Genomic DNA, 57,671 nt, shown 5'->3' on the forward strand with positions numbered 1-57,671 from the left:
ATCTGTCACTGCTGGTTTTGGTGTTTATGGCACTATCCTTGATCAAGCATCAAAATCATCAGATAAAGCAACGCAACTTTTTGAATCTCTTGTTGAGCGCGGTACGCAAGTTGAGCCGAAGCTAAAAGAGCAAACGTCTGCCATTTTTTCTAAAAAAATCACGTTAGGATCAGTTGAATCTAAAGTGCAAAGTATCACTAGCCGTTTTACGGGTGGTCAAGATTCAGCACTAAGTGAATTAGAAAGCAAAATTGACCTACTTACAGTGATGATTAGCGAACTAAAAACTACACCTAAAAAAGTGATTAAAACTAAAGTAACTGCTGAAGCATAATAATACTTTAACTCTTGCGGTTAATTGAAATGAGCCTCCTAATTGGAGGCTTTTTTGATCTTGGGAATTAAATTACTGAGACCGGTGAAAACTTTTTTAATAAAGCTTTAATTAGAGAACTGAAGGACCTCCAAGAGTTTCCTGCACCAAAGTTGACAGTTGCAGCGAGGCAAACAATAAGTGATGATTTTAACAAAATTGATATGGTTGTAATCAATGTAGATGAGTCTGGGAAATTCAGCTTTGGCGGGGTTAGTAAGGTATTTGATCTAGATATAGAGTTGCAGATCCTACCCACGTTTTCAATCGCTTTATCTAACTCATGAGCATCACTTACGGCACTTAGAATAATTAACGTTACTCAATCGGCAGTTTACTTTTAAGCTTTCTAACTTCCGATTTAAGTCTTCTCATTTCGAGTCCGTTAGCAAAAAGCAAAGAAAATACAAGTAGTTAAACCGTTCACTTCACTGCCTTATAGGGCCCAAGTCCGACCCTACTATTAAGATCCACTAACGCGAGGGGTATGTAGTCATCAATTAGCTTTAATTTTTGGAGTACAGATACATGGACACTTGGGGTATTTATATCGGTTACCGAGGCGATCCTAGGCTCCTTTCCTCCGTAGTAAAATTTGTATGAATCATGTATTTTTTTCGATACATCTTCAGGGTAAGGGTAATAACGAGTATCTAACTCCACTTTGTGTTTTATTTTGGCTATCATCCAATTAAATGCAACATTAGAATGATGCCTTTCTTTGTATCCCCCTCCGACATCCGCATGAACGCCCGAAAACCAAACCTGCTCTATGACTTGATTATCAGTACCAGCACGCATTGCCCATAAGGTAGGCTTAAACGTTTCTCTCTGCTCATCGATTGAAACGGCATGATATGCATGCAAAGCATCTTTGTTAAGTTTTGTATCATGAAATTGAAGGTATTTATTGGTGATTTCTTTTAAGAATCCGATAGGGATACCAAGCGAACCAACAGTGTCCCATACGCCAATCACTTCGATCAGACACCTGGTATTATTTTGTTTAAAACTATTTTTTTCGTGCTTATCTGCATGCTTATAAACATCGAAAGCATGTTCAATAGACGTCTCAGTAAGCTGGTCTTTATTTAACAGTCCGCAACTGTAGATCATACCAGCGAGTGAACGGGCGGTATATGCGCCTCGGCTAAAACCAAAAATAAATATTTTATCGCCACGCTCATAATGTTTACATAATTCGGAATAGGCTTCCCTTATGTTTGTAGCCAGCCCCCACCCTGATATCCCACCAATAAGACTATTGTACCAGTGCGAACCGACGCCTTCGTCGTAATACACCACTTGCCGCTTGGGTTGGGTTTTATCTAAGATCTCCCACAAATTCCGAACATTAGTTTCTTCGTTTTCTGTATGTCCACCTTCATCTGGTTTGTTCCATGTACCATCTAAACAAAGAATAATATTTTTACTCATGTTTCCTCCTATGTGATGAACGGCTATTTACCATTAGGAGTTTATTTGTTTGCGATGGAATTATATTTCTAAATAAAAACAATATGATTCACTCTGTTGGAACAAACCTTAATCTATATTATTTAACCAGGAGTGATTATCATGAGTAACTTACTTGACCAAGCAAAAACTATCTTAACTATCGCAAAAGACACAGCAAAAAAATCTGTCACTGCTGGTTTTGGTGTTTATGGCACTATCTTTGATCAAGCATCAAAATCATCAGATAAAGCAACGCAAATTTTTGAATCTCTTGTTGAGCGCGGTGCGCAAGTTGAGTCAAACCTGAAAGAGCAAACGTCTGCAATCTTTGCTAAAAAAATCACGTTGGAGTCAGTTGAAACTAAAGTGCAAAGTATCACTAGCCGTTTTACGGGTGATCAAGATTCAAAACTAAGTGAATTAGAAAGCAAAATTGATCAACTGACTGTGCTTATTAGCGGACTAAATACGGCACCCAAAAAAGTAACTAACGCTAAAGTAACCGCTGAAGCTGAAGCATAATAATACGTTAACTGTCGTGGTTAATTGAAATGAGCCTCCTTATTTGGAGGTTTTTTTATCTTGGGAATCGCGACACAGGTTAATACCCCAAGAGAGTGCAAAATAATTTTATGTTCAATCGCCACCATATCGTTGATATTAAAGTACAATAACGCGTACTGATAAGTTATTTTTTCGCCTTTTCACTTTCAAATTTGTTCGTATACTCACCAGGTTTTGTTTTTGAACGCCAAACTTTGCGTCCTTTTGAACGGAGTCGTTTTAGAACTTGTAACTTTTCACGTATGTTTGAAAAATATGCCAACTTATTTTTCTCTTTTTCAGATAATAGCGCTGAGTTATGTCGCGAAATTAAACGAAGTAGATGGAAGCGTGTTACTTTTTTAGAAATCAACCACATTGGTGACCAAGGCGAACCACGAAGTGTCACGCGTTCAAAATCAACGATAGAAACCTTGCCACCTTTAATAAGTAAATCGCGCTCTGGTAAAGAGTGACGAGCTACACCTGCACTTAACATTTTCTCAACCAGTAAGCGCAAATGTTGCAGTGCTTCATCAGAAAGTTGTTCCTTATTTTCACCAAATAAACGTGTCATAGTTAGAGTAGTATCATCATCTTTATATTTAATTATTTCAGGAAATCCAGATAGACCTTTTAATCTGAGCAGCGCGAGTTTTTCGCAATTATAGCGTTTTTTGTAACGTGGTCTAACTTTAAAAATTTTTACTACTTCATCATTGCCAATTTCGACCCGCATTTTACCCGTTTCATATATTGATATCATACCCATCAACGCACCTTTCTCCTTTACAAAGAGTACCAGCCGAATACCACTACTATACTAGTTGAAGACAGTATTTGTGACAATCTGAACACTGAAAAGTACCTATAGCTATTGTAAGCGGATGATTTTTTAGAGTAAACCACTGGCTATCCACAACGCGTCCAGATGAATATTTCAGTCGATGGAATACGGTTTATCTTCGTTTTATTTGGTCAAAAAAAGGCATCTGGTTAAGCCGTGGCGGTAATACAAACAAGGTTCATTTAGCTGTTGATAGTTATTGTTTACCCTTTGAATTTATTATCACAAATGGTGATATTCGCTCCCATAAAGCGAATTTCCATTGCAGATAAGGCTGTGATAAGTGCCAATCATTCCACCTAAATATAAGTCAAAAGTGGATTTGCCAGTGAACGTTTCTTCGCTTTCTGTATGCCCACCTTCACCTGGTTTGTTCCATGTACCATCTAAACAAAGAATAATGTTTTTACTCATGTTTCCTCCTATGTGATGAACGGATATTTATCATTAGGCGTTTATTTGTTTGCGATGGAATTATATTTCTAAATAAAAACAATATGATTCACTCTGTTGGAACAAACCTTAATCTACATTATTTAACCAGGAGTGATTATCATGAGTAACTTACTTGACCAAGCAAAAACCATCTTAACTATCGCAAAAGACACTGTAAAAACGTCGATCACTGCTGGTTTTGGTGTTTATGGCACTATCTTTGATCAAGCATCAAAATCATCAGATAAAGCAACGAAATTTTTTGAATCTCTTGTTGATCGCGGTGCGCAAGTTGAGTCAAACCTGAAAGAGCAAACGTCTGCAATCTTTGCTAAAAGAATCACGTTAGAGTCAGTTGAAACTAAAGTGCAAAGCATCACTAGCCGTTTTACGGGTGATCAAGGTTCAAAACTAAGTGAATTAGAAAGCAAAATTGATCAACTGACAGTGCTTATTAGCGAACTAAATACGGCACCAAAAAAAATAACGAAAGCTAAAGTAACTGCTGAAGCATAATAATACGTTAACTGTCGTGGTTAATTGAAATGAGCCTCCTTAATTTGGAATTTTATAATGAAAAAAAATAACAACATATTGAATTCAACTATTTTGGGTAATATTAAACTTAATAAATTAGCAATGCTTACGCTGCCTTTATTGGTATCAACATCGTGTCTAGCAGAAACCAATTTGTATCAAGTTCAAGATAATTCAGAAGATGATGGTCAGATTATTTTCTCCCCATATTCTGGTGCCGGTACACTTGAATTTCATAAATTAGAGAGTCGCTCTGTAGATGCAGTTGAAGTCGCAGCTTTGTGCCAAACTAGAGGGATGAATATTGTTAATGAAAATCTACTTAGCAGCTCGGTTGCATACTTAGGTGAATTAACACAGTTCCTCGCTAGTGACATATGGGAAGCACGAGCAATTACTGACAATCTAGCTATAAGTGGTGCGGTTCTAATGCGGGGAGGGGGTCAAGGCTATTTTATAAAAGCTAAATCCCATATAAATAATGAACTAACGATAGGTGGTTTTTTTTCTAAAGGGCCATATAAGCCTGAAGACGCTGTTATCAATGTTTGTTATTCCTTCAATCAGGACGATATGAATTTATATAATATGATTCATGATGATAACAATAATTATAAGTTCGAACTAGTACATAATACCGCTATAAATAGTACAACTATAAATGAAGAAATCAGAAGAAATTCTAACTCATACCCTAGTGAAAATACATATAGTTGGCTGGTTGAGAATTTAAAGAAACAGGAAGAACATATTATATCGACAGAACAACTAAAAGAAATGCTTGATAACCCCGATGTTGAAAATGACAATTATAAAAACTTAATTCGATTACTAGCCGACCTCCGAGACGGAGAAACAGAGCTGATGATTGTTGGGAGTAGACAAGAATTAAGTGATGATTTTAACAAAATTGATATGTCTGTAATCAGCATAGATAGCTCAGGGGTATACAACTTTACCTCGGCTGAGAAGCAATTTGATCTAGATATAGAACTTCAGATCATACCTACGATTATTACGAGAGATTACTAATTCACCAAAGCTACGTGGTAGATATGAACCAGTTTTATAGCAAATACTAGACTAGGTCGTGCCAAAATCTGGTTCAGGATAGAGCAAGCGCCCCTAAGCGCAAGGTTGGAAGTTCGAATTTTCTCTACCGCTATATTTAATTCATTAAAAAGAGCTCCGGGCGATTGCTATTTGGAATATGTGGGAGCCTGCACGCTAGGCACTGTGCCACAGATAATTACTGCAGATGAAGGGTGTTGAACTTGGGTTTTGTCACAACGCTTGCCGGGTAGCAACCCAATTACATACAGCGCATGTTATATATAATTTATTTTTTGTTAAACGCACATACTAAAACCGCCGAGTGCAAGGCATCACCTTAATTGCTTTGTAATCAAATACTGATGATGCGGCAATACCTATTTATCTCTTCAGATCTAATTATAATGGGTTGAATTTTATCCTTAGTAGGTGTCCAAATACTTCTCACCTCTTTTTGATAAGAATATTCATTTTTTTAAATCAATGCTGGGTGTACGTCTGAGTCAAAGTCATGTGGCATTCGGCGAGGTTGATACTTGCACTTATGACTACCTTCATACGAGCCCTTATGCTTTAGTGATTTACTGATACATTCAAAAAGTTTTTCAGGCTGTTCAATGACCACACATGAATCATAGCCAAAGTCTCTCATCGCGGATTCATCAAACTCTTCAGTTGTACAGTAAATATAGATATCTGGGCTGCTTTGAGGTTTTTCTAACGTAACCCCTGAAATAGTAGCCGTTGCGCCTTCCGCTAACGTTAAAAAAGACTGAGTAAACTCAGGTTGATTAGCATTAGTCCAACAAGCTTGATCCACTCCCATGTATGAGGCGATTTTTTATTGTCACTTTTTCACCAAGTTCAATTAACAATGCGACTAATTCCACATCGTTATTCATAATTGCAATATTAAGTGGCGTGTGACCATCGTTATCAAGATGACTTTCCTCATTAAGCTCTAAACCTGCATTTGAAAACGCAATACTTCGTCGTAATACACCACTTGCCGCTTTGGTTGGGTTTTATCTAATATTTCCTCCTATGTGATGAACGGCTATTTATCATTAGGCGTTTATTTGTTTGCGATGGAATTATATTTCTAAATAAAAACAATATGATTCACTCTGTTGGAACAAACTTTAATCTACATTATTTAACCAGGAGTGATTATCATGAGTAACTTACTTGACCAAGCAAAAACTATCTTAACTATCGCAAAAGACACAGCAAAAAAATCTGTCACAGCTGGTTTTGGTGTTTATGGCACTATCTTTGATCAAGCATCAAAATCATCAGATAAAGCAACGCAATTTTTTGAATCTCTTGTTGAGCGCGGTGCGCAAGTTGAGTCGAATCTAAAAGAACAAACGTCTGCAATCTTTGCTAAAAAAATCACGTTAGAGTCAGTTGAAACTAAATTTCAAAGCATCACTAGCCGTTTTACGGGTGATCAAGATTCAGCACTCAGTGAATTAGAAAGCAAAATTGATCAACTGACTGTGCTTATTAGCGAACTAAATACGGCACCAAAAAAAGTAACTAAAGCTAAAGTAACAGCTGAAGCATAATAATACGTTAACTGTCGTGGTTAATTGAAATGAGCCTCCTAATTGGAGGCTTTTTTGATTTTGGGAATCGCGACACAGGCTAACGACTTGCTCAGTGCTAATAACCTTATTTTTTTCAGTTGAAAGATAAAGTACACATAACCACTACGGTTTATTAGTCCTGTCGAGTGTGAGTTAAAAACATCACATAGATGATTAAGTCGTGGGTAACTCCGCGACTTACTCTATTTAAATAACTCTAGCCCAAGCAAGCTATCCTCAACAACACAACAATTTTGAGGTTCCAGACCCATAGCATCAGATTTGATGCCTAATTCAGCAAGTTGATATTCGAGAGCTAAATTACATAAGAGCTCACTATCAACTAATGTCCCGTCACAATCGAAAATTACTAGCTTCATAATATCCTTATCACGTCGCATTAAGCGAACTAAAACTGTGGGTTGTAACGTGTAGAAAATCGAACCATAACACAAATGAAAACGATGAAACGATCCGTTGAAGAAATCACAAATCACATCATTGAATATTATTTGAGCGTTGCAACAAAGCCGCTAAGACCAGAAAGTCACCGCTTAACATGACCAATTTTAAAAATAATGGGTTAATGACTTAAACCAAACTGAAACTAATCACCCTAAATTACACCCAAAACTCAATTCAGTGCAATACACTGCTAACCGTTTAATATCAACACATTAAACCAACACAGACCGAACCAACCCCCGTCCCCCGTCCAACCTAACAGGTGATAAAACAACAAAAAACAAACAGAAATGTAACGAGATGGTTTTTATGTTGCACTATTTTGTGATCAAGATCTAAAAAAATATTCAATAAGTGCGATAGCATTCAAATTAAATAACATTTAATTAATATTTAATTAATATTTGCAACCATCGAGATCAGTTACTTACAACAGCATATAATGCTTGGAGAATCAGGTGCGCACTATATTTACGCTACTAATATCTGCACTTAGTTTTAACAGTTTTGCCCTTAATAGCACTTATTTACAATTTTATGGTGTGAAAGACAGTTTCGCATCACGCTCAGATTTAATAAATGAACACGAAGGATTACTATATGTTTAATAAAGGCTTTACAGTTTTAGCTTTAACTATTTTATTTTCAACTGTCGCTGTTGCAGCTAGTTATATACCGACTATTGCAACTAGTCATATACCGCCTGCTGTCGATATAGTCACAAGCACAACTCATCACTTTAATTTCAGCGATAAAAAAGAAGTATCTGAGGTTTTTTCGGTGAAACCTAAGGGATTAACATTATTATCAGCTGTTGTTCAGAGCGGATCAGTGGACGACCCAGGTCAAGTTAAAGAGTACAGACTTGATAATATGACATTTTTTATCGCTGACGATGAATATGTCTTTAAGAATACAACACCACAGAAAGTGAGTCAGATCACGGTAAATTATAATGATGGTATAACGAATGATAACGTGGCGTTATTAAGATTTGATACCGTTGTTGAACCCTTTAGCTCGGTTGTATTTGAACTACCAGGGTTAGCACTCAGCAATATTCGTCATAATAACCAGATGAAGCTATTTTTACCTCAAGTCATCTTTCCACCCAAGGATAAGTCTTGTGAGAGGGTACCAAGATATTGTTACCTACCGCCTAATCCAAAACAAAAAACAATATATAACACACACATAGTGATGTTGCACAATGCATTGAATACCGTTGCATTTCCCCCATTTATAACAAAAACAATGAATACTTATTGCCCGTTTTTTAAAGAGTGTACAAAGTATGGTACTCAACCTTTGTCATATGCATCACGTAATATGCTTGCATTAGGCGCTGAGGGTCATACGTTTAACATACGGGTATTGGCGGGCGATTATTTTTCAGCTGGCAGAGGTGGTGGTGATAGACCTTGGATTAATAATAAAAAAGCAGCGAACACCTCAGGTAAAGCGGCGGTTTATAAAGGTTATATTACAGAAGGTTCATGGAATTATAGACCCTATCATCAAAGAACCTATAATACGTTCTTTCATGAAACAAATCATGCATTTGGTTTTTCCCATGATTCAGCAATGACTTATGGATTCGGAGTTCCGTATAGCCAAGCCTTTATTACTGAAAATTTTTCAGAAATAGACAGAACAACGATCGGTGAAGTAAACGTACCGTCTGTATTTGTGACAACGGAGCTTAACGCAAAAAATGAAATGACATTGGCATTTTATTATTTACCTGATGAAAAGGAATATGAACAGGTTTCACTTACGATGCTTGGACAATCACTTAATAGCGGTAGTGTTGCTTATAAACTCGATCGTAATAACAAGCCTGTTGATAATACCTTAGTGTTGCATTTTGATACATTACCCACTGCAACGACATATATTCGTACCCATAATACCGATACAAAATATTTATCGACAATTAAACTCTCTCCGAGTGAGTTAGTGCCTGCTGTTACCTATAATATAGAAGGCAATGACTATGGTATTCTCGACGATAAAGAGTTACTTAATAAAGATTATAATGGTAGACAGATCCGAAATCTTTGTACAAATATGGATGGGTTACTTGCAACTAAAGATGAATATCAACGTCTTTGGAACGATTTAAAAAAGAATGATAAATTGAATCTATTACAAGAACGCGTATTTTTATCGAGAGATGAACCATCGAATAATACAATATGGAAATTAGAGTTTAATGACGATGCAATGTTAGCGAGTCAGCATTCTATCAATGATAAACTTGGCACTGATAAGTCGCTGGTTTGTGTTAAGTAATAATTAACCTATTGCGTATTTTAATAACGATATTACGTGAAATCTAAATAAGACTGTAGTTCGCTACGTAAACCTAGCGAACTAATTAATTCAATATCCATTCAACTATTCTACGCTAGCCCATCAAGTTAATGTCCAACTTATGGGGTTACTTCACTTCATTAGGCAGCTTTAATAACGACGAAAATTGTATCGGTATTAGCCGTTTTTATTTTCACCTAACTGTAAAGGTAGCGAAGGACAACTGTAATAAATCCCCGTATCATCATCAGATGTCATATAAAAACTCATTCCAGATTTCGTGTAAAATGACCGATTTACATAGTTCGACTTATGATCTGGAGCCTTGCTGGCAAAAAACTCAGAACCTAAATCAGTCGCTTTTCGCGTATTTGGCCCTAAACGAATAACACCCATAATATCTTTAGCTTGAGCATTAAACTTCTCCTTACCTACTTCACTGCATTCCCAGCTAGCTTCAGGCGAAGAGTAACCAATGACAACCTTAGAGCCATTGTTATAAAACTCTTTAGGCCCTAGTTCAAAAAGTGATGAACAGCCCGTCACAAACAACCCCATAACCATCACCGGTATTATCTTTCTCATACTAATTCCCTATATCTTAATTAATCACAAAGGGGTAATGTAGCACCAAGGTCGATAAATACAGTCATAAATATATTATTAGGTCATCAAACATACTAATAGACTGATAATTAATACAAATATCAAAATTAAGAGTGAACTTTCATTTCAAGGAATATTATATGAATATTAAATCTGTATCTGTACTTGCATTGATTCTTACTACAACGGGTTGTGGTAGTGGTGGCAGTGACAGTGACAGTGGCAGTGACAGTGGCAGTGGCAGTGGCAGTGACACTGTGAATGCTTCAGTATGTTTTAATGAAACTTTAGTTACTGTAGGTACTGAATATACTTTAAAGACTAAAAAAGATAATGACGAAGTTATAACACATAATTATAAAGTACTAGATGAAAAGCCCTTTAAAGGACAACCTGCAATTCGAATCCAGGATACTCTTACTGAAGAATCAATGACTGAGACAAGTTACAATTACGTCTTTGTTGACAGTAATGAAAAATCAATCTCTTTTTTAGGAAATACAACAGATACTATTTTGGGGAGTATAGAAACTTCTTTAACGCCGGGACACTTAACGAAATTTAATCTTAATAGTGGTAGTGCCTATGAACAAACAACAACTATGAGAGTTGAATCACCATCTCTAGACGTGGATTATATAAATGATAGTAAAATTACCTTTAAAGGGTTCGAAACAATTACTGTTCCTGCAGGTACTTATAAAACATGTAAATTTGAATTCAATAGTTCAATAACAATGCCAGACGGCTCGACCGATAAAATCAATACTATATCTTGGATTGCTGTGGAGCATGGCTTCGGCGTTCAATCAGTAGAGGGTAAATCAACAACGAGGCTTGTTGAAGTGACGATTAATGGGACTAAGGTGTAAATTGGGAAGTTAATGAGAACAACGAACTTAGTTTTTGCACCGATTACAATTAAGGCCTGAGCCGAAAACGCTGTTTATGGAAATATCAGGTAACTGATATTTTACCAAATGCAAAACCTATTTAATAGGCAGGTAAATATCTGTTACCAATTCACACTCATCCACTTCATGCACAAAATTCAAGTAGTGGAAGAAACAAGGGTAATCACGCAGCGCTTCACCACTATCTGGTAACCATGTTTGATACAAGTGATAGACAGTATCACTGATTTTATCATGACTACCTTTATGTTGAGCAACAGCACAGCGGCCACTCGGGATCACACCTGATTTTACACCATATTTATTATCTGGAACTTCACCGTAATGCGTACCGCAAATATCAAACCGAAATTCGGTACTTGGTGTGTCATTCGGATCGCTGTATGGAATACCAAAAGTGTCACTCTTTTTAATCGGAGATAAACCCGTTTCTTTTCTCCAAGCGATAAATTTTGCTACTGTATCAAAAACTAATTTAGGGTCGCCTTTATGCTCTATCAGCGCAACTTTCTTTTCTTCAACATTAATAACCTTTATGTCCATAACGATCTCTCCAACTATTGGTGGTTCAAATTCATATTTAGAGTGCCACGACTGCCACTCTGGATTGTTCCTAAATTGGGAAGGTGATTGCTTGAATATTCTTTTAAACGCCCGCGAGAATGCTTCTGGGCTTTCGAAACTGGCTTCGTAAGCAATATCAATAATGCTTTTCTCTGATTCAAATGCCAATCTAAAAGAGGCTCGCTTCATTCTGGCAAGCAGCAAAAACTGAATAGTGCTAAGCCCCATGAAGGACTTAAAGATACGATGAAAATGATATTTAGAACATATTGCAACGTTGCTCAATGTTTCCAGCGACATATCTTCATCTAAGTGATTATTAATGTAATCACAAACTCTTTTAATCCGCTCTTCATGGTATTTATCTACACGCATTATCTACCTTCTGTTTCCCAATTAAGAAATCGAGATCATGATATCTGTGAACATAAACCAATGCCTGATTGAAATTGCTATACAGAATATTGAAAGGATTAAACTGTAAGACATGAGGCTCTAATAAGACATTTTAAATGGGATTTAATATTGGTTCTGCGCATTACGCAGTTATATAAGATCTAAATAAGAAGTTGGATATTTGGAGTGACCAGCGCTTTAGATTAGAACTGGAGCGTGCAGCGGGAATCGAACCCGCATCATCAGCTTGGAAGGCTGAGGTAATAGCCATTATACGATGCACGCTAATTTCAATAATATTCTCATAAATATCATTGCGTAGTCTAGTCTGTCTCCGTTTTTTAGTAACTGGATCACAAAAAATACGCATAACCCAAAGCATGCTCACTTGAAGCACACCTACACTAAGGCTTATTTATAGATCCTAACTTAGCTATGACGAACTAAAAATGATGGGATAATGTTTCACTAAACTAGGGCATCGGTGTTTACCCTGCCCCTATTACGAACTATCGTTATGATGAAACTTACTCCGCCGAAGACTTACTTTTAAGTTGTTTTATTTCAGCTTTTAATTTTCTGATTTCTAACCTGTCAACACAGAACATAACAACAATGATAACGATAAAATAAACATCGATATATTCTGTTATCAAAGGAGATCCAATAAATGCAAATGCTGCAAATCCAAGCCCTGCGATGATCAATAAAAACTTATCTTTTATGAATTCAAAAGTCATTATGCTATCGCCCTCGCTCGTATACCGTATGCTTTTCGATTTGAATAGCATTTTATCGACGCGACAAGGCCCATTTCTTCCATGTTTTTATTAAAAAGTTGGCCCCAGCTTTTTCCAGCCCTACTCTCGTTACAACTATATGCATTACTCATTATCAAATCCTATTGATAGTATTAGTTAATATCGAGAATAGCATTTTAGATATTTCAGAAAGTATGAAATTCACTACACCCCAAAGTCCTTTGCTGTGGATATATACAAATTCATCGCGTCAATAAATCTTTCAGCTTTCTTCCTACTTAAGGTATAAAAACGTTTTGCTATATGATTTTCATCATTACGTAACTGAATTATATACCAGTCTCTTTTATGAAAGAGTTCCATGCTATCTAACGAGTTAAAATAGAGTGTTGATGTAACATGCTTACTCTTTGTTTTTGTAACACCAATTGAGATTGCAGAAGTATTCGAGATAAGCGTAGCGCTAGCAACTCCCCTACTCTTAGATATAGTGCCGTCTCCAAAAGCCAAATACTCATCTGTAATAAGCATGCCTTCAGGTCTATATTTTAAAGGCTGTTCCGCAACGACTAGATGGTTATTACCTCGTTGAAATGTATCCGTTTGGTCGTGGTGGCCGTAGGATAAGAAAACGCTTTAGCACTAAAGCGGAGGCTTTACGCTTTGAGGAATATATTGGCGTGAAAGCAAAGGATAAACGTATCGGAATGCCCTATTCAATGAATTAAGCCGTTTGGGTGAATGGAAAGCAGGAAACCCGATTGCCGGTATGCGGGCATTAAAATATAAAACGCCTGAAATGGGATTCTTACAAGCATCGCAAATACCCATCTTACTTAACGAGCTGGATAACGGCCGTAATATACACGTTAGATTAATTGCAGAAATTTGTTTAACGACTGGTTGCCGTTGGGGTGAAGCTGAAAACTTAAAAGGTGAGCATGTTCATAATAACAAAGTGACGTTTATGAATACCAAAGGTAATAAACCTCGCACGATCCCAATATCCGCAGAACTTGCCAAGCGACTACCTAAAAAACAGGGGCATTTGTTTAGCAGCAGCCTTAAAGCATTTCGTAAAGCGGTAGAACGCGCAGGATTTGAATTACCTAAAGGGCAAATGAGCCATGTGTTACGACACACGTTTGCGAGTTATTTTATGATGAATGGTGGTAATATTCTGGTGCTGCAGCGAATACTGGGTCATGCATCAATTGTCGATACGATGAAATATTCACATTTTGCACCAGAGCATTTAGAGGATGCGGTTAGATTGAATCCTTTGGCTGATTAACTCTATTAATAATGGTTTGGTAACAAGTTATTTTATTTTTTAGCCATACTAGATATTGTATCAAGTAGCTTATCTATTGATTTTTGCATATCAGGAACAGTAGATATATCAGACTTCACGTCTCCGTCACCAAAAAAATTAGACGTTAAATCTTGTTTTATCTTGCCTTTTTCTTCCGCAGAAAAACTATCTAAATATGCATTAATAGTTGCTAATTGGATTCCTACTTTTCTATATTTTCTTTCATCAGCTCTGTGTCTAGATGATTCTTTCAATAAATAGATACCGGGCATAGTTACAAGGAAAATTAATAAAAATCTAACTAAAAGGAACATCGTGTTAATTTTATCAACTTTTGTTATTAACTCATTGACTTCAAACCCTGTATACAAAATCAGACAAGTTAAGATCAGTGTTCCGCCAAACCTTAATCTGTCTGCAGATTTTTTTTCTTTTTCTGCTTGGCAGAGATTGTTATTTGCAAGTAGACCACTACCAGTGGCTTCTAACATCTTTTTTATCTCATTATTAGATTCTTCAAATCCAGATACATGTTGTTCGATTTTGATCTTAGAACTGTCTAAATTACTACTGAAAGCATCATTAAACTCTCCAGTAACCTTATCCGACTCTGTTTTCATTTGCTCTAATATTTCAGACTTATTATTCAATATTAATTCAAATATCTCTTTCTCTTGAATTGAAATTTTTTCCGCATGCTTTTTTTCAGTGCTGGAAATAAACTTTCTAAAGTTTTCCTCTCTCTCAGATATTTCAATAAAAGATTGTTTTCTTGCTTCATTTACATTGTCTAACATTTCCATTTCTGATTTGTTAAAACTATCTCGCATTGAATTTGATAATTCGTCTTCTTTCTCTTTAAGTAAAAGCATAACTGAACGCTGTTTATCACTTAAAAGCCTCAACTGATATTCAACTCGACGTGTAGATTCAGTTAACAAATAATCTCTTAGAGCAAAAATATGCTCTCCATATAAGTTATACAAGTCATTAAAGAGTGAAGAAACATTAAGCTTACCTTTAGGGTCAATCTCCCTTATTATCTCTGTAACACGTATAACAATATTCTGATCACTCATTAATCTATCTTTTAGAGCATGAGCTGAACTTTCATTTTCATCTGCATTAAATTTAATAAAATAGTCTTCGCAATCTTTTAGTATCTTAAAGTACTTAAATATCCGATTTACTTTTACTTTTTCCTCTTGTCTAAAACTCTTACTAGCTTCACTTAAATCATCAAGTTCGATTGTCGCTAAGCTTTTCGACAACGCCTCTGTTGAAAAAGGAAACTCAGCAAGCATCATATTGTAAGCTTGCTCTATTTTGTTTACCAAATTGGATTGCTTTCTGTTTAAGCCTGAAGCTGAGTTTCCCATCATAAGTAGCTCTAATTTAAAATAAGTAGTTAAGGTCGTGAATCACATATTGTGTACACCGTTTGAGAATACTAACACATTCTTTATACCATTGATTAATTTGGTTATTTAATTTTATACAAGATCTTTTACACTACATGCTAACAGTTCAGCGCTACGACATATCACTTTATCACTCACGGTATATATCAAAATGAAAGCTTGAGTTATATTTACGCTGAAATGGATATTCACCAAGATAGTGCAAAATCATCTTAGTGATATATTGGTAATTTGAAGGATTTAACTGTAGAAAATACGGTTCTAACATGACATTTTAATCTAGTGTAGTTTTGGCACTGCGCATTATAGTATTTATGTTGAAAGGCCGTGTATTAACGATTTAATCCCTAGCTCGAAAAAGCCTCCAATTAGGAGGCTTTATAAAAATTTATCTGCTTGGGTTCTCAAGCATCACGTATTTTAGCTTTTCACTTAAATCGACTGATTTATTTTTCTTCTTAAACATTTTCAATAGTATCAAAATAGCTTGTGCGGATGTTGCATTTGTTTGCTTAAAATGAATTAAACAAACGTAATGCATGCTTAAACCGTTGATTTGACAGCGTTTAATTCAGGTGGTATCTTTATTGTAATCGCCAAGACATTACAATAAGGATTAAAGGAAAATATGGAAGCGCATAAACTAATACTTGAGTATTTAATTGAAAATCCGAATGTGGAATCAATTAATGAATCATCGGAAATTGATATTGTTACTTTTAAAGAGATGATTAACCATAAATTAGTAAGTGGTATGAATGCATGTTCAGACATTGGTGATTGTTTCTTAGAGCCTAGAATAACTTTTCGTGGGCGAGAATGGCTTGAGTCAAAAAAGGTCGAGTTAGTTTCCAAAGAGCCTCAAGAAGACGTTGTTGAATTAAAGCCAAACTTCATGGGCATAGGTTTAAATTTAAATGCTCTATATCGTTTATTTAAACGCAGATAAAACATAACAAGGCAAATCAATCAGCGTATAAACGATTATTTGCGGCGTTATGAGCCTTAGGATATTTATGGAAAATCAATTAAAAGAAAGTTGGATTTTAGCGCCTCACATGCTTGAGACATCATATTTATACAATAAAGCATCCCAACTAATGTGGCCTCACAGCGTTAGTATCTCTATAGTTAATGCTGCTTTGTCCTTAGAAATACTGTTTAAAAGTTTTCATGCTCAGATTACAGGTAATGAAAATGAGTTGAATGAGAAGTACCGATTTAACTCTAAAGTAGTAAAGAGGGGGAGCGCACATGATTTGTTAGATTTATTTAATGCTTTACCAGAAGACATAAAATCACAATTTGATAGTAGCTTTACTGTGGATATATTAACTAAATATCGTTCTACATTTGTCGGCGAACGCTACATTTATGAGTTATCAGCTATTGGTGGTGGTACAGGGGCGTTAATGGATATTGCCAGTAGATTAATTGACAAGACAGTTCAAATATATAGAAAACGAGGTTGCACTGATCCATGGGTAGTGAATTACCCTAAGGTATAATAAGGCTTCAATTTCAGTATATTTTTTTATGTAGTTTAGATTATTGACTACCTACACTACCATCACAACTGCGTATAACGCATGTTACGTGAAATCCAAATAAGACTGTAGTTCGCTACGTAAACCTAGCGAACTAATTAATTCAATATCTATTCTACGCTAGCCCATCAAGTAAATTTCATCAATTCAGGTTCTATTTAACATATTGTATGTAACACGCATAACCCAAAGCATGCTCATTGAAGAACACCACTAAAGGGCTTATTTATACACATTAAGTAAGCTATAACTGACTAAAATTGATGAGATAATTTTGCACTAAATTGGGGAATCAATGTTTCAGCTAAAATAAGCCTGAAACATCTGTTTATCAAGTAATGTCTGGCTTAACAGGCCACTATGAGTAGTTAAAATAACAACGTTGTTATGCCTTTTCTACTACGGCAGATCCATGAGAATTTAACGCCTCATGAAATAGTAGCCAACACTTAAACATCGAAAACCAAAGTAATGCACAACTAACGCCAAACATTGTATATATGTCATAGCTTTTAAATTCCAGAAAATACTGAATATCACCATAAAATTGTTGAATATATAAAGCTTTTAGGAGTGTGATAGCAGTAGATGTGATAGCAACATATGTTGCTATATTGACTAATATTTCTAAGATCCATAATTGATTACTTTTAAACATTGGTACATCTTCTAATACAGATTCATTTACATAAACTCCATGGCATATAATTGATACGAATACAAATATTGTACAAGCACCCATTAAATAACCAGACTCTAATAAGTAACGAATACCAAGCATTATTAGAACTTGATTTAATGAAAAAATAATACACATAGCAACTAAACCCAAAGCTGAAAATAAGACCGTCTTATTCACAATTTACTCCTGTTGAACTGCTCTACTTGGCGTTGTTCTTTTTTATCTTTTTCGCTACCTAGTAACCCGCCTAAAGTTCCCCCAGCAATAACACCTGGTACGCCTCCTAATAAGCCTATCGCACCGCCAATTACCATTGCTGCAGCAGCATTTTCATTAGAGTTAGCGGCCTTTACGTCTTTGATAACATATTGCTGATCATTGATCATGAGTTTATGACCACCAACCTTATTGACCAGCTCTCTCCTTGATGGAGCCACTATTTGAAGGAAAACTTTTTTCCCCTTACTATCGACAACGTACAACCTCATAATTACCACCTCAGCTTTCGTATCACATTGATATAATTTTGCTACTCGACACTGCAAATCTACCAGCGTAGTAAATTGCGATTAATAAAGTATCACTGTGATATTTCGTTTTATTTTATAGATAGTGCATTTCTATCCATTTATTTCATAAATCTAATTAATAACTAAAAAAACTTATCATTAGCTTGATTCTATTACTATTTTCATCCTCAGCAAGAAAAAAATCATTTAAATATGAAAAACTTGAGCTTTATTTTTTAATAAATAATAATTTATATATGATTAACAACGGCGGCACTTTGGCGGCATAGGATGGGTCGTATTGGATACATATGGATAGGGCTACCGATTACAAAAAATTAACACTGTAATTTCATCCAGTAGTGTTTTGGGCTTCAACTCCCCCCGCCTCTAATACCATTTCCAACCCATAAAAAAAGCGAGCCCTACTTTCGCAGGACTCGCTCTTATCACTTCATGTTTTTAACGCTGTGACACGTTACACACCAAAATTAATCGTTATACGATTCAACGGGTGGGCATGAGCAGAATAAGTTACGGTCGCCATACACATCATCGATGCGATTTACTGTAGGCCAGAACTTGTCTTTCTTCACGTAAGGTGCAGGGTAAACTGCAGTTTCACGGTCATAAGCACGATCCCAGTTAGCGTCAACAATATCAGCCAGTGTGTGTGGTGCGTTATGGAGTGGGCTTTGTTCTGCAGTCCACTCACCCGATTCAACTTTAGCAATTTCGGCACGGATGCCTGTCATTGCTTCGATGAAGCGATCTAATTCAGCTTTAGATTCTGATTCAGTTGGCTCAATCATTAGCGTACCCGCAACTGGGAAGCTCATTGTTGGCGAGTGGAAACCATAATCCATTAAACGTTTAGCAACATCAGACTCGGTAATACCCGTTGTTTCTTTAAGTGGGCGTAAATCAATGATGCACTCGTGCGCGACACGATCATTACGGCCTTTATAAAGGACTGGGAACAGTGGATCTAAGTTTTTAGCTAGGTAGTTAGCATTTAAGATAGCTGTCTGTGTAGAACGTTTCAGACCTGCTGTACCTAACATGTTGATGTACATCCACGTAATCGGCAAGATGCTTGCACTACCAAACTGGGCAGCAGCAACCGCACCGTTGTGACGGCTTTCTTTACCCGTGTCAGCAACAGCGTGACCAGCAACAAAGGGTGCCAAGTGCGCTTTAACGCCGATAGGACCCATACCTGGACCACCGCCACCGTGTGGAATAGCGAATGTTTTGTGTAGGTTAAGGTGAGAAACATCAGAACCCATAGAGCCCGGCGATGTTAATGCTACCTGTGCGTTCATGTTTGCGCCGTCCATGTAAACTTGGCCGCCGTTGTCATGAATGATTTGACAGATTTCTTTAATCGTTTCTTCGTATACACCGTGTGTCGATGGGTACGTGATCATGATGCAAGAAAGATTGTCTTTTAGCTCTTCCGCTTTTTCACGTAAATCTGCAACGTCAACGTTACCGTTTGCATCACACTTAGTAACGACAACTTTCAGACCCGCCATTTGCGCTGATGCAGGGTTAGTACCGTGCGCAGAGCTAGGGATCAGACAGATGTTACGATGTGATTCGCCACGTGACTCATGGTATTTATGAATTGCTAATAGACCCGCGTATTCACCTTGTGCACCCGAGTTAGGCTGCATACAAATTGAATCGTAACCTGTGATGCTAACTAACCAGTCTTCTAACAGGTCAATCATCACTTTATAACCAACCGCTTGATCTGCTGGGCAGAACGGGTGCATGTTGCTAAATTCAGGCCATGTTACTGGGATCATCTCGGCAACCGCATTCAGTTTCATGGTACAAGAACCTAATGAAATCATTGAATGGTTAAGGGCTAAATCTTTATTTTCCAGCGATTTAATATAACGCAGCATTTCTGTTTCAGAATGGTGCGTATTAAATACTGGGTGTGTTAGGAATGCAGATTCACGCTCAAGTTCAGCAGGGATAGACGTGCTACCAGTTGCTGCTAGTTCAGCTTCTAGTGCATCAACCGAGATACCGTGGTCATCGCCCAATAGTACGTCGAATAATGTCGCTAGGTCTGCTTGCGTGATCGTTTCATCTAAGCTGATACCCACTTGATGTTCAGCGTCAAGACGGAAGTTAATGCCCGCTGCTAATGCGCGAGTAACCACTTTTTCTTTGTTATCTAACTGGTCGTTGTCTAACTGTACAGTGATTGTATCGAACCACGTATTGTTAGTCAGGCTTAAACCACCTTTAACAAGACCTGCTGCTAATAAATCAGTGAAACGGTGTACACGCTTAGCAATATCTTTTAGGCCTTCTGGACCGTGATACGTTGCGTAGAAACCAGCCATGTTCGCTAGCAATACCTGTGCAGTACAAATATTTGAGTTGGCTTTTTCGCGGCGGATGTGTTGCTCGCGCGTTTGCATTGCCATACGCAGTGCTGGTTTACCATGGGTGTCTTTAGAAACACCAATGATACGACCCGGCATAGAACGCTTATGTTTGTCACATGTTGCGAAGAATGCAGCGTGTGGACCGCCATAACCCATTGGAACACCAAAGCGTTGTGAACTACCAAATGCGATGTCAGCACCGAGTTCAGCCGGTGACTTAACGCGTGTCAGTGCCAGTAGATCAGAACCAACAGCAACAACACCTTTCTTAGCTTGGATAGCCGCAATAATACCGCTGATGTCTGTTACATCGCCGCTTGTACCTGGATACTGCAGTACCGCACCAAACAAGTCATGCTCAGGCGCTGTTTCTGCAGGGCCTTGAATAACAGTGAAACCGAAGTGCTCTGCACGTTCGATCATCACGTCAGCGACTTGTGGATGTACGCTGTCGGCGATAAAGAAGTTATCACATTTTTTGTTTTTAGAAACACGCTTACACATTGCCATTGCTTCAGCTGCGGCTGTTGCTTCGTCAAGTAAAGATGCGCTTGCTAAATCCATGCCTGTTAGATCACAAGTCATGGTTTGGAAGTTTAGTAGTGCTTCTAAACGACCTTGTGCAATCTCTGGTTGGTAAGGCGTGTATGCCGTGTACCAGCCTGGATTTTCGAATACGTTACGTAGGATAACATTCGGCACGTTAGTACCGTAATAGCCCATACCAATGTAGCTTTTATTTATTGTGTTTTTGGCTGCGATGGCTTTTAATTCTTGCAGTGCGGCAACTTCAGATAACTGATGGCCAGCAACAATATCTTCTGCCAATAAGATCGAGCTTGGTACTGTTTGTTGAATAAGGTCTTCTAAAGAGTCTGCGCCAACTTTCGTTAACATCGCTTTAGTTTCTGTTTCGCAAGGGCCGATGTGGCGACGGGCGAAATTATCAATCTGCTCTAACTGGGCAAGTGGGGTATGGGTTTTCATGCAATTCCCTGTATTTTTACTATTACAAATTAAAATAGCGCTTAACGATATCTATTCATGTTTAAAAATAACAAATAGCGTTTAAACACTAAAAAAAAACCCCGAGGCTAGCTCAGGGTTTCAACAACAAATTAGTCTTCGATTGACTCAGCATAACCGGCAGCATCTAACAGCGCGGCGAGTTGACTTTCGTCAGAAGCTTTAACTCGGAACAACCAGCCTTCGCCGAATGCATCTGAGTTTACTAACTCTGGAGAATCGTCTAATTCTTCATTGATTGCTACAATTTCACCACTGATTGGTGCGTAGATATCTGATGCGGCTTTAACAGACTCGCCTACTGCGCAATCTTCGCCAGCAGTAACTTCATCACCTACGTCTGGTAAGTCAATGAATACCATATCACCCAAAAGGCCTTGAGCATGGTCAGAAATACCGACAGTGTAAGTACCGTCACCTTCGTTACGAACCCATTCGTGTGAAGATGCATATTTTAATTCAGCTGGGATATTACTCATTGTTGAAACTTCCTTTTGTCTTTTACTTAAATGATTATGTTTTTATTTGGTAACGCTGTAGACACTGAATTGCGCTTCTTTATAAGCAGAATTATTACTATTCTTTCGAAATAAAGATCGGCAACTCAGCTGACGTCATACAATTTTCAGTTAAATCAAACGTAGCACTAAACTAGTTTTTTACCATTACGAACGAACGCTGGTTTAGTTACTGCAACAGTAACAAGCTTTTTGCGCATTTCAACGTCAGCCGTTTCACCGATTGATGCTGGAACACGTGCAAATGCAATACTAAAACCAAGTGTTGGTGAGAAGCTACCACTAGTGATAACGCCTTCACATGCTTCGCCTGCTGCGTTAGTGAATACGACTTTTTGACCAGTACGTAATACACCTTTCGCTTCAAGTACTAAACCAACAAGTTTGTCAGTGCCTTCTGCTTTTTGAGCCGTTAGCGCTGCGCGACCGATAAAGTCACGTTCTTGTGGTTCCCAAGCAATCGTCCAGCCCATGTTAGCGGCTAGCGGTGATACAGTTTCATCCATATCTAAACCATAAAGGTTCATGCCAGCTTCTAGACGTAGTGTGTCACGTGCGCCTAGACCTGCTGGTTGAACCCCTGCGTCCACAAGTTTCTGCCATAAATCGCAAGCTTGGTCTTGTGGTACGACAATTTCATAACCTGCTTCACCGGTATAACCCGTTGTAGCAATAAACAAACTACCCGCTTGTACACCAAAGAATGGCTTCATGCCTTCAACTGCGGCGTTTTGCTCTGCAGTAAATACAGTAGCGGCTTTTTCTTTGGCTTTCGGGCCCTGTACTGCAATCATAGACAGTTCAGGTAATTCAGTAACGTCTACAGAAAATTCTGCAGCTTGTTTGTTGATCCATGCTAAATCTTTAACACGCGTCGCTGAATTCACCACTAAACGGTAGTATTCATCATTGAAGAAGTAAACGATAAGGTCATCAATAACCCCACCATCTTGTTGTAACATTCCGGTATATAGTGCTTTACCAGAAACAGTTAATTTTGCCACGTCATTGGCAAGTAAATAACGTAAGAACGGCTTAGCGTCAGCGCCTTTGATATCAACGATGGTCATGTGTGACACATCGAACATACCCGCATCTTCGCGTACAGCATTATGTTCAGCAATCTGGGAACCGTAATTGATTGGCATATCCCAACCATGAAAGTCCACCATTTTTGCCCCTGCTTCTACGTGCTTCGGGAACAGTACTGTTTGTTGAGCCATTCTATAATTCCTTTAATTGACAGTTATTAATCAAGACTTTGGGATCAAGTAAAATTGCTTTCTTGTTTTCATATTAAGCTTTCATGTAAAGCCTATTACATGATAATAATTCGATTATACCCTTAGAAAGCATTCGTTAAAATTATTTAAGGAATAGAAAATCTAATGGTTAATCAAATGATAATGCGCGCAAGGCTAACACTTTAATAGAGAAAAAAGTTATTCATGGGGAATAATGACGTCGTAGATCACAAAAAAACCAAGCGGAGCAGCTTGTTTTGCTAACTTCAAGCTATATTGACAATGATTAAGCTGTGAAGATCTTGGATAGGAACGGCCTCAGCATTAATATAACTAATGCAAACCGGGGTGTTTGCATTAGTTATGCTCATCGTTAACATAAGGTGCAAGGTTGATTAATTACACTATTTAACGATTATGCCAGATCAGCTTAGCGAGTGCGGTCTACTTTAGCCAGATCAGGTAGCTCACCATCCAACCCCATGGCACGTTTAATGAAGCTTTGCTTTAGCCCAGGTAATGTATTAGATAAGGTTAGACCAATATCACGGAAAATACGTTTCGCCGGATGACCACCACTAAACAAACGCTTTAACCCTTCCATGCTTGAGATCATCACCGCCGCTTCGGCTTTACGCCAGCGTTCAAATTTACGCAGATGGGCATGGGTGCCGATATCTTTGTTCGCGCGATGATTTTCTAATACACATTGCGCCAAACTTGCCGCGTCTAACAGACCAAGGTTAACACCCTGCCCTGCTAATGGATGAATGGTATGCGCAGCGTCACCAATTAATGCGACTCGCTCGGCGGCAAAACTACGGGCATAACGCATTTTAAGTGGGAATGCCTGACGTTGACCTTCAACTTTGCACAGCCCTAAACGGCTATCAAAAGCCACGGTCAGTTGTTTGTTGAATTCGGTGTCGTCCATTGCCAACAATTCAGTGGCACGCTCTGGCGGTAGTGACCAGACGATCGAACACAGATCCGGTTGCCATAACGGTAAAAACGCCAACGGCCCTTCTGGATTGAAGATCTGACGGGCGCAGGCTTGATGCGGTTCAACCGTGCGAATATTAGCGACGATGGCATGGTGATTATAATCCCATGTCGTCAGCGGAATATTCACTTGTGCACGCGTCCATGAGTTGGCGCCATCGGCACCCACAATCAGCTTCGCATACACAGGTTCTTGATCTTCTAAGGTTAACCAAGCCGCATCATTAGCACGACTTAATTTACGAATACGGGTACCCGTTAATAAGGTAATGTTGCTGGCTTTTTCAATTTGCTCTAGCAGTGCTAATTGGATCACTTTGTTTTCAACTAAATGACCCAAGGTGTCTGTCATTAGCGCATCGCCGTCAAAGTTGATCTGGCCAAAGCCGTTACGATCCCAAACTTGCATGGCGTTGTACGCTTGATGGCGGCGACTTTCGATACCCGCCCATACATCTAAATTTTGTAATATGTTTTGGCTTGCGCGGCTTAGCGCACTGACACGTAATTCAGGTGATTCACCTAATTCACGGTCGATTTCATTACCTTCGATAACCACGATCTTAAGGGTGGTTTCCTTCAATGCTGCAGCAAAAGCAAGACCAACCATGCCACCGCCAACAACCGCAATATCATAAGATTGCATATAACATCCTAATCCGAATCTTTTAAAATAACTTGAACGCGCCAAGTGCTTGACGTGCTAATGCGCGTTTATATTCTGGTTTATAGCCCATGGTATGCAGGGCTAAATTACGACCAGCCACCAGCGGCGCATAATTATTAGCAAACAAGGTCGCTAATGAGGTCGTCATCCAGATCGTCTTTTGATGATCGCCTTGACGCTTGTGCCAGTAACCTTTAGTTACGGCTTGATCACCCACGTCTTGCTCGGCTAAAAATGCCTGTTCAATTTGATGATGCAAAACAGCCACGTCGCGTAAGCCTAAGTTATAACCTTGACCTGCAATCGGGTGTAATGCATGCGCTGCGTTACCAACCACAATACTACGATGTTGAGTTGGCTCTAACGCTTCTGTTAATAGCAATGGGTATGAAAAACGTTGACCGGTTTTAGTAAACTTACCTAAGCGATAGCCAAAACGCTGCTGTAAACGCAATAAGAATGCATCATCACTCAAGGCCATGATCGCATCCACTTCGTCACTGCGCACTGACCATACTAATGAACTGCGTTGATCTTTCATCGGTAACAGTGCCAACGGTCCCGTGTCAGTAAAACGCTCGAAAGCTTTACCTTCATGGGGTTTACTCAAACTCACATTGGCAATGATCGCGGTTTGCTCAAAATCGGTCACTTCAATTGGCACATTGGTTAACTGGCGTACCATTGAATTGTTACCATCGGCACCGACCAATAACTTACAGCGTATTTGCTGGCCGTCGTCGAGGGTAAGATCAGTATGACTCACTTGACGATCGAGGCTAACTAACTGATTGGGGCAGTACCAATTGATGTTTTTAATCTCGGCAAGATCTTGTTGGAATATATGCCCTGCGGTTTGCAGTTCGATCACTTGCCCTAATGCAGGCAAATTGTATTCACTGTGATCGAGACGGGTGATCCCCCAGTGGCCACGATCAGACACATGAATATGCTTAATGGCCGTTGCGGTCGGTGCGATCTTATTCCACAAGTTGAATTGGGTTAAGATCTTTTGTGAACCGTAAGATAATGCAATCACACGCGCATCAAAACCAGGATGATTACTGGTGGTTGGTGGATTAGCATCAATTAAGGCTATCGATAATTGACGGCCATCTTCGCGTTGTATTTGGCTTACGGCGTGCGCAAGCGTTGCGCCGACCATACCGGCACCTACAATTGCAATATCATATTCAACCACTGACATTTCGATCCTAACAAGTTATTGAAATTAAAAAACGATGACACTATAACAAAAGCTAACAACGACAAACAATACGAATTATAAGATCACAATACTTAAGATAGTGATGATCTAATGCGTATTTTACCCTTCAAAACGAGTGTCGATTGGTAAATAAGCTAAAAAGCCTTGTTGTAAGTGATCAAATTGGGCTTTACCCACCAGTATTTCGGTCGAGTTTAACCCCTGTGTCATCTCTGGTTCTGCAGCGATCGCTTCTTCAACACCGGCTTTAGCCGCTAATAATGTCCACGCATACGCCTTTAATTTATCGGGTTCAACACCTTCACCGCGATAATACATGACCGCAATGTTCTGCCATGCTTGGGTATAACCTTGTTCAGCGGCTTTGTTGTACCAATCAAATGCAGCGGTATGATCTTTAAAACAACCCGAGCCCTGATCCAACATGCTAGCCAAATTATACTGCGCCTGTACCAAGCCTAGTTTTGCTGCTTGCTCAAAATAGCTGAACGCCAGCACCGCATTCGGCTTACCCAGCTGTCCTTGTAATTGTAGCAATGCTAAATTAAACAGCGACTCTGGATGCTGACAATCGGCAGCACGTTGATAACAGCTTACCGCTTGGCGAAAATAAGCTTGCTGACCATCACCTTGTTCATATTGCAGCGCTAATAAATACAAGGCTGTCACCACACCTTCATCGGCTTGTGCACGACAAAATTCAAACGCTTGTTGTGGGTCCGTATAGGCATGATAAGTTTGGCTGAACTGGGTATTACGTTGCACATGCTGTTCGCGGGTAAACGCCGCTTCAGGCCAAACAATAGGGGCTGCAGAGGAGCTCGACTTACTGCCTAACTTGGCTGTTAATTTATTTATTAAAGACATAAAACATTCCTTGTCCTATCTACTTACAACGACAAACAGTACCTCGCCATAACCCGTGTTATAACAAGTATCCTTTTAGGGTCGCTTGCGATAAATCATCTTTTGAACAGATAACGGTATAAAGCATACCGTTATCTAATCACATATATCGATATTAATGTAGTACTGGTGCCACGTTAGTATCACGGTCACTTAATTCGTTAAAGCAATAAGTTGCGCCCATACGTACGTATTCTATGATCTCGTAAAATGCTTCTTCTGCTTCGTTGCTATCATCTTCGGCATCTACGTCCAGTTGCGCAATACTCGCAAAGTCAGCAATCAATTCTTTCACTTCATCGCTGGCTTTCGTTGATGTCGAATGCACCATGCCAAAACCACCAAGGAAACCTTGCAGCCATTCAGCTAATGCTTCCATACGTGTTTCTAACGGTTGGTCCATATCTGGGATCAACAATTCAAAACCTAACGTCATGTCTTCCAATGCAGCTTCGCTAACATTATATATGTCAGCTAATACTGATTCCAATGTTTCTGGAATACCGAGGCCTTCGTTAATCAACTGATCAAACGGTTCTAACCAGGCTTTACTGTCTAGCTTGATGCCACCACATAACAAACCACAGATCACACCGTGCACATCGGCAGGGTTCACTAATAAATCACTGCGTTGTAGCTGCGCGTTTACGTCAGCAAAAAGAGGAAGTTTAACTTTATCCATGCGGGACCTTACCAATAGATTAATGTATTTAGAATAATGTGGGCTATATTAACCCAGATCAAGACCATAGCCAAACGAATGCCGCCCCCGCATTGGCCAGTCCTTAATCACTTTTAACCGACTGCCACTGCGTTAGCTTGGTTCTACTGTTCTTGATCATAACATTGCAGTTCAAGCCAGCGGCCTAGTTTCAAAATATCTGTTTGCTTGGCGCGCGATTTTTTATACACAAAATAGAAGTTATCTCCGGTTAATATCTCGTGCATGGGGAGCCGCACAAGATATTGCTGCCGGTCTTGATCATTCATTAAGTAGTGATTAAGCAAGGTAATCCCTTGATCATAACGTGCCGCTTCCGCCGCCATTAACATATGACTAAAATAGTTCATTTTCGCCTCTGCGGGCAGCGTAAAACCACCTAACTCACACCAACGTTTCCAGTCTTCACCCAGTTCATCATCGGGATATACCGATTGCACCGACAACAAGGGATGTTGCCACAAGGCATCAGGTAAAGGTTGATCTTGGATCTGTTGCCAAAGTTTTTTTCCGCACACCGGATATAAACGCTCTGCATATAAAAACTGACTGACAAAATTACGCTTCGGTGGGTTCACGGTAATAAAACAATCCGCCACTTGATCGCTACAATCAGGTTCATCTGCCACCATGTTTAATGACAGTTCAATCTCGGGATATTGCTGGCGTAAGTTATCTAACCGTGGGATCAACCACTTTACCGCCAACGAGCTGTATAAGGCTAACCGGATCTTGCCCGACTTACCTTCTCGGAGCTGTTGACTGGCAGTAGAGATATTCGCCAATGATTGACTGACTTCTTCGTAATAACGCTCGCCCATATCAGTCAATGACAAGGTTCGTCCTTTACGGTTAAACATCGATTCCCCCAGATACTCTTCTAACTGACGTACCTGATGACTGACCGCACTTTGAGTAATATTAAGTTGGTCGGCCGCTTTGGAAAAACTGTTAAAACGGGCAACCGCTTCAAAACACTGCAACGCACGTAACGGGGGAAGTTTCACTATTAGCTCAGCTCATACTAAAAATATATTTATCATTATACTTCATCACAGCTTTTGGAATATGCTAGCCACATCACACTTTTATCTTTCAACTAACCAGCCTTGTTTGCTGTTTATGTTGCTACTTATGCTTTTTATTACTTTATATTTTTATAGTTGGAATTCACCATGCCTAAAATGTCTGTCGGTTTAGCAATGATCTTGCTCATTATTGGTAATATTGTTGCCGTTTTTTCTGATGCCTTAATTAAGACGTTATCGGACGATACGGCCGTGTATCAATTTGTGTTTTTCCGACAACTGACAGCCGTACTGCTGCTTATCCCATTTTGTTTAAAAAGCAGCAGAAAGAGTTTTATTGATGGACTAAAATGGCATGCGATACGGGGTCATATTTGGTTGCTTGGCGCAATATTCATGGTTTATGCCATCAGTGCCATGCCATTAGCCACCGCAAATGCGATCTTTTATGCCGCCCCATTAATCATGTTGCCAATGGCAATGTTATGGTTTCAAGAAAAACTCACCTCGCATTCTATTGCGGCGGCAGTATTAGGCTTTATTGGGGTATTAATTGTGATCCGCCCAACCGAAATTGATTGGGCTGCAACAGCGGCAATCGTGGTGGCATTTACCCTCGCTGCGAATAATTTATTGATCCGAAAACTGCCAAAACACCAAACTGTGTTCCAAACGCTGCTATTAACCAATTTAGTCGGTATGCCAGCATCATTAGGCTTAGCAGTATGGGAAGGCCAACCGTGGGATTTCGCCCCATTATTAACAGCGGCCGGCTCTACCTTGTTTATCCTTATCTATGCGGGATTTTGTGTGATGGCCTATCGCTCTGGTGACGCCAGTAAAATTGCCAGTGCCGAATACAGTGGTTTAATCGGTGCCGTGGTAGTGGGTCTGATCTGGTTCGATGAAATTCCAGATATCGGTATGGCGATTGGTACCGTCTTTATTATTCTGCCTTTATTGTGGCTAGCAAAAATCGAAGCGAAAAATAAACGTTTAGCTGCGCAAGGAAAAGCGGAACAAGAATTAAACACCGCATTGCCTAAACCGACTTTAGCGACAAATACAACTGGCGCGTAACAGATAGACCACTATACTTAGATGTTATTTACGACCGTTACACAATGCTGTGATAGCGGTCAAATTACCGCGTAAATTAGAGTAAAATAGTTAACTGACTGGTCTACTTTTGACCTGTAAATCCCCGTATTTTATACCGATTAATCCAAACCAATGCATAAAACCGAGACTAAGCTGTTGGATTTGTGGGCAACTTGATTAATCTCGATCCGGAACTTAAAATTTCAATCCCATAACCCCTTGCAATGCTTACTATTGCGATATATAGTCAACTCAGACGTATCAGCCAAGGCGCTTGATATAGCCCTTGTAGCCAGATAACTTAGAGTATAGCCATGAGTACAACTGCGGTTGACATTACAATATTGGGTCGCCACTTTAAAGTCGGTAGTCCAAGTGAAGAAGTAAGTGAACTTCATAAAACAGCGGCAATACTGAATACTAAGTTAGAAGAAATACAATCGAAGACACACATCAAAAATTTAGAGCATTTAGCTGTAATGGCGGCATTAAATTTTTGTCATGAACTTCGCCAAGAACGTCAAAAAACAAAAGAATATACAAATACCGTAGATGATCGTATTCAGTTATTACAAGACACTATTGAACGTGCCTTGGTTGATAATAAAATTGATACAACACCGTCTGCAGTATAACCAAATAACCCTGGGGTGATTGGTATGCGGGTTATGTCCCTGAGCCGATAATCACACTTTATAGGCTTTCATTCCTGTTGCCATTGTGCAAGCTCAGCTCGTACTGAGAAGCCTGACGCAGCAGCTTGAATAGCCGACCTGAACCTTCTGGTTCAGGACTAAACCTTGTAGCCGCACCCTGGGGCCCCTTTCTTGTGTTAACAGCAATCTATTACCGAAAGTCTCCATTACCGATTTTAACCAGTATGGAATCTTGTTTATGTCTGATTTAACACCATCGATTGTCACCACCCGAACCGAAATAAGACAACAAATACGCCAGCGCCGTCAGCAGCTTTCAACACAGCAGCAACAGCAAGCTGGGATAGATCTACTCACTCAGTTTCGTCAGCATCCGCATATTCAACACGCCCAGCATATTGCGATCTATTTACACAATGATGGTGAACTCAATACCCAGGCCGTGATTAACTGGTGTTGGCAACAAGGCAAACAAGTATACATCCCGATTTTACATCCGTTTAGCCACAAACAATTACTGTTTACCCGGCTAACGGCTAATACCCGATTAATCCAAAATAAATACGGCATTCACGAACCCCAGCTGGATGTCAGCCAAGTGATCCCTTATCTCGATTTAGATCTAGTGTGCAGTCCGTTAGTGGCTTTTGATCTAGCTGGTAACCGTTTGGGTATGGGCGGGGGTTATTACGATCGCACTTTTTCCCAACATCAGTTTGTACGTCAAGGCCAGCAACCTCCCTACGTATTGGGCTTAGCACACGATTGCCAACAACACGACGACTTACCTATCGCCCCTTGGGATATACCAATTAAAGAAATCATTACGCCATCAAGAACACTGGCATTTTCTTAACCATACGTCATTGGCATATTAGGGGAATTTAAGTATATAATCAGATCCGCAATACACCACAGTATCAAGCCAATCAATAATAATGGATATAACATGACTCAAGATGAATTAAAGAAAGCAGCAGGCTGGGCAGCATTAGAATATGTTGAAAAGGATAGCATCATTGGTGTAGGTACCGGTTCAACCGTTAATCATTTTATTGATGCACTAGGTACGATTCGCGAAGACATTAAAGGCGCAGTTTCAAGCTCTATTGCATCAACTAAGCGCTTAGAAGCACTGGGTATTGAAGTATTAGATTTAAACTGTGTCGCGCAACTTGATATCTATGTTGATGGGGCGGACGAAATTGACGGCAACAACAACATGATCAAAGGCGGTGGCGCAGCGCTAACACGTGAAAAGGTCGTTGCTGCAGTAGCAAAAAAATTCGTGTGTATTATTGATGATACCAAAAATGTCGATGTTCTCGGCGATTTCCCACTCCCTGTTGAAGTGATCCCAATGGCACGCTCTTACGTGGGACGTGAATTAGTGAAACTCGGCGGTGATCCCGTTTACCGTGAAGGTGTTGTGACTGATAACGGCAATATTATTCTGGATGTCTATAACATGCAGATCACAGATCCAAAAGCACTCGAACTGGCGATCAATGGTTTAGTGGGCGTAGTAACAAATGGTCTATTCGCGGCTCGCGGCGCAGATGTTGTGCTAATCGGCACGCAAAATGGCGTTAAAATAACTAAATAATAATATGAAACTGGTGTTATCGAACAACACCAGTTTATCCCACCCCTTGCACACAACCACTCACATTATATAAGTATAACAATTGGTTATATTAAACTTTATTTTAAAAATAAACATTTTTATAGTCCCAAAAATAATTTTCTAAGCAAATCAAACAGCCATAGATCATAAACTAACTATTTTCTTTGATTTTCGTCACAAACATTCACTAATGAAATAAAACCTGCTACTTTAGCAATTAGTTCTATTTACAAAACAAAATTAGTGCGATTTGCGAAATATGTGATAAAGGAATTTACATGACCAACCTCTCTCTTCAGAAAGATAAGATCAAGATATTGCTTCTTGAAGGACTACATCAAAGTGCAGTCGATACGTTCACCAATGCTGGTTACACGAATATCGAATCGATTAAAACAGCATTAAGTGAAGAAGAACTGTGTGAAAAAATTAAAGATGTCCATTTTGTTGGTATTCGCTCCCGTACACATTTAAATGCAAACGTCATTGCTGCTGCAGAAAAGCTAGTTGGTATTGGTTGTTTTTGTATTGGCACAAATCAGGTTGATCTTGCTGCGGCTCAAAAAGCGGCGATCCCTGTTTTTAACGCCCCATTCTCGAACACCCGTAGTGTGGCAGAATTAGTACTTGGCGAGATCCTATTATTATTACGCGGTATCCCTGAGAAGAATGCGAAGGCACACCGTGGCGAATGGCAAAAATCAGCAACGGGCTCTTACGAAGCACGTGGTAAGCAATTGGGTATTATTGGTTATGGTCATATCGGTATTCAATTAAGTATTTTGGCCGAAAACTTAGGTCTACGTGTGAAGTATTATGACGTAGAAACCAAGCTTTCACTGGGTAATGCCGAGCAGATCATGAGCATGCAAGACTTATTAGCAACGTCTGATATTATCTCGCTACACGTACCAGAAACCCCACAAACGAAATTGATGATGGGCGAAGCTGAATTTGCACAAATGAAAGATGGTGCAATCTTCATTAATGCTTCACGCGGTACTGTGGTTGATATTGATGCGCTTGTCTCAGCACTGGAAAGTAAGAAAATATCGGGTGCTGCGATTGATGTATTCCCTACCGAACCAGCATCAAATAATGATGAGTTCATCTCACCGTTACGTCAGTTTGATAATGTGATCCTAACACCACACGTGGGTGGTAGTACCCAGGAAGCACAAGAAAATATCGGCTATGAAGTGGCTGGTAAACTGACTAAATATTCTGATAATGGTTCAACCCTGTCTGCTGTTAACTTCCCTGAAGTATCACTACCAGGCCATGAAGGTTCAAGCCGACTGATGCATATTCACGAGAACCAACCGGGTATCTTAAATCAGATCACCCAAGCGTTTGCTGAAGAAGGTGTGAATATTTCTGGTCAATACCTACAAACTGCAGGCGATATTGGTTATGTGGTTATTGATGTTGAAAGTGAACATGCTGAACGTGGTTTAGCAAAACTTAAATCAATTAGCGGTACTATCCGTTCGCGTTTATTACGCTAGATAGACCCCGCTTAACCTTCCCCTTGCAAAAGGGGTGGGATTAAAAAAGCCTGTCAGTTTGCGCTGACAGGCTTTTTTTTGGGTTATTTTTGTGGATATAGCTCACCCAGTAAACCCGTGACCCATTGATGAGTCTGAGTTTGGCTTGAACGTTGATGCCATGCAGCCACAACCTCGAAACTTGGTAATGGCTCGGGCAATGCAATCTCAACTAATTTGTCATTGGGTAACATACGTGAGGGTAAAAATGCCAACACCCCCATCGCCTCAATACAATCTGGGGCTGCCGAAAAACTGGGTAGTGACATAATAATATTACGCTGAAAACCCTTTGCCGCGAACCATTCGTCAGCAGATCCCTTTAGACTCGCGCGTGAAGGTGAAATAACCAATTGTGGCGCGGCAGCAATCTCTTTTAAACTCAGTCCCTGATATTCACTCGCCACAGCCTTAGCCGCAACACAAACATGATGCTCTTCATACAGCAGCATCGAAGGACAAGTGATCGGAATAAACGCGGGAAAGGTTAACGCTAAATCAATCTCGCCAGTGGCCATTAACTGCGTTAAATTATCCGATTCAAAGCGACGAATGATGATTTTTAAATGCGGGGCATGCTGTCTAATTTGCACTAATAAAGAAGGTAAAATAACGCGCATTGCATAATCTGAGGCACTGATTTTATATACCCCATTTAATCGTTGTGGGTCGAACTCTGCTAATTCAGTTAACTCCCCTATGGCCATTAATATTTGTTGGATTTTTGGGGCTAATTCTTGCGCTTTTGGGGTTGGTACTACGCCATGACTGCCACGAATAAAGAGCCGATCTTGGAATATATCCCGCAGTTTTTTCAATTGCTCACTAACCGCTTGCTGAGTGATACCTAGCTTAGCGGCAGCTTTCGTTAAGCTATGTAATTGTAATAATGCAGCAAGCACCCGTAATTGTTTTATTTCTAGCTTACTGATATCAGCCATATTTGTTTCTCATACACACTTCACTTGATTTTCATTGTACCTAAGCGGCGATATAGTTCAACTCATAAGCCACTCACGAGATAAAGACCATGATGAAAAATGACGTATTATTCACGCCGACTAAATTAGGCACACACGTTTTAAAAAACCGTATTGTAATGCCTCCATTAACACGTTCGCGCAGTACACAGCCGGACAATATCCCAAATGAATTAATGGCTAAGTACTACACTCAGCGCGCTTCCGCTGGGTTTATGGTAACCGAAGGCACTCAGATTGAACCTCGTGGTCAAGGTTACGCATGGACACCGGGTATCTACTCTGATGCACAAGTTGAAGGTTGGAAAAAAGTAACTAAATCAGTGCATGATGCAGGCGGTATTATCTTTGCTCAACTGTGGCATGTCGGCCGTGTTTCACATACGAGTTTACAACCTGGTGGCGCAGCGCCCGTCGCACCATCTGCAATTATCGCGGATACCGTGAAAGTGTTTATTGAGACGGCGCCTGGTGAAGGTGCATTGGCAGATCCAAGTATGCCACGTGAGCTATCAACCGCAGAAGTAAAAGAACTTGTCACCCTGTATGCGCAAGCTGCGAATAATGCCATGAAAGCGGGTTTTGATGGGGTTGAATTACATTGTGCTAACGGTTATTTAGTGAATCAATTTATCTCAGAACACAGTAATAAACGGTCCGACGAGTACGGTGGTAGTTTAGAAAACCGTTTACGCTTCTTAAAAGAAATCACTCAGGCAGTAGCCGATGAAGTTGGGAAAGAAAATGTCGGTGTTCGATTTGCACCACTGTTTGCAACCACTGACGATGTACGCGTTTATCTGGGTTTAGTGGAAGATAATCCACATGAGACGTATATCGAAGCCGTTAAAACAATCGAGAATATCGGTATTGGTTACCTGTCATTAGCAGAAGCCGATTGGGATAATGCACCTGATTTACCTGACGCTTTCTATAAAGACGTACGTGATACCTTCTCAGGCACTATCATGTATGCAGGTAAATACTCGGTAGAAAAAGCCAAACATATCCTTAACCTCGGTTACGGTGATATCTTTGGTTTTGGCCGTCCATTTATTGCTAACCCCGATTTACCAGCTCGCATTAAACATGATTGGACATTCAATGACGTTGATCCAACAACAATGTACGGTGGTACAGAAGTAGGCTACGCGGATTACAGTGAATATTCAGCTTAATTACACCTAAAAAAAACCTGCTAAATCAGCAGGTTTTTTATTCATTAATCTTTAGTCGTTTCTTTCACTATCGTTAGCTCGACCCAGCTATTTGGTTCAGCATTCAATTCCATCACATAGCTTCCCCATTCGTGTGTATTAACATGACTAATTTGCTTTTTTTGTTCCGAACAAGATAGGTTTGATAAGTACAAGTCCGTCATATCGGCACCTTTTATTTCAACCGTCATATTTTCACTATAAAATAAAACCAGTTTTTCATTCCATTCAGTAATTGCTAACTGTAAATATCCAACCCCATTCTCATTCATTTTGAATCTATAACCGCTATCAATATTAACATTGATTTCATGCTGCGCTGCTAGCTCTTTGGTTGCAGGTAACAACAACGCTTGCTGTAATTCTTGCCCACACGCCTTTGTATAATCCAACTTAAAGTTAGCATTTCTGCGTTTATTCACAGACTCTTGACTATTACTATCTGTGGCGGCAAAAACAGACGCATTCAATAATAATAAAATGGAAGCCAATACAACGTGATTTGATTTCATAATCTAATAACCCTTAATGATTTTTACATTGTTTAATTATTTTTACATTGCTCAATAATATGTTTGAGTGTGTACTTTTTAATACCTTAATCGCGATAGACAAAGGGCGGTATGCAATTAGCGATATCTTCCCTACCCTTTAACTTCACTAATGCGCAAAACGGTGATGCATGTTCACTTAACCCATTTTGGGCGGGTACTGTTAAAGCATCTAAAAAGCTCAATAGCTGTAATTTTTCAGCGTTGGTTAAACTAAACCCTTTAATCAAAGGGTCTTTTTGTGCATGGTTGCGCCCGTCACCTTTATTCAGCCCCGATACAGTCAATCGCCCAGCGCGCGCATAACTCTCAATGACTGCAGTTAATGTGGCAAAGCTGCCATCGTGACCCCACGGGCCTGTCTTTGTTACATTAACCAGTGATGGTATTCTAAATTTACCATTATCATGATGACTGCCAGTCTCATTTTCTAATCCTTGCGCTTCAGCAGGATAATAATATTTATCGCCAGACTGAATACCATAAAGCCCTGTATTGGCAAAATTACTCTGATTAACCGCAGTCCTATTATTCAATAGCGGACCACCATGGCAAGCACGACAATTTAACCTTTCGCTATTAAAAAGCGTTAACCCTTTCTGCTGCGCAACCGTTAATAACTTGGTGTTACCAGTCTGAAGATATTGGTGATATGGAGTGTCCGTAGAGCGGATCGTTTTTACATATTCAGCCAAAGCAAATAACACTTTATCAAGGGTTACTTCAGTACTGCCAAAAGCATCCGCAAATAATACCGAATATGTGTCAGAGGCTGACTTTAATCGTGCGATTAATAGCTGTGGTTCCATGCCCATTTCTTCTGGATGCTTAGAAAGCAACGGACGCTTAATCGTTTCAACTAAACTGGTTAACTTAGTAGTGCCTTGCATATAAGTAGAATAATCAGCAACATTAAGTAAAGAAGGCGTGTTTAGTGTCGCTAACTGTCCATAAATATCAGGCGTTTTACTAAAAGTATTGCTCCAACCATGGTAAGGAGAATGACAGAGTGCACAACTTCGATTGCCCAATTTAGATAATCGGACATCATTAAATAAGTAACGTCCTAACGCTACTTTAGAGCGAGGTTCTGCGACTGCACTACCTAGGCTAAAAGCGCAGAACACAATTAACCATCTCAATAATCTAGATTTGAAGATATACATTTAGTTTTCTTTTAACCGTAATATTAATGTATTGATTTTACTTAAAACATTCTAGCATCCACTTTCTATAACTAAAAAAAATGCCGCAGACCTAAAGTCTGCGGCATTTTATTTAGCCGACTAGATTATTCGTATATTAACGAATAATTATAGTACGTCTACGCTGTTTAGATCTTTATGTGCTTGTTCTAGACGAGCTACTAAACTTGTTTGACCAGCGCGTAACCATACACGTGGGTCATAATGTTTCTTGTTTGGAGCATCTGCGCCAGTTGGGTTACCAATTTGACCTTGAAGGAATTCTTTTTTACCTTCGTAGTAGTTCTTGATACCGTCCCAAGTTGCCCACTGTGTATCTGTATCGATGTTCATTTTGATAACACCGTAACCGATTGACTCTTGGATTTCAGCTTCACTTGAACCAGAACCACCGTGGAATACGAAGTTTAGAGAATTAGCTGGAAGGCCGAATTTCTCTGAACAGTATGCTTGTGAATCACGTAGGATAGTTGGTGTAAGTACAACGTTACCTGGCTTGTATACGCCGTGTACGTTACCGAAAGATGCAGCGATAGTGAAACGAGGGCTGATTGCCGTTAGTTTCTCATAAGCGTATGCAACGTCTTCAGGAGAAGTGTAAAGCTCAGATGCGTCCATATCAGAGTTATCTACGCCGTCTTCTTCACCACCAGTACAACCTAGTTCGATTTCGATAGTCATGTCCATTTTAGACATGCGTGTTAGGTATTCACCGCAAGTAGCGATGTTTTCTTCTAGTGGTTCTTCAGAAAGATCTAACATGTGCGAGCTAAATAGTGGCTTACCCGTTTGTGCGAAGAACTCTTCACCCGCGTCTAGTAGTCCGTCGATCCAAGGTAATAATTTTTTCGCTGCGTGATCGGTATGGATAATAACTGGAACACCATAAGCTTCAGCCATAACGTGTACGTATTTAGCACCGGCGATTGCGCCCATGATAGATGCGCCGTGACCTTCAAGACCAATACCTTTACCTGCGAAGAATGCAGCGCCACCGTGTGAGAACTGGATGATAACTGGTGATTTAGATTTTGCAGCCGCTTCTAATGCACCATTGATTGAATCAGTGTTTACCATGTTTACCGCGGGTAGCGCGAAGTTGTTTTCTTTAGCAATTGCAAAGATTTTTTGCACGTCATCGCCTGTTACAACACCTGGTTTTACAACATCAAAGATCTTAGACATAATATTAGCCTTATTGTTTACATATTTAAGTACTGAATCAGTCAGTACAAATTTTTAAAATACTTTTTGCCGCTACAGTTAATCTATGGTGATAGCCGTAGCAGCAAAACAACGATTAGTTATTCATCATTAGTTGCTAATGGTGAGTTACGCGTTTTTAGCACGTTCTTCTAACATAGCCACTGCTGGTAGTACTTTACCTTCTACAAACTCAAGGAACGCGCCGCCACCAGTAGAGATATAAGAAATGCCATCAGCCAAACCGAATTGATCGATAGCGGCTAATGTGTCACCGCCACCAGCGATAGAGAATGCGTCGCTTTCTGCAATCGCACGACCAATGATTTCAGTACCTTTAGCGAAGTTAGCAAATTCAAATACGCCAACAGGGCCATTCCAAATAATTGTTTTAGCTGCTTTGATCATCTCTGCAAGTTGATTTGCAGAATCTGGACCTAAATCGAAGATCATATCATCATCATTTACTTCTGACGCTGGTTTCAATGTTGCTTCAGCCGTTTCAGAGAACTCAGTCGCGACTAATACATCGGTGGCTACTGGGATGTCACATTTCGCCATTAATGCTTTAGCTGTATCAATTAGGTCATGCTCGCACAGTGATTTACCAACGTTATGGCCTTGTGCTGCGATGAATGTATTGGCAATACCGCCACCAACAACAAGCTGATCAGCAATTGTTGATAATGAATCAAGTACAGTTAATTTAGTTGATACTTTAGATCCACCGACAATGGCTAGAAATGGACGAGCTGGTTTGTCCATTGCTTTACCTAGCGCTTCAAGTTCTGCAGAAAGTAGCGGACCAGAACATGCGATTGGCGCAAACATACCGACACCGTATGTAGATGCTTGTGCACGGTGAGCGGTACCAAATGCGTCCATCACGAATACGTCACATAGATTTGCATATGCTTTTGATAATGCGTCTTCGTTTTTCTTTTCGCCTTTGTTAAAGCGAACGTTTTCTAATACAACTAATTCACCGACGTTTAGTTCTAAACCGTCTAGGTAATCACGCGCAAGTACAACGTTATTTTCTAATGCTTCTTTAAGGTAGTTTACAACAGGCTCTAATGAGAACTCTTGAGAGAATTCACCTTCAGTTGGACGACCAAGGTGTGATGTAACCATCACTTTTGCGCCTGCCGCTAGTGCAAGTTTGATTGTTGGTAATGATGCGCGAATACGTGCGTCAGATGTTACTTTGCCATCTTTCACTGGTACGTTTAAATCTGCACGAATTAATACACGTTGACCTGCAAGATCAAGATCTGTCATTTTAATAATATTCATCGTTCAATCCTTAAAGCTATCAATTTTATAAAATTTATTTCAATCTATTTTTCGCTAGCGTAGCGATGTAATGCGTCGTATCAAGTAGCCGATTAGCAAAGCCCCATTCGTTATCACACCAAGCTAATAATTTAACCAAATGTCCGTCGCTGACGCGTGTTTGAGTGCCATCAATGATGCTAGAGCGAGGGTCATGGTTAAAGTCTATCGATACCAGCGGAGCCTCGGTATAACCCAAGATCCCTTTTAATTCAGTTTCTGCTGCAGCGTGTAAACAATTGTTAATGTCTTCAACTGTGACGGATTTGCTAACCGTGATACTTAAGTCCATTGCTGTCACATTTAAGGTAGGTACCCGAACGGCAATGGCTTCAAATTTATTAGCAAACTTAGGTAAGATACGTTCAATCCCTGCTGCTAACTTTGTATCAACCGGAATAATAGAATGACTTGCAGCGCGGGAGAGGCGTAAATCAGTATGATAAGAATCGATTACAGGTTGATCATTCATTGCAGAGTGAATCGTGGTGATGGTGCCACATTTAATATCAAATGCACTATCCAGTGCATTGATCACTGGCACCATACAGTTGGTGGTACAAGACGCACCAGAAATAAATGTCTCGTCGCCCGTCAGCTGTTCATGGTTAACGCCAAACACAACCGTGGCATCAACATCCGAACTCGCAGGATGGGAAAAAATAACTTTTTTAGCACCCGCCGCAATATGTGCTTCAGCATCCGCTCTAGTGCCATATATACCCGTACAATCAAGTACGATATCAATGTCATGTTCCTGCCAAGGTAAGTCAGCCAATTCTGGGTGACGCACTAAATGAATACAATCATTTTCGATTTGTAATAGGTTATCACCCAATTGTACTGAGAATGGAAAACGGCCATGCGTTGAGTCATATTGGGTTAAATGCACTATCGCTTCAGGAGCCGCGAGTTCGTTAATCACAACGATCTTAATTTCGTCCTGACGGTTACTTTCATACAACGCTCGGACAACACTGCGTCCAATTCGTCCATAACCATTAATGGCAACTCTAACAGACATAATAGGGGGTATACCTAGTAACAAAAAACGAACTTCATTGTAGATTAAAATGAGGCAGAAGCGAATATGCAGGGGTAGGAAATGTTTATAAATTTCAGGAAAGCATGATCCCGACCACAAATTTTCGTAATAAAACAACATTTCGACGTTTTCATCCGAAATGTTGCACTATTTCGTAATTAAGTACGTAATTAAGCGATCTCCCGGTTACGAATTAATCCTTCTTGCATTGTAGTTGCGACCATTTTGCCATCGCGAGTAAAGAAACGACCACGTACTAAACCACGAGAACCAGAGGCACTTGAACTATCTATCGCATACAATAGCCAGTCATCTAGGCGGAAATCACGGTGGAACCACATTGAATGATCGATGGTCACCACTTGCATATTGGGACTCATAAAACCCTTACCATGTGGCTGTAATGCAGTCGGTAATAAACAAAAATCGGATGCATAAGCGAGCAGATATTTATGAATACGCGCATCGTCTGGCATTTGCCCATTGGCTTTAAACCAAACATAACGCACTGGTGCGGATTTTTCTTCGCTTAATGGATTAAGATAATGCACAGGGCGCATTTCGATCGGTCTTTCACAGACAAACTTGGCACAAATATCATCCGGTAATTCATCACGCAGTGATAGTACATGGTCCTGCTCTGAAACAAGTTCTTCTGGGGGCGGTACATCCGGCATTTCATCTTGATGATCGTAACCTTCAAGTTCAATCTGAAATGATGCCGTCATATAAAAAATAGCTTTTCCATTTTGAATTGCACGTACTCGACGCGTGGTAATTGAACCGCCATCACGAATATTCTCGACTTCATAAACAATCGGTTTTGTAACTTCACCTGCACGTAAAAAATACGAATGGAAAGAATGCACCTTACGATCTGCTGGTACAGTTTCTTTCGCTGCCGATAATGCTTGTCCCATTACCTGACCACCAAATACTGCACCAAAACCTAAATCTTGACTTTGACCACGATAGATCCCTTCTTCAATGGTTTCTAACGTTAGCTGTCCAAGCAGATCTTTTAATACCTTACCCATAAATGCCTTTTTGAATTCCGGTTGTTATTTTAATACAAAAGAGCAACGCTACCCCTGTTATAGAAGATATTCAAGCGCTAATTACAGTTATTGTAGGGCTAGGATTACATACTTTGTGATTAAATCAGTACTTCAGCCTAGCCACTATGGCCTCACACGCTAAACTTAATACCTCACTTATCTCTAAAATAGGGAAAAAAAATACCTTGCTCCGATGCCGTTAACAACGACATCAAAACAAGGTATGTTCACAAATGTGAAAATGCGTGATTTAAGACTAGACTACGCCATTAAAAATGCACGTAATGCAGTAGCATCATTTGCGTTATCATCATACAAGGAAGTTAAATATCAATACTTAACCTGGTAATTAAGTGTATAAGTACGACCTCGACCTTTATAATCAAAAGCTTCCTCCCCAAAGTAAGCAGAATAGAAGACCTGAGCTCGTTGCCCCCACACCGTGGTATAATCTTTATTAAATAAGTTCTGAATACCAAAACCAAGACTACCGACAGGCAATTCATAACTGCCCAGTAAATCAAACACGGTATAACCGTCTAACTCATTTTTAGCCGCATCTTCATAATCAAACATCGTTTGACTTTGGACTTTCAAACTTAGATTTGAATCATACCAACCAACCCATGAACTGGCTTTTGAAGTACTTGCCTCTCCAGCGCTTAAATCATCCCAGTTACCATCCGTCTCCAGCTCTGAGACAACATAATGACCAGAAGTACCTACTTGTAGATTATCCGTAACCCAATAAGAAACGAGTGCTTCGGCACCATAAACACGTTTTTTATTATCTACATCTTCGATTAATAATGTATGTGTATTGTATTTAACCGACTTGTCCGAACCTGAGAAATACGCCGCAGTTTGGAAACTCAATGCGTCTTGATCTGTTCTAAAACCAATCTCATAACTATTGGTTTTAATGCCTGACATTTTAGAGTCTGCAACATTAATGCTTTTGTCAAGTTTGTAATGGTCTCCAACCAAGATATAACCGCCTTGGCCATAATATTTTGCCGGGTCAGGAAGATCAAAACCTTGCGAGAAGTTAGCCCATACCTGTGACGCTGCAGTTAACCTGTAGACAGTACCTAAGTTGAATAATCCCACAGAGTAGTTAGTTTCGCCGCCAGGAACTGCATCTGCCGATGAGCCATTACCATTCGCAATTTTCTTTTGAATACTAGCAGCAACAAAATCATCGATTTTATTGTTCATGTATTGATAACGGTAACCACCTTCAATTGACCAATCATCGGTAATATTCACGCTGGCCTGAATGAAAGCAGCGACCGAACCGACGGTAACCCCGGGGTAACGGCCTACTTCTGTAAATGTCTCATTGATTAAACCACCTGACGTATACGCCAACATAGGATCAAATAACGCTTGATTACTATCAAATTTATCTAAATAAGCATCCGCACCGTATACTAATTTGACCTTACCAAAAGACTTGGCCAACGCGGTTTTTAGCGAAAACACATCTGTCACTTGCTGTGATGCGCCTAGACCAAAAGGAGTATAAGTTTGATCTTCTTTACGGTAAGAGGCTTCCACAACTAACTGATGACCAATAAAGTCAGCATCACTGTATGCTGAACTTAGCATGATACGCTCAGTGCCATGTTGACGGTCTGATTCGAATCCTTTTCTAACCTCAATAAAATTACCGCCCTCAAAATACAAACCGTATGGAGAATCTTGCTGGCTATCATAATATTGAGCCAAGAAATTAATTTTTTTGGTGTCAGACAAGGTTACATCTACAGTTGTTTGTAGATCGAGCGTCTGGTTATATTGTAATGAACCCTGTGAAATATCTGGGGTAATTATGCTTCCGTCGGCATTATAAAAACCTTGAGTTTCGGTATACACAGCCGAAACACGGGCAGATACAGTGTCATTTCCACCTGAAATAGCTTGCGCCACTTTATAATCAAAATCATCACCACGATTAAACCCAGATGAGCCACTCACGTAGCTTTCAAATTGCAGTTTTCCGCCTGGCGATTTCTTAGTAATAATATTAATCACACCACCGGTTGCACCAGCACCATAAACCGAAGTAGAACCTGAAAGTACCTCAATGCGATCAATATTAAACGGGTCTATCGAATCTAATTGACGGCTGATAGTACGTGAAGACTGTAATGACACACCATCAATCATCACTAACATGGCACGGCCACGTAAATTTTGTCCTTTATTAGTTCTGGCGCCACTGCTGACATCCAGAGATGGAATTGTTGCTGCTAAAATTTCACCGAGATTTTTACCACCACGATATTCCTGTTCAATTTGTTCTGAATCAACAAACCAAACCGTGCCTGGAATTTCACTTATCGCTTTTGCTGTTCGACTCGCGACCACTACAGTGGTTTCTTCCTCTGATGTGACCCCTTCTGCTTGGGCAGTTACCGATACAAGCGAGATCGCAGAGACCACAGCGGCAGCAACTAATGTTAGTGGATAATTCCCTTTTTTAACTTTCATTTATGTTCTCTTTTTATGTTTACATTGGACTGAATAACGAAAACTAAGACAAATGATTCGTATTCATTCTTTATAATATTAAATAACGATTTATTACTTAATATTTACTACTTAAAATTCATTACGCGCCGACTTAAGACTCAGAAATACAACCAATCACTATTTCCTCATCAGATACAAAAAGTACGCACCACCAATCAACGAAGCCAATAATCCTGCCGGGAATTGCCACGGGAACCAGAAGGTTCGTCCGACCCAATCAGCGAGGAGCATCAAGCAGCCGCCTAATAGACTAGCCGTTAACAATTGATGAGATGCCCGATACTGATGAAGCGATCGCGCCATATGTGGGGCTAACAAGCCAATAAAACTCAGTGGCCCCATAATAATCGTGCACAAGGTTGTCAACGCTGCCACCAGAAGCAATAAGAGCAATCGCACTTTGCGGCAATCCAATCCAATACTGGTCGCGGTGATTTCCCCAAGACCAATCAGGTCTAAACGCCGATGATTTAAAAAAGCAATACCGGAAAACAAGGTCACACCCGCACCTAATAGATACACATCACTCATACTGACCAAATACGTCGAGCCTGACAGCCAAGTTAACAATGCTGTCACGTTATCTTGCCCTGATGACATTGCAATGCGTAAGAAAGCATCGAGTCCTGCGCTAAGCGCGATCCCGGTTAATAACATTTGCGCTGGCGCAAAATTATGTTTTCGCCCCATCAACCAAATAATACCAGTGACAGTAAACGCCCCGAAGGTGCCGAGTAACATTTGCTCATACCGTTCAACCGTCACGCCAAACAATGCGCCAAGCACTAACGCTAACGCCGCGCCAGAGCTAATGCCTAATATTTCAGGGCTTGCCATTGGATTAGTCGAGACCCGCTGAATGACTGTTCCCGCAATAGCCAAACCAATGCCAGCTAAAAGAGAAACAAGTACTCTTGGCAATCGAAGTTCCATGACTGAAGTGTTAAATGACATCACCCAACCCGTTTGGTTTTTGCCGACAACTAAAGCCACAACAAAGAAGACGATCACGAGAATACCAAGCGGAAACAATACCTTTTGGATATTCCTGTGCTGATATGTTATTTGACTCGTGTCCCTCGACTTGAGATCCGATTGCAATAACTTTCGATTTAATAACCAAAGTAAAAAGGGGGCGCCCAATAATGCCGTCATTGCACCAGTCGGCAGTAACGCCCCACCAACGCCCGAGAATGGTTGCACAATCAGATCTGCCAGTAACAACATCAAACTGCCGGTCACCCCGCTAACAAGGATCTGAGCGGTGAGCTTTCTCGCCCCGCACAGTCGCGCAACGGCCGGGGCGACAATGCCAATAAAGCCAATTAAACCAACTTCACTGACCACTGCGGCAGTAATAAATATCGCTAACGTCAATGAAATCACTTTAATTTGCTTAATGTTAATACCAATAGAAGAGGCAACCGTGTCTCCTAATTGTAATACTGACAAGGGCCTAGAAAGTAACAATACGGCAATAATGGGTAGCGTAATAAGCTGTAATACCGTAATAACACTCGACCAATCATTTTGGTTTAATGTCCCCGCCCCCCACACAAATACACTTGCTAATTTTTGTTCATTCAATAGCAATAACATGGTATTAAGTGAACCAAAAAATAAACTGATCACCATACCAGCCAAAACCATATGCACAGGAGAAAACCCACGCTTGGCCGATAATATAAATACCAATAATGTTGCTAGCCCCCCGCCTAAGAAAGCGGGAATAAAACCATTAATGCTACTATTAACGGGCAAAAATAAGATGCCTAACACTAATCCTAATTCGGCACCTGCAGCAACACCTAGGGTCGTCGGAGATGCAATTGGATTACGCAGTACAAATTGCATCACACAGCCTGCGACCGCTAATGCAAAACCGCATAATATCGCTATCGCTAAACGGGGTAGATAAGTGAGGTGAGTAATAAGATGCTGATAATTGCTCGCGTCATAATGAAACACCGTTTGCCACAATAAACTCAACCCTTGCGAATAAGGCGCGGTCCACTGCAGTAAACTCAGTAATATAGCAGCGATGAGTGAGCAAATAAAAAAACGCCACCACATGCCTTGCTGTTTTGAGGCATTCAATTTTGAGGCTCTAGATAGAGGAAATGTATTCATTGATTACTTAATTAATTGCTGAGTAATATGGTCGCTAAATCGTTGCGCAGAAACAAGTCCACCAAACGTCCAAATAGCAGGAAGCTCAAACACTGAATCTGTGCGGGTAAATGCCATCGCTTGCCATAATGCAGATTGGGTTAACTGCTTTCTTTCTGCCGCTTTTAATGGGCCAAAAATCAACACATTTGCTTGCTGGTGCTCAGCTAACTTTTCGATGCCTGCAGTAGTAAATCCCCACAAATTGCTTTGTTCATGCCAAGCGTTAACGAGTCCCATGTCTTCAATCGTTGCCTGCGCTAATGAGCCTGCACCGTGAATCCGAACCGTTTTATCATTAATAAACCGAATAAAAATCAACGGATTCTTGTTAGCTTGCATACGCCTAATTTTATCGCCATTCGCCTGTAATCGTTGCTGTGTTTGTGTAATGACCTGTTTGGCTTGTTTTTCTTTATCCAGTAATAGACCGAGTTGTGTCGTGATCTGTGTTGCTGAAATAAGCGGTGTTTTGTCATTGTTGTAGACGCTATACACTAAGGTCGGGGCTATCTCACTGAGTTGTTTATAGGCTGCAACCATGTGCTGACTAATCAGTATCACATCAGGTTGTAATTCTGTCAGCAACTCTAAGTTAGGCTCTCTTCGTGAGCCCACATCTACCACGGAATCATTGAGTTCAGGCTCCGTCACCCAAGTTTGGTAGCCTTTAACATCCGCTACTCCCAGCGGCATAATATCGAGACTTAATACCGTTTCGGCTAACGCCCAATCTAACGCCACTACTGTCTGTGGCGTTTTTTCAAAGTGAGTAATACCAAGTTCATGCTTAATTTCTACAGCCTGAACCGAAAAAATACATAAGGTAATAATGAAACCAATAATTTTATTCAAGGGAGTATTCCTAGCTGTTCGTCCATGTTTATACTCTATTAAAGCATGAGGGTTAAAGACGTGAGATTAAGGGATATAACTTATCTGCTGACCCGTTTGCGGATGCGCAAACAAAGCCAATTCCATCCCGTATATTTTTTGTAATACCGCTGGAGTCATTAACTCACTAGGCGTACCTTGTGCAATCACCTTCCCTGAATGTAAAGCAATGAGTTGGTCGCTAAATTTTGCTGCCATATTGATGTCATGAAGCACCATAATGACGGTTAATCCTAAGGTTTCATTCAAATTTCGGATCAGGGATAATAATTCATATTGGTGTGCAACATCCAGAGCAGACGTAGGCTCATCAAGCAAAATACACTGACTTTGTTGAGCCAATAACATCGCCACCCATGCTCTTTGACGTTCGCCACCAGACAAGGTAGCAACAAAGCGCTCGCTAAACGCACTTAGCCCTACTTTCTCTATCGCATCATCCACCAGCTGGTGATCTTTTTTGCTATATCGGCCAAATGCCCCTTTCCACGGATATCGACCAAAGCACACTAATTCTCGAACAGTAACGCCATCTGTGATTGGTGGGTGTTGCGGCAAATAAGCAACATTAAGCGCAAAATCTTGATGAGATAAATGATGAACGGCTTGATTATCAAACAGTACACGGCCTTGAGTCGGGGAATTCTGACGACTGAGTAATTTAATGAGCGTCGATTTACCACAGCCATTATGACCAAGTAAGGTCGTGACTTTACCTTTAGTAAAGACCAAATTCGTTGAGTGCAGGATCGGTTTCCCGTCAATTTCAAACGACGCATCGATAAGTTGATACATAAAATGAAGTAAGCTATTTATTAATAAATGATTGACTGAACTCTAACATAAATAGCTGGTAATGATAATTGTTTTCATTACGATTGATAATTAGTAGGATATACTAACTCTTTCAGCCTACCCCCCTATTTATATTTGTATTATATTATCGAGTAGCATTATAGCGATTGCATTTATACCCGCCTTCAAAAAAATAGTAGACAGTAAAGAATACTCAAATTAACGCTTATTACTCGGGTGACGCGGGCAATCTGCACATAGATTGCGACCTTCACATTTATAAACTAAGCAGCAGCTGGTACGAATCAATTTTAGCTTGTTGGTAGTAAGGTCAATTTGCAAGCCGGATAAATGCTTATCTGGCAACTCAAAAGCAGCTAACCACAACTTAGCTTGCGTCAGAAAATACGCATTAGATAACGCGGGAGCCTGTGCTTGCAGTTTTATAATGCAATTGAGTAAGCCATCGGCAATTAAGTGTTTGGTGAATCCGGGGCGAATACGTGTCCATTGGGATACCTCTTCTCGATATGACTCAAATAGCACGCTTAATTGCAATCCAATCGATGAGATCAGCGCTTCGTTAGAGCCAAAGATAAGATCCGATGTATGAAACGTAAATCCAGAAATAAACCCTGATTGAATAGATTGACTCACGTTTTTGATATCAGGTATCGCTTTTAATTGATACACAGCAATAAAAGCAATATAGATAGGCTGCCAGCAAAGAAGGTCCCAGGTGCGTGTTAGCCAATAAGCCTTTCCAGCTTCTGCTGACGACAGGGACAATTGTGAATAAAGCTGTTGAATCGCATCACTGTTATTACGATAAATGTGGAGCCCTTCTCCGGTATCTGCAGCTAACTGCCCAGATAAGTAAGGTGTCACTTTTTTAGATAACTTAAAGAGTGCTTCAAAATATTCACTATTTTGCATAAGAATTAATACACAACATCAATTAATCATAAATGAAAACTAGAATAACCACTTGAACACGGTAATGCAAATAGTTATCAATTACTATTTACAGCAATAAAAAGGCCTTAATCAGTTATCCTGATTAAAGCCTTAATTATAAAAATAAATATTATTAATAACTTAGCGCTAGACTACGCCATTAAAAATGCACGTAATGCAGCAAAATCATTTGCCATATCAATAGATAGATTTGGCTTGTCGGCACAATCAGCCAGCTCTTGTGGCAAGCCAATGTCACGACCTAGAATCTCTTCAACTGATTCTTTGAACTTCGCAGGGTGCGCAGTACATAGGAATAAACCGAATTCATCTTCGCCCAATTTTGCACTTAAACGGTCATAGGCAATCGCACCATGTGGTTCGCATAAGTAACCTTGTTCATCTAACGCGACAACGGCTTGCTTGGTATCTTCATCAGATAAGAAATCCGACGCTAGTTCAGATAAGTCCCACCCTTTAACACGTGCCAGTTCTTCGATACGTGGCCAGTTGCTTGGTACGCTTACGTCCATCGCATTGGATAATGTTGCTTGCGTTGCTTTTGGATCCCACTCACCGCTTTGTAAATAACGCGGCACAGTATCATTGATATTCGTCGCGGCAATAAAGCGTTTAACGGGTAGACCTAATGTTTTTGCTAATAGACCTGCAGTCAGGTTACCAAAGTTACCACTTGGCACTGACACCACTGTTTGTGCGCGCTGCGCTTTTGGTAGTTGTGCAAATGCTTCGAAGTAATAACAAATTTGCGCCATTAGACGACTAATATTGATTGAGTTAGCCGAGTTAAGACCAATTGCCTTACGCAGCTCTGCATCATCAAAAGAACGTTTCATTAATGCCTGACAGGCATCAAAGTCACCATCAATCGCGATGGTGCGAATATTGCCACCGAGCGTACAGAACATCTGTTCTTGCAAGAAGCTGATCTTACCTTTTGGATACATCACCACCACTTCGATATTATCCATACCATAGAAGGCATGTGCGACAGCGGCACCCGTATCGCCTGATGTCGCGGTTAAGATCGTGATTTTTTCACCCGCCGAGCCTTTATTCGCACTTAAGCGCGACAGGCACTGCGCCATGAAACGACCACCAAAGTCTTTAAATGCTAATGTTGGACCGTGGAATAGTTCTAATGCGCTGATCTTGTCATTAATTTTTGTCACTGGTGCAGGGAAGTTAAACGCACTTGCAACAATGTCATGTAATTCTTGTTCGCTAAATTCATCACCGATCAGTGATTGTAAAATAACACGACTGCGGTCAACTAGGTTCATCTCTAGTAAGGCATCGATATCGTCGATTGGGTTAATTTCACTCGGAAAGAACAAACCTTGGTTTTTACCCATGCCTTGCTTTACTGCTTGCGAAAAGCTAACTGTCTCTGCGTGATCTTTAATGCTGTATAATTTCATTGTTGTTCATTCCCTAAAACATTATTTGTGTAACCTGCGTGATCACGATGACCTTGACATGATAAGAGCATATAGCCCTTGTTATCGTAAACACGCAGTATTTTTTGCTATTTTTTGTGGTCTAGCCTTTAACTGTTTATTACAGTGCAGTACCCACAACACGTGCGCCCTGTTTATCCAGTTTACAGATGTGAGTAAAGCCATCATCGTTTTGGATAAAGTTAGCGTCTAACCAAGCTTTTAGCTTTTCAGCTTGGGCTAAGTCAGTCATCACGTTAAATACCGTCGGGCCAGAGCCTGAAATACCGGTTGCCAGTGCACCTAACTCTTTCGCATAGTCACGCACTTCATCAAATTTAGGAATAAGCTGTGAACGATATGGTTCTGCAATCACATCTTTCAACATCGCAGCGGCCAAGTCTTGCTGCTTGCTATAACAAGCATGGATAAATCCAGCTAAGTGGCGACCATAAGTTAAACAATCACCACGGCTGTACTCTGTTGGTAAGATGTCACGCGCAGCAGCTGTTGAAATGCTAATGCCCGGATAAGCTACCACCCAATACCATTCATCGAAACAAGGCACAGATTGACTCACAATCCCATTTTCGCCCAGCATTAATTGCATACCACCTAAAGCACAAGGCGCAACATTATCATAATGTACGCTACCACTAATTTTGCCTTCAAGTTCACCCATTAATAACACCATTTCGTGCTCATCGAGGGTGTTATCATGAAATGCATTCAGTGCTTCTAGCCCTGCGACAATTGACGCCGCACTTGATCCTAAACCACTACCAATCGGTAAGTTTTTTTCTAACTCCATGGCGATATTTTTGATCTTCAAACCACGATTTTCTAACGCAGCGGCATAACTAAGATAACAATCATAGATGATATTTTCACGGTAATCATCAGGTAATTTATGCTTAAAACGACCACTAGAGGCTAGGCTAAATGCCGAATCAGCATCGGTAATAAATACTTTATCGCCGATGAGCGAACCATCAATCGGAGCAATCGGGAAACCTAATGCATCAAAACCTGCGCTTACATTTGCTACCGATGCCGGTGCGAATACAACTATACTCATGACTAAACCTCCTGCTTCCAATTAAGGGTACGTAATACATCGGCAAATACGCCTGCAGCAGTCACTTCTGAGCCTGCACCATAACCACGTAATACCATTGGGATTGGCTGATAATAACGGCTGTAAAATGCTAATGCATTCTCACCATCTTTTACTTTATTCAACGGATCAGACTCTGGTACCGCGGCAATCGATACTTTACATTTACCGTCTTCAATCTGACCGATATAACGTAATACTTTGCCCTCTTCAGCAGCTGTCGCGTGCAAATCTGCAAAGTACGCATCTGCTTTTGGTAGGTTGGCCATAAACTCTTCATTAGTGCCCGTTGCATCAAAACCAGCAGGTATTGCTTCTTCAACTTCAACTTGCTCTAAGGTTAAATCCATGCCCGCTTCACGTGCAATAATCAATAACTTACGCGCGATATCCATGCCGCTTAAATCTTCACGTGGATCCGGTTCTGTAAAGCCATTGTCACGCGCTTGTGCCGTTGCTTGTGAAAAACTCATGCCTTCATCTAATTTACCAAAGATGTATGACATAGATCCCGACAGAATACCGTTAAAGCGTACCAGTTCATCACCCGCGCTTAATAGATTCTGCAGGTTTTCAATCACAGGTAGACCTGCACCGACGTTAGTATCGTATAAGAAACGACGGCGGGTTTTTAATGCCGTTGAACGCAGCTCGTGGTAATAATCCATACTCATGGTATTGGCTTTTTTGTTCGCCGCAACTACGTGGAAGCCACTGCCAAGGAAGTCAACATATTGACTGGCAAGATTATCATTACTGGTACAATCAACAATCACCGGGTTAATGATGTGGCTGTGTTTAACCAAATCTTCCAGTGTTGCTAATGAGAATTCAGTATCACTGGCAGCAAGATCATCAGCCCAATGTGTTAATGATAACCCTTCTGAGTCGAGTAACATTTGGCGACTGTTGGCGATACCACAGACTCGGATCTCAATATGACGTTCTGCTAAAAATTCTTTTTGACGTTTGATTTGTTCGACTAATGCCGCACCCACACCACCACACCCTAATAAGAACAGGTCGATGTATTGTTGTTTACCAAAGAAAATATTGTGTGAGGCTTTAATCGCTTCATTGGCTTTGCTTTCATCAATAACCGCAGAAATAGAACGCTCTGATGAGCCTTGCGCAATGGCAACAAGATTCACCGATGCTTGTGCTAATGCCGTAAAGAAACGCGCTGCAATACCGTTGGCTTTACGCATGCCATCACCAACCAGCGATACAATCGCTAAACCATCACGCATTTCGATAGGTTCGAGTAACTGATTACTGATCTCTAAAGTAAATTCGTTATTCAGTGCCAGTTTAGCTTTACCTGCATCATAACTGTGGATGCAGAAGCTAACGCTGTATTCTGATGATGATTGCGTTATAAGGGCAATTGATACTCCAGCACGCGATACTGTTTCGAAAATACGGCCTGCCATGCCAACCATACCTTTCATACCCGGACCGGATACGTTAATCATGGTCATGCCACTTAGCTCTGATAATGATTTAACTTCGGCCTGGGTTTTCGATACTAAGCCACCGATCAAGGTGCCTTCGCCTTCTGGATTTTTGGTATTTTTAATCAGACAAGGGATGTGATGCTGAGCAATCGGTGCAATGGTTTTTGGGTGTAATACTTTCGCGCCAAAATACGACAATTCCATCGCTTCTGGGTAGCTTAATGTTTTAAGTAATTTGGCATCTTTTACTAAGCGTGGATCACAAGCGTAAACACCGTCTACGTCTGTCCATATCTCACAGCATTCAGCATACAGACACGCCGCTAATACAGCTGCAGAATAATCAGAACCATTACGACCAAGTACAACAGTATTGCCTTCTTCATCACCCGCAGTGAAGCCCGGCATTAAATAGATATGGTCAGCTTTAATTGGATCTTGTTCGAAACGAGCACGAGAAGCGTCAATATCCACAGTGGCTTCTAATACACGGCCCTTTCCTACTAGCTTGTCTTGCGGAACAATGACTTCAACTTTAAATCCACGCGCTAATAACAGTTGCTCCATGCAAACAATACTCAGTTTTTCACCGGTACATAAAATCTTTGCTTCAATATTTTCAGGGCACTGCGATAACAGCTTTACGCCATATAAGTATTCTCTTAATGTCGCTAATGATGTGGTTACCTCCGTTAATGCAACTACATCATTAAAATTAGGGTATTGAACTTTTAGGCCTGCAACAAGCGCCTTAAATATCCCTTCTATTTCTTCCAGTGATGATTCAGCATCAAGGCCACGAACCGTTTGTTGCACAGCCGCAACCAAATTATTGGTCACTTTTGCTGGCGCAGATAACACCAATGCTACCTGTGATTGCTCAATCTTACTCACAGAGATATCTGCTGCACATGAAAATCGCTCGGCGTTTGCCAACGATGTTCCACCAAATTTTAAAACTCGCATCCTTTGCTCCTTGTAGATACAAAAAAGCCCGTTCCAAATGGTAACGGGCTTTTTTATTATTTCTGTCTTAGCCCTACGTGTCATCCCACCGTTGTAATAACAGTGTTAATAATCGTGGTGGTAATGAACGCTAAGCAATAAGTCATAATAATATTTAATAAATCAGTTAATAATTTCAATACCTATAGCAATATCAAAAAATGAGAACCAAATCAAGTTTAAAATATATTTAGTTGTTTCACTCTACATTGATAAAAGGATTTAAACATGTTGAAATAATGTAAAAAGATTGCGATATTTAAGCTTGTTTTAAGTCCAAGGATTTGTTGTATGGAAAAAGTTTTAGAAGCACAAATAGCGGGTTCGTTATTAGAATCATTTGATGCTTTTTATAGCCGCTTTTTAGAAGTCACGCGTGGTGCAAAATTACGTTTTGAAAACGCGGATTGGCATGGTGTGCAAATCGCGGCGAAAAAACGTATTAGCCTTTATGATTACCACGTCGGTAAGACCGCTCAGAAAATGCAAGATCTTGCGGCTGAAGCAGAAGCGGACCAAGTATTCCTGCAAGGGATTAAGCGGGAGTACGAAGCGCTATTACAGCATTACCCAAATTTTGAAATTGCCGAAAGCTTCTTTAACTCTGTTTATCGCCGTGTCTTTAAACATACCAATATATATAAAGAACAACTATTTATTACTAATGCTAATCGCGTTAGAGATCCAGGGTATCCGAATAATTTTTATCGCAGTTATACCCGAGGAGGAAACTTTTCGGTGATCTTACGTAAGATCATTGGGGGTTATACCTTTACCGCTCGATGGGAGAACTTGGACCGAGATCTTGCTAATGTCGTGGATTACCTTAACCAACATGCGCCAAAACAACTCACCGAAGCCGAGCATATCGAAGTACACATGCTTAACGAAGTGTTTTATCGCAACAAAGGGGCTTACCTTATGGGTAAGATCTTTGCTGATGGACATATGTACCCGTTGGTATTTCCGATTCTAAATAACGAAGAAAACGAGATTTATTTAGATACAGTCATTTTTGAAAAAGAAGAAACCAGTATTCTGTTTGGCTTTGCCCGTGCTTATTTCTTTGTTTATGCACCAGAACCGGGTGCCATTGTGCAATTTTTAAAACCGATGATCCCGCATAAAACTAACTTTGAGATCTACTCTGCCATCGGTTGTCAAAAACATGCAAAAACGGAACTGTTCCGCCACTATATAAAGCACTTAGATAACTCTGATGATAAGTTCATTATTGCCCCTGGTATTAAAGGCATGGTGATGAGCGTATTTACCCTGCCTTCTTATGATGTGGTATTTAAGCTCATTAAAGATAAGTTTGCACCACCCAAACAAATCGATCACGCGACCGTAAAAGAAAAGTATCAGATCGTAAAATCTCATGATCGTGTAGGTCGAATGGCAGATACCCAGCAATTTAAGAATTTTGCTTTTCCCAAGGATCGTTTCAGTCAAGAACTGCTCGATGAATTGTTAGCTGTCGCCCCTTCAATTATAAAAATCACCAACAGCAAAGTGGTGATCAAACATCTTTATATTGAACGTAAGATGATCCCGCTCAACATGTATCTCGAACAAGCAAATGAAGAAGAGCTTGATAACGCTATCGATGAATACGGCAATGCCATCAAACAACTTGCGGCAGCAGATATTTTCCCCGGTGATATGCTGTTTAAAAATTTTGGTGTGACCCGACATAATCGCGTGATCTTTTACGATTATGATGAGATTTCGTATATGCATGAAGTTAACTTCCGCTACATTCCGCCACCACGCTATCCAGAAGACATTATGCTGGCTGAACCTTGGTTCGCCGTCGCTCCCAACGATGTATTCCCTGAGGAGTTTGAGACCTTCTTATTATCTCGACCAGAAATTAACAAGCTCTTTAAAAAATACCATGCTGAGCTGCTTGACGCCGACTACTGGAAGGGACTACAAGACGATATTAATCACGGTAAATACAGCGATGTATTCCCTTATCGCCGAGCACGACGTTTTATCCGAGATGAATAAGTAATGTAGATGGGTAGGTAGGGAAATAGGGAAATAAAAAGGGATGAGGTTAATAATCGATTAACCTCATCCCTATCTTCACCGCGAATACAGACACCTAAAGAAGTGGTTCTTTAGCCACCACGACACCATTTAAATCGGCATAGATATAATCACCTTCGGCAATGTTCACACCAGCAAAGTGCAAATCGATACCCGCATCACCTAAACCACGTTTTTCTGTTTTAACAGGACAAGCCGTTATCGCTTTAACCCCTAATTCAAGTGTATTAATAGTCGCAACATCACGAATGGCACCATAAATAACAAAACCAGCCCAGCCATTTTTCACTGCATCTTCGGCAATCATATCACCGAGTAACGCACGTCGTGTTGAGCCACCGCCATCAACCACTAAAATACGTCCTTCTCCTGGCGTGCCAGCCAGTTCTTTAACGAGCGAGTTATCTTCAAAACATTTAACCGTTACCGCTTGGCCACTAAAAATAGTCGCTTTACCATAACTTTGAAAAATAGGGTCCATTACAGACAATTGATTAAAATGCTGATCACACAGATCAGGTAACAGGTCTAACATAATCCATCCTTAGAGTTGTTATTGTATATCTCTCATATTCCAGTAACTATGTTACGTGAAACGATACTTACTACAA

The 57,671-nt window shown here is 40.1% G+C and carries 54 protein-coding genes, 1 tRNA gene and 1 other RNA gene; 18 read left to right on the forward strand and 38 right to left on the reverse strand.

Annotated elements, in window-relative coordinates; all coding sequences use genetic code 11:
* A partial coding sequence (locus AKG98_RS12725; protein ID WP_067046267.1) for a hypothetical protein occupies nucleotides 1-334 on the forward strand: 334 nt, incomplete at its 5' end.
* A 462-nt stretch (nucleotides 335-796) separates the two neighbouring features.
* Here AKG98_RS12725 and AKG98_RS12730 read toward each other — a convergent pair.
* Entirely contained in the window at nucleotides 797-1,810 is a 1,014-nt protein-coding gene (locus AKG98_RS12730) for a DUF2235 domain-containing protein (RefSeq protein WP_067046269.1), read from the reverse strand.
* A gap of 141 nt (nucleotides 1,811-1,951) precedes the next feature.
* Between AKG98_RS12730 and AKG98_RS12735 the strand changes: the two genes are divergently transcribed.
* The gene (locus AKG98_RS12735; protein ID WP_067046271.1) at nucleotides 1,952-2,353 is read left to right on the forward strand and encodes a hypothetical protein; all 402 of its coding nucleotides are present in this window, start codon (nucleotides 1,952-1,954) and stop codon (nucleotides 2,351-2,353) included.
* 166 nt (nucleotides 2,354-2,519) lie between these two features.
* Here AKG98_RS12735 and AKG98_RS12740 read toward each other — a convergent pair whose 3' ends face one another.
* Together AKG98_RS12740 and AKG98_RS12745 are read right to left on the reverse strand one after the other, a co-directional pair.
* The gene (locus AKG98_RS12740) at nucleotides 2,520-3,146 is read right to left on the reverse strand and encodes a hypothetical protein (RefSeq protein ID WP_067046273.1); all 627 of its coding nucleotides are present in this window, start codon (nucleotides 3,144-3,146) and stop codon (nucleotides 2,520-2,522) included.
* A gap of 297 nt (nucleotides 3,147-3,443) precedes the next feature.
* Complete coding sequence (locus AKG98_RS12745) at nucleotides 3,444-3,635, reverse strand: hypothetical protein (protein WP_067046274.1); 192 nt, start codon at nucleotides 3,633-3,635, stop codon at nucleotides 3,444-3,446.
* A 141-nt stretch (nucleotides 3,636-3,776) separates the two neighbouring features.
* On the opposite strand from AKG98_RS12745, the gene AKG98_RS12750 reads away from it, so the two are divergent.
* Both AKG98_RS12750 and AKG98_RS12755 read left to right on the forward strand, forming a co-directional pair.
* On the forward strand, nucleotides 3,777-4,172 hold the full coding sequence (locus AKG98_RS12750) for a hypothetical protein (protein ID WP_067046276.1): 396 nt from the start codon (nucleotides 3,777-3,779) through the stop codon (nucleotides 4,170-4,172).
* A 57-nt stretch (nucleotides 4,173-4,229) separates the two neighbouring features.
* On the forward strand, nucleotides 4,230-5,225 hold the full coding sequence (locus AKG98_RS12755) for a hypothetical protein (protein WP_067046278.1): 996 nt from the start codon (nucleotides 4,230-4,232) through the stop codon (nucleotides 5,223-5,225).
* Between the two features lie 496 nt (nucleotides 5,226-5,721).
* Here the strand turns inward: AKG98_RS12755 and AKG98_RS12760 are convergent, their stop codons facing one another.
* Together AKG98_RS12760 and AKG98_RS23000 are read right to left on the reverse strand one after the other, a co-directional pair.
* Nucleotides 5,722-6,072: a hypothetical protein gene (locus AKG98_RS12760; protein WP_067046280.1), complete on the reverse strand. Its 351-nt coding sequence runs from the start codon at nucleotides 6,070-6,072 to the stop codon at nucleotides 5,722-5,724.
* Entirely contained in the window at nucleotides 6,044-6,232 is a 189-nt protein-coding gene (locus AKG98_RS23000; RefSeq protein ID WP_369814927.1) for a hypothetical protein, read from the reverse strand. The genes AKG98_RS12760 and AKG98_RS23000 overlap by 29 nt, the downstream gene beginning before the upstream one ends.
* A gap of 189 nt (nucleotides 6,233-6,421) precedes the next feature.
* On the opposite strand from AKG98_RS23000, the gene AKG98_RS12765 reads away from it, so the two are divergent.
* Nucleotides 6,422-6,817 carry a hypothetical protein gene (locus tag AKG98_RS12765; protein WP_067046282.1) on the forward strand — a complete coding sequence of 132 codons (396 nt, stop codon included), beginning with the start codon at nucleotides 6,422-6,424 and terminating at the stop codon, nucleotides 6,815-6,817.
* 224 nt (nucleotides 6,818-7,041) lie between these two features.
* Here the strand turns inward: AKG98_RS12765 and AKG98_RS22475 are convergent, their stop codons facing one another.
* Entirely contained in the window at nucleotides 7,042-7,218 is a 177-nt protein-coding gene (locus tag AKG98_RS22475; protein WP_198155517.1) for a hypothetical protein, read from the reverse strand.
* A 685-nt stretch (nucleotides 7,219-7,903) separates the two neighbouring features.
* On the opposite strand from AKG98_RS22475, the gene AKG98_RS12770 reads away from it, so the two are divergent.
* Entirely contained in the window at nucleotides 7,904-9,598 is a 1,695-nt protein-coding gene (locus AKG98_RS12770; protein ID WP_067046284.1) for a hypothetical protein, read from the forward strand.
* Nucleotides 9,599-9,796: 198 nt separating this feature from the next.
* Here the strand turns inward: AKG98_RS12770 and AKG98_RS12775 are convergent, their stop codons facing one another.
* Nucleotides 9,797-10,204, reverse strand: coding sequence for a hypothetical protein (locus AKG98_RS12775; protein WP_067046286.1), 408 nt, complete (start codon nucleotides 10,202-10,204; stop codon nucleotides 9,797-9,799).
* 161 nt (nucleotides 10,205-10,365) lie between these two features.
* On the opposite strand from AKG98_RS12775, the gene AKG98_RS12780 reads away from it, so the two are divergent.
* Entirely contained in the window at nucleotides 10,366-11,097 is a 732-nt protein-coding gene (locus AKG98_RS12780) for a hypothetical protein (RefSeq protein ID WP_067046288.1), read from the forward strand.
* 117 nt (nucleotides 11,098-11,214) lie between these two features.
* On the opposite strand, the gene AKG98_RS12785 is transcribed toward AKG98_RS12780, so the two are convergent.
* The 4 genes from AKG98_RS12785 to AKG98_RS12800 all read right to left on the reverse strand — a co-directional run bounded on the left by AKG98_RS12785 (nucleotide 11,215) and on the right by AKG98_RS12800 (nucleotide 13,391).
* On the reverse strand, nucleotides 11,215-12,078 hold the full coding sequence (locus AKG98_RS12785) for a GyrI-like domain-containing protein (RefSeq protein WP_067046290.1): 864 nt from the start codon (nucleotides 12,076-12,078) through the stop codon (nucleotides 11,215-11,217).
* 231 nt (nucleotides 12,079-12,309) lie between these two features.
* A tRNA-Gly gene (locus tag AKG98_RS12790) sits at nucleotides 12,310-12,384 on the reverse strand.
* Nucleotides 12,385-12,626: 242 nt separating this feature from the next.
* Nucleotides 12,627-12,839 carry a hypothetical protein gene (locus AKG98_RS12795; RefSeq protein WP_067046292.1) on the reverse strand — a complete coding sequence of 71 codons (213 nt, stop codon included), beginning with the start codon at nucleotides 12,837-12,839 and terminating at the stop codon, nucleotides 12,627-12,629.
* A gap of 225 nt (nucleotides 12,840-13,064) precedes the next feature.
* Entirely contained in the window at nucleotides 13,065-13,391 is a 327-nt protein-coding gene (locus tag AKG98_RS12800; RefSeq protein ID WP_067046294.1) for a hypothetical protein, read from the reverse strand.
* A gap of 202 nt (nucleotides 13,392-13,593) precedes the next feature.
* Between AKG98_RS12800 and AKG98_RS12805 the strand changes: the two genes are divergently transcribed.
* Nucleotides 13,594-14,154, forward strand: a complete 561-nt coding sequence (locus AKG98_RS12805) for a tyrosine-type recombinase/integrase (RefSeq protein ID WP_067046295.1) — start codon at nucleotides 13,594-13,596, stop codon at nucleotides 14,152-14,154.
* Nucleotides 14,155-14,186: 32 nt separating this feature from the next.
* Here the strand turns inward: AKG98_RS12805 and AKG98_RS12810 are convergent, their stop codons facing one another.
* The gene (locus AKG98_RS12810; protein WP_067046296.1) at nucleotides 14,187-15,557 is read right to left on the reverse strand and encodes a hypothetical protein; all 1,371 of its coding nucleotides are present in this window, start codon (nucleotides 15,555-15,557) and stop codon (nucleotides 14,187-14,189) included.
* Between the two features lie 667 nt (nucleotides 15,558-16,224).
* On the opposite strand from AKG98_RS12810, the gene AKG98_RS12815 reads away from it, so the two are divergent.
* Nucleotides 16,225-16,545 carry a hypothetical protein gene (locus AKG98_RS12815; RefSeq protein WP_067046297.1) on the forward strand — a complete coding sequence of 107 codons (321 nt, stop codon included), beginning with the start codon at nucleotides 16,225-16,227 and terminating at the stop codon, nucleotides 16,543-16,545.
* Nucleotides 16,546-16,612: 67 nt separating this feature from the next.
* Nucleotides 16,613-17,104 (forward strand): hypothetical protein, encoded by a 492-nt coding sequence (locus tag AKG98_RS12820; protein ID WP_067046298.1) that lies wholly within the window; start codon nucleotides 16,613-16,615, stop codon nucleotides 17,102-17,104.
* A 424-nt stretch (nucleotides 17,105-17,528) separates the two neighbouring features.
* Here the strand turns inward: AKG98_RS12820 and AKG98_RS12825 are convergent, their stop codons facing one another.
* The 10 genes from AKG98_RS12825 to AKG98_RS12870 form a co-directional block, all read right to left on the reverse strand.
* Nucleotides 17,529-18,002, reverse strand: a complete 474-nt coding sequence (locus AKG98_RS12825) for a hypothetical protein (RefSeq protein WP_067046299.1) — start codon at nucleotides 18,000-18,002, stop codon at nucleotides 17,529-17,531.
* Nucleotides 17,999-18,313 (reverse strand): hypothetical protein, encoded by a 315-nt coding sequence (locus AKG98_RS12830; RefSeq protein WP_067046300.1) that lies wholly within the window; start codon nucleotides 18,311-18,313, stop codon nucleotides 17,999-18,001. Before AKG98_RS12830 ends, AKG98_RS12825 begins: the two co-directional genes overlap by 4 nt.
* A gap of 512 nt (nucleotides 18,314-18,825) precedes the next feature.
* A complete protein-coding gene (gene gcvP / locus AKG98_RS12835) occupies nucleotides 18,826-21,732 on the reverse strand; it encodes an aminomethyl-transferring glycine dehydrogenase (RefSeq protein WP_067046302.1) in 2,907 nt (968 codons plus the stop codon).
* Nucleotides 21,733-21,863: 131 nt separating this feature from the next.
* Entirely contained in the window at nucleotides 21,864-22,250 is a 387-nt protein-coding gene (gene gcvH, locus AKG98_RS12840) for a glycine cleavage system protein GcvH (protein ID WP_067046303.1), read from the reverse strand.
* Nucleotides 22,251-22,417: 167 nt separating this feature from the next.
* Nucleotides 22,418-23,512: a glycine cleavage system aminomethyltransferase GcvT gene (gcvT, locus tag AKG98_RS12845; protein WP_067046305.1), complete on the reverse strand. Its 1,095-nt coding sequence runs from the start codon at nucleotides 23,510-23,512 to the stop codon at nucleotides 22,418-22,420.
* A gap of 451 nt (nucleotides 23,513-23,963) precedes the next feature.
* Nucleotides 23,964-25,181, reverse strand: coding sequence for an FAD-dependent 2-octaprenylphenol hydroxylase (locus AKG98_RS12850; RefSeq protein ID WP_067046307.1), 1,218 nt, complete (start codon nucleotides 25,179-25,181; stop codon nucleotides 23,964-23,966).
* 22 nt (nucleotides 25,182-25,203) lie between these two features.
* On the reverse strand, nucleotides 25,204-26,409 hold the full coding sequence (gene ubiH / locus AKG98_RS12855; RefSeq protein WP_067046310.1) for a 2-octaprenyl-6-methoxyphenyl hydroxylase: 1,206 nt from the start codon (nucleotides 26,407-26,409) through the stop codon (nucleotides 25,204-25,206).
* A 120-nt stretch (nucleotides 26,410-26,529) separates the two neighbouring features.
* Nucleotides 26,530-27,297 carry a tetratricopeptide repeat protein gene (locus AKG98_RS12860; RefSeq protein ID WP_067046312.1) on the reverse strand — a complete coding sequence of 256 codons (768 nt, stop codon included), beginning with the start codon at nucleotides 27,295-27,297 and terminating at the stop codon, nucleotides 26,530-26,532.
* Nucleotides 27,298-27,451: 154 nt separating this feature from the next.
* Nucleotides 27,452-28,018: a UPF0149 family protein gene (locus AKG98_RS12865; RefSeq protein ID WP_067046314.1), complete on the reverse strand. Its 567-nt coding sequence runs from the start codon at nucleotides 28,016-28,018 to the stop codon at nucleotides 27,452-27,454.
* Nucleotides 28,019-28,161: 143 nt separating this feature from the next.
* A complete protein-coding gene (locus tag AKG98_RS12870; protein ID WP_067046316.1) occupies nucleotides 28,162-29,064 on the reverse strand; it encodes a LysR family transcriptional regulator in 903 nt (300 codons plus the stop codon).
* Nucleotides 29,065-29,232: 168 nt separating this feature from the next.
* On the opposite strand from AKG98_RS12870, the gene AKG98_RS12875 reads away from it, so the two are divergent.
* The 6 genes from AKG98_RS12875 (at nucleotide 29,233) to serA (ending at nucleotide 33,977) form a co-directional block, all read left to right on the forward strand.
* On the forward strand, nucleotides 29,233-30,165 hold the full coding sequence (locus tag AKG98_RS12875; RefSeq protein WP_067046318.1) for a DMT family transporter: 933 nt from the start codon (nucleotides 29,233-29,235) through the stop codon (nucleotides 30,163-30,165).
* 335 nt (nucleotides 30,166-30,500) lie between these two features.
* Complete coding sequence (gene zapA / locus AKG98_RS12880) at nucleotides 30,501-30,821, forward strand: cell division protein ZapA (protein WP_067046320.1); 321 nt, start codon at nucleotides 30,501-30,503, stop codon at nucleotides 30,819-30,821.
* A gap of 4 nt (nucleotides 30,822-30,825) precedes the next feature.
* A non-coding RNA gene (gene ssrS / locus AKG98_RS12885) (6S RNA) lies at nucleotides 30,826-31,010 on the forward strand.
* 70 nt (nucleotides 31,011-31,080) lie between these two features.
* A complete protein-coding gene (locus AKG98_RS12890) occupies nucleotides 31,081-31,698 on the forward strand; it encodes a 5-formyltetrahydrofolate cyclo-ligase (protein ID WP_067046322.1) in 618 nt (205 codons plus the stop codon).
* 93 nt (nucleotides 31,699-31,791) lie between these two features.
* Entirely contained in the window at nucleotides 31,792-32,448 is a 657-nt protein-coding gene (gene rpiA / locus AKG98_RS12895) for a ribose-5-phosphate isomerase RpiA (RefSeq protein WP_067046324.1), read from the forward strand.
* A gap of 299 nt (nucleotides 32,449-32,747) precedes the next feature.
* On the forward strand, nucleotides 32,748-33,977 hold the full coding sequence (serA, locus tag AKG98_RS12900; protein WP_067046326.1) for a phosphoglycerate dehydrogenase: 1,230 nt from the start codon (nucleotides 32,748-32,750) through the stop codon (nucleotides 33,975-33,977).
* An 83-nt stretch (nucleotides 33,978-34,060) separates the two neighbouring features.
* Here the strand turns inward: serA and AKG98_RS12905 are convergent, their stop codons facing one another.
* A complete protein-coding gene (locus tag AKG98_RS12905) occupies nucleotides 34,061-34,957 on the reverse strand; it encodes a LysR family transcriptional regulator (RefSeq protein WP_067046328.1) in 897 nt (298 codons plus the stop codon).
* 89 nt (nucleotides 34,958-35,046) lie between these two features.
* Here AKG98_RS12905 and AKG98_RS12910 point away from each other — a divergent pair, with 89 nt between their 5' ends.
* Entirely contained in the window at nucleotides 35,047-36,174 is a 1,128-nt protein-coding gene (locus AKG98_RS12910; protein ID WP_067046330.1) for an alkene reductase, read from the forward strand.
* Between the two features lie 44 nt (nucleotides 36,175-36,218).
* Here AKG98_RS12910 and AKG98_RS12915 read toward each other — a convergent pair whose 3' ends face one another.
* The 14 genes from AKG98_RS12915 to thrA form a co-directional block, all read right to left on the reverse strand.
* Nucleotides 36,219-36,725, reverse strand: a complete 507-nt coding sequence (locus tag AKG98_RS12915) for a hypothetical protein (RefSeq protein WP_228140289.1) — start codon at nucleotides 36,723-36,725, stop codon at nucleotides 36,219-36,221.
* Nucleotides 36,726-36,811: 86 nt separating this feature from the next.
* Entirely contained in the window at nucleotides 36,812-37,930 is a 1,119-nt protein-coding gene (locus AKG98_RS12920; RefSeq protein WP_067046334.1) for a cytochrome-c peroxidase, read from the reverse strand.
* A 147-nt stretch (nucleotides 37,931-38,077) separates the two neighbouring features.
* A complete protein-coding gene (fbaA, locus tag AKG98_RS12925) occupies nucleotides 38,078-39,154 on the reverse strand; it encodes a class II fructose-bisphosphate aldolase (protein ID WP_067046336.1) in 1,077 nt (358 codons plus the stop codon).
* Between the two features lie 147 nt (nucleotides 39,155-39,301).
* Nucleotides 39,302-40,468 carry a phosphoglycerate kinase gene (locus AKG98_RS12930; protein ID WP_067046338.1) on the reverse strand — a complete coding sequence of 389 codons (1,167 nt, stop codon included), beginning with the start codon at nucleotides 40,466-40,468 and terminating at the stop codon, nucleotides 39,302-39,304.
* Between the two features lie 34 nt (nucleotides 40,469-40,502).
* Entirely contained in the window at nucleotides 40,503-41,531 is a 1,029-nt protein-coding gene (gene epd, locus AKG98_RS12935) for an erythrose-4-phosphate dehydrogenase (RefSeq protein ID WP_067046340.1), read from the reverse strand.
* 191 nt (nucleotides 41,532-41,722) lie between these two features.
* Nucleotides 41,723-42,589, reverse strand: a complete 867-nt coding sequence (tesB, locus tag AKG98_RS12940; protein WP_067046342.1) for an acyl-CoA thioesterase II — start codon at nucleotides 42,587-42,589, stop codon at nucleotides 41,723-41,725.
* Nucleotides 42,590-42,940: 351 nt separating this feature from the next.
* On the reverse strand, nucleotides 42,941-45,106 hold the full coding sequence (locus AKG98_RS12945) for a TonB-dependent receptor (RefSeq protein ID WP_067046343.1): 2,166 nt from the start codon (nucleotides 45,104-45,106) through the stop codon (nucleotides 42,941-42,943).
* A gap of 159 nt (nucleotides 45,107-45,265) precedes the next feature.
* Nucleotides 45,266-47,278, reverse strand: coding sequence for a Fe(3+)-hydroxamate ABC transporter permease FhuB (fhuB, locus tag AKG98_RS12950; RefSeq protein ID WP_083543960.1), 2,013 nt, complete (start codon nucleotides 47,276-47,278; stop codon nucleotides 45,266-45,268).
* Nucleotides 47,279-47,281: 3 nt separating this feature from the next.
* On the reverse strand, nucleotides 47,282-48,172 hold the full coding sequence (locus tag AKG98_RS12955; RefSeq protein ID WP_067046344.1) for an iron-siderophore ABC transporter substrate-binding protein: 891 nt from the start codon (nucleotides 48,170-48,172) through the stop codon (nucleotides 47,282-47,284).
* Nucleotides 48,173-48,238: 66 nt separating this feature from the next.
* A complete protein-coding gene (locus tag AKG98_RS12960; RefSeq protein WP_067046345.1) occupies nucleotides 48,239-49,006 on the reverse strand; it encodes an ABC transporter ATP-binding protein in 768 nt (255 codons plus the stop codon).
* A 219-nt stretch (nucleotides 49,007-49,225) separates the two neighbouring features.
* Nucleotides 49,226-49,942, reverse strand: coding sequence for a siderophore ferric iron reductase (locus tag AKG98_RS12965; RefSeq protein WP_067046346.1), 717 nt, complete (start codon nucleotides 49,940-49,942; stop codon nucleotides 49,226-49,228).
* A 173-nt stretch (nucleotides 49,943-50,115) separates the two neighbouring features.
* A complete protein-coding gene (gene thrC / locus AKG98_RS12970) occupies nucleotides 50,116-51,405 on the reverse strand; it encodes a threonine synthase (protein ID WP_067046347.1) in 1,290 nt (429 codons plus the stop codon).
* Nucleotides 51,406-51,544: 139 nt separating this feature from the next.
* Nucleotides 51,545-52,501, reverse strand: coding sequence for a homoserine kinase (gene thrB / locus AKG98_RS12975; protein WP_067046349.1), 957 nt, complete (start codon nucleotides 52,499-52,501; stop codon nucleotides 51,545-51,547).
* A gap of 2 nt (nucleotides 52,502-52,503) precedes the next feature.
* Nucleotides 52,504-54,963, reverse strand: coding sequence for a bifunctional aspartate kinase/homoserine dehydrogenase I (thrA, locus tag AKG98_RS12980; RefSeq protein WP_067046351.1), 2,460 nt, complete (start codon nucleotides 54,961-54,963; stop codon nucleotides 52,504-52,506).
* A gap of 330 nt (nucleotides 54,964-55,293) precedes the next feature.
* Here thrA and aceK point away from each other — a divergent pair, with 330 nt between their 5' ends.
* The gene (aceK, locus tag AKG98_RS12985) at nucleotides 55,294-57,018 is read left to right on the forward strand and encodes a bifunctional isocitrate dehydrogenase kinase/phosphatase (protein WP_067046353.1); all 1,725 of its coding nucleotides are present in this window, start codon (nucleotides 55,294-55,296) and stop codon (nucleotides 57,016-57,018) included.
* 97 nt (nucleotides 57,019-57,115) lie between these two features.
* On the opposite strand, the gene AKG98_RS12990 is transcribed toward aceK, so the two are convergent.
* On the reverse strand, nucleotides 57,116-57,595 hold the full coding sequence (locus AKG98_RS12990) for a putative 4-hydroxy-4-methyl-2-oxoglutarate aldolase (protein ID WP_067046355.1): 480 nt from the start codon (nucleotides 57,593-57,595) through the stop codon (nucleotides 57,116-57,118).
* Nucleotides 57,596-57,671 lie beyond the last annotated feature (76 nt).

The organism is Moritella sp. JT01 (assembly GCF_001574435.1).
Classification (GTDB): domain Bacteria; phylum Pseudomonadota; class Gammaproteobacteria; order Enterobacterales; family Moritellaceae; genus Moritella.

Coding starts and splice junctions, on each gene's coding strand:
- AKG98_RS12875 (WP_067046318.1), top strand. CDS start 29,233: ATGCCTAAAATGTCTGTCGGTTTAGCAATGATCTTGCTCATTATTGGT.
- AKG98_RS12915 (WP_228140289.1), bottom strand. CDS start 36,725: ATGAAATCAAATCACGTTGTATTGGCTTCCATTTTATTATTATTGAAT.
- AKG98_RS12990 (WP_067046355.1), bottom strand. CDS start 57,595: ATGTTAGACCTGTTACCTGATCTGTGTGATCAGCATTTTAATCAATTG.
- AKG98_RS12965 (WP_067046346.1), bottom strand. CDS start 49,942: ATGCAAAATAGTGAATATTTTGAAGCACTCTTTAAGTTATCTAAAAAA.
- AKG98_RS12960 (WP_067046345.1), bottom strand. CDS start 49,006: ATGTATCAACTTATCGATGCGTCGTTTGAAATTGACGGGAAACCGATC.
- fbaA (WP_067046336.1), bottom strand. CDS start 39,154: ATGTCTAAGATCTTTGATGTTGTAAAACCAGGTGTTGTAACAGGCGAT.
- AKG98_RS12930 (WP_067046338.1), bottom strand. CDS start 40,468: ATGAATATTATTAAAATGACAGATCTTGATCTTGCAGGTCAACGTGTA.
- AKG98_RS12800 (WP_067046294.1), bottom strand. CDS start 13,391: ATGCTTATTACAGATGAGTATTTGGCTTTTGGAGACGGCACTATATCT.
- AKG98_RS12750 (WP_067046276.1), top strand. CDS start 3,777: ATGAGTAACTTACTTGACCAAGCAAAAACCATCTTAACTATCGCAAAA.
- AKG98_RS12730 (WP_067046269.1), bottom strand. CDS start 1,810: ATGAGTAAAAATATTATTCTTTGTTTAGATGGTACATGGAACAAACCA.
- AKG98_RS12745 (WP_067046274.1), bottom strand. CDS start 3,635: ATGAGTAAAAACATTATTCTTTGTTTAGATGGTACATGGAACAAACCA.
- AKG98_RS12765 (WP_067046282.1), top strand. CDS start 6,422: ATGAGTAACTTACTTGACCAAGCAAAAACTATCTTAACTATCGCAAAA.
- AKG98_RS12775 (WP_067046286.1), bottom strand. CDS start 10,204: ATGAGAAAGATAATACCGGTGATGGTTATGGGGTTGTTTGTGACGGGC.
- AKG98_RS22475 (WP_198155517.1), bottom strand. CDS start 7,218: ATGAAGCTAGTAATTTTCGATTGTGACGGGACATTAGTTGATAGTGAG.
- serA (WP_067046326.1), top strand. CDS start 32,748: ATGACCAACCTCTCTCTTCAGAAAGATAAGATCAAGATATTGCTTCTT.
- thrA (WP_067046351.1), bottom strand. CDS start 54,963: ATGCGAGTTTTAAAATTTGGTGGAACATCGTTGGCAAACGCCGAGCGA.
- thrC (WP_067046347.1), bottom strand. CDS start 51,405: ATGAAATTATACAGCATTAAAGATCACGCAGAGACAGTTAGCTTTTCG.
- AKG98_RS12945 (WP_067046343.1), bottom strand. CDS start 45,106: ATGAAAGTTAAAAAAGGGAATTATCCACTAACATTAGTTGCTGCCGCT.
- tesB (WP_067046342.1), bottom strand. CDS start 42,589: ATGGGTAAGGTATTAAAAGATCTGCTTGGACAGCTAACGTTAGAAACC.
- AKG98_RS12815 (WP_067046297.1), top strand. CDS start 16,225: ATGGAAGCGCATAAACTAATACTTGAGTATTTAATTGAAAATCCGAAT.
- AKG98_RS12865 (WP_067046314.1), bottom strand. CDS start 28,018: ATGGATAAAGTTAAACTTCCTCTTTTTGCTGACGTAAACGCGCAGCTA.
- AKG98_RS12850 (WP_067046307.1), bottom strand. CDS start 25,181: ATGCAATCTTATGATATTGCGGTTGTTGGCGGTGGCATGGTTGGTCTT.
- AKG98_RS12735 (WP_067046271.1), top strand. CDS start 1,952: ATGAGTAACTTACTTGACCAAGCAAAAACTATCTTAACTATCGCAAAA.
- AKG98_RS12740 (WP_067046273.1), bottom strand. CDS start 3,146: ATGGGTATGATATCAATATATGAAACGGGTAAAATGCGGGTCGAAATT.
- thrB (WP_067046349.1), bottom strand. CDS start 52,501: ATGAGTATAGTTGTATTCGCACCGGCATCGGTAGCAAATGTAAGCGCA.
- AKG98_RS12860 (WP_067046312.1), bottom strand. CDS start 27,297: ATGTCTTTAATAAATAAATTAACAGCCAAGTTAGGCAGTAAGTCGAGC.
- fhuB (WP_083543960.1), bottom strand. CDS start 47,278: ATGAATACATTTCCTCTATCTAGAGCCTCAAAATTGAATGCCTCAAAA.
- AKG98_RS12755 (WP_067046278.1), top strand. CDS start 4,230: ATGAAAAAAAATAACAACATATTGAATTCAACTATTTTGGGTAATATT.
- AKG98_RS12820 (WP_067046298.1), top strand. CDS start 16,613: ATGGAAAATCAATTAAAAGAAAGTTGGATTTTAGCGCCTCACATGCTT.
- AKG98_RS12780 (WP_067046288.1), top strand. CDS start 10,366: ATGAATATTAAATCTGTATCTGTACTTGCATTGATTCTTACTACAACG.
- zapA (WP_067046320.1), top strand. CDS start 30,501: ATGAGTACAACTGCGGTTGACATTACAATATTGGGTCGCCACTTTAAA.
- aceK (WP_067046353.1), top strand. CDS start 55,294: ATGGAAAAAGTTTTAGAAGCACAAATAGCGGGTTCGTTATTAGAATCA.
- gcvP (WP_067046302.1), bottom strand. CDS start 21,732: ATGAAAACCCATACCCCACTTGCCCAGTTAGAGCAGATTGATAATTTC.
- AKG98_RS12760 (WP_067046280.1), bottom strand. CDS start 6,072: ATGGGAGTGGATCAAGCTTGTTGGACTAATGCTAATCAACCTGAGTTT.
- AKG98_RS12770 (WP_067046284.1), top strand. CDS start 7,904: ATGTTTAATAAAGGCTTTACAGTTTTAGCTTTAACTATTTTATTTTCA.
- gcvH (WP_067046303.1), bottom strand. CDS start 22,250: ATGAGTAATATCCCAGCTGAATTAAAATATGCATCTTCACACGAATGG.
- AKG98_RS12920 (WP_067046334.1), bottom strand. CDS start 37,930: ATGTATATCTTCAAATCTAGATTATTGAGATGGTTAATTGTGTTCTGC.
- AKG98_RS12905 (WP_067046328.1), bottom strand. CDS start 34,957: ATGGCTGATATCAGTAAGCTAGAAATAAAACAATTACGGGTGCTTGCT.
- AKG98_RS12890 (WP_067046322.1), top strand. CDS start 31,081: ATGTCTGATTTAACACCATCGATTGTCACCACCCGAACCGAAATAAGA.
- AKG98_RS12795 (WP_067046292.1), bottom strand. CDS start 12,839: ATGACTTTTGAATTCATAAAAGATAAGTTTTTATTGATCATCGCAGGG.
- ubiH (WP_067046310.1), bottom strand. CDS start 26,409: ATGTCAGTGGTTGAATATGATATTGCAATTGTAGGTGCCGGTATGGTC.
- AKG98_RS12830 (WP_067046300.1), bottom strand. CDS start 18,313: ATGAGGTTGTACGTTGTCGATAGTAAGGGGAAAAAAGTTTTCCTTCAA.
- AKG98_RS12810 (WP_067046296.1), bottom strand. CDS start 15,557: ATGATGGGAAACTCAGCTTCAGGCTTAAACAGAAAGCAATCCAATTTG.
- rpiA (WP_067046324.1), top strand. CDS start 31,792: ATGACTCAAGATGAATTAAAGAAAGCAGCAGGCTGGGCAGCATTAGAA.
- AKG98_RS12910 (WP_067046330.1), top strand. CDS start 35,047: ATGATGAAAAATGACGTATTATTCACGCCGACTAAATTAGGCACACAC.
- epd (WP_067046340.1), bottom strand. CDS start 41,531: ATGTCTGTTAGAGTTGCCATTAATGGTTATGGACGAATTGGACGCAGT.
- AKG98_RS12785 (WP_067046290.1), bottom strand. CDS start 12,078: ATGCGTGTAGATAAATACCATGAAGAGCGGATTAAAAGAGTTTGTGAT.
- gcvT (WP_067046305.1), bottom strand. CDS start 23,512: ATGGCTCAACAAACAGTACTGTTCCCGAAGCACGTAGAAGCAGGGGCA.